The sequence below is a fragment of the Leptospira perolatii genome, from assembly GCF_002811875.1.
Taxonomy (GTDB): domain Bacteria; phylum Spirochaetota; class Leptospiria; order Leptospirales; family Leptospiraceae; genus Leptospira_B; species Leptospira_B perolatii.
Genome location: NZ_NPDZ01000009.1, coordinates 115,343 through 157,362 on the forward strand (window position 1 = coordinate 115,343; position 42,020 = coordinate 157,362).

At 40.9% G+C, this 42,020-nt stretch carries 39 protein-coding genes (1 of these 39 cut by a window edge); 28 read left to right on the forward strand and 11 right to left on the reverse strand.

What is annotated here, in order from left to right:
• From CH373_RS14055 to CH373_RS14085, 7 genes are all read left to right on the forward strand, one after another.
• On the forward strand, positions 1–377 hold the 3' end of the coding sequence (locus CH373_RS14055) for a UDP-N-acetylglucosamine--N-acetylmuramyl-(pentapeptide) pyrophosphoryl-undecaprenol N-acetylglucosamine transferase (protein WP_100714210.1). The gene continues 697 nt to the left of window position 1, outside the view; 377 of the gene's 1,074 nt are visible here — the last part of the coding sequence; its start codon lies off the left edge, out of view; the stop codon is at positions 375–377.
• Positions 377–1,828, forward strand: coding sequence for a UDP-N-acetylmuramate--L-alanine ligase (murC, locus tag CH373_RS14060; protein ID WP_100714211.1), 1,452 nt, complete (start codon positions 377–379; stop codon positions 1,826–1,828). Before CH373_RS14055 ends, murC begins: the two co-directional genes overlap by 1 nt.
• Positions 1,829–1,925: 97 nt before the next feature.
• Positions 1,926–2,621, forward strand: a complete 696-nt coding sequence (locus CH373_RS14065) for an O-methyltransferase (protein ID WP_100714212.1) — start codon at positions 1,926–1,928, stop codon at positions 2,619–2,621.
• An 84-nt stretch (positions 2,622–2,705) separates the two neighbouring features.
• Entirely contained in the window at positions 2,706–3,446 is a 741-nt protein-coding gene (locus CH373_RS14070; protein WP_423789789.1) for a hypothetical protein, read from the forward strand.
• A gap of 249 nt (positions 3,447–3,695) precedes the next feature.
• On the forward strand, positions 3,696–5,093 hold the full coding sequence (locus CH373_RS14075; RefSeq protein ID WP_100714214.1) for an N-acetylmuramoyl-L-alanine amidase CwlD: 1,398 nt from the start codon (positions 3,696–3,698) through the stop codon (positions 5,091–5,093).
• A gap of 143 nt (positions 5,094–5,236) precedes the next feature.
• Positions 5,237–6,199, forward strand: a complete 963-nt coding sequence (locus tag CH373_RS14080; RefSeq protein ID WP_100714215.1) for a hypothetical protein — start codon at positions 5,237–5,239, stop codon at positions 6,197–6,199.
• A gap of 220 nt (positions 6,200–6,419) precedes the next feature.
• Positions 6,420–8,147, forward strand: a complete 1,728-nt coding sequence (locus CH373_RS14085) for a mucoidy inhibitor MuiA family protein (protein WP_100714216.1) — start codon at positions 6,420–6,422, stop codon at positions 8,145–8,147.
• Positions 8,148–8,243: 96 nt separating this feature from the next.
• Here CH373_RS14085 and CH373_RS14090 read toward each other — a convergent pair whose 3' ends face one another.
• From CH373_RS14090 to CH373_RS14115, 6 genes are all read right to left on the reverse strand, one after another.
• Positions 8,244–8,471, reverse strand: coding sequence for a hypothetical protein (locus CH373_RS14090; RefSeq protein ID WP_100714217.1), 228 nt, complete (start codon positions 8,469–8,471; stop codon positions 8,244–8,246).
• A 15-nt stretch (positions 8,472–8,486) separates the two neighbouring features.
• Entirely contained in the window at positions 8,487–8,774 is a 288-nt protein-coding gene (locus CH373_RS14095) for a hypothetical protein (protein WP_100714218.1), read from the reverse strand.
• A complete protein-coding gene (locus CH373_RS14100; protein ID WP_100714219.1) occupies positions 8,771–9,025 on the reverse strand; it encodes a hypothetical protein in 255 nt (84 codons plus the stop codon). The genes CH373_RS14095 and CH373_RS14100 overlap by 4 nt, the downstream gene beginning before the upstream one ends.
• Before the next feature lie 195 nt (positions 9,026–9,220).
• On the reverse strand, positions 9,221–10,336 hold the full coding sequence (locus CH373_RS14105; protein ID WP_207761476.1) for an adenylate/guanylate cyclase domain-containing protein: 1,116 nt from the start codon (positions 10,334–10,336) through the stop codon (positions 9,221–9,223).
• A 185-nt stretch (positions 10,337–10,521) separates the two neighbouring features.
• Entirely contained in the window at positions 10,522–10,962 is a 441-nt protein-coding gene (locus tag CH373_RS14110) for a TOBE domain-containing protein (RefSeq protein ID WP_243393402.1), read from the reverse strand.
• 74 nt (positions 10,963–11,036) lie between these two features.
• Complete coding sequence (locus tag CH373_RS14115; RefSeq protein WP_165778842.1) at positions 11,037–11,585, reverse strand: acyl-CoA thioesterase; 549 nt, start codon at positions 11,583–11,585, stop codon at positions 11,037–11,039.
• A gap of 243 nt (positions 11,586–11,828) precedes the next feature.
• Here CH373_RS14115 and CH373_RS14120 point away from each other — a divergent pair, with 243 nt between their 5' ends.
• From CH373_RS14120 to CH373_RS18665, 4 genes are all read left to right on the forward strand, one after another.
• Positions 11,829–12,596, forward strand: coding sequence for an NADase-type glycan-binding domain-containing protein (locus CH373_RS14120; RefSeq protein ID WP_100714223.1), 768 nt, complete (start codon positions 11,829–11,831; stop codon positions 12,594–12,596).
• A 302-nt stretch (positions 12,597–12,898) separates the two neighbouring features.
• Positions 12,899–13,957: a methyltransferase domain-containing protein gene (locus tag CH373_RS14125; RefSeq protein WP_100714224.1), complete on the forward strand. Its 1,059-nt coding sequence runs from the start codon at positions 12,899–12,901 to the stop codon at positions 13,955–13,957.
• Positions 13,958–14,140: 183 nt separating this feature from the next.
• Complete coding sequence (locus CH373_RS14130) at positions 14,141–15,613, forward strand: sensor histidine kinase (RefSeq protein ID WP_100714225.1); 1,473 nt, start codon at positions 14,141–14,143, stop codon at positions 15,611–15,613.
• Positions 15,614–15,954: 341 nt separating this feature from the next.
• On the forward strand, positions 15,955–16,242 hold the full coding sequence (locus CH373_RS18665) for a hypothetical protein (protein ID WP_100714226.1): 288 nt from the start codon (positions 15,955–15,957) through the stop codon (positions 16,240–16,242).
• A gap of 92 nt (positions 16,243–16,334) precedes the next feature.
• On the opposite strand, the gene CH373_RS14140 is transcribed toward CH373_RS18665, so the two are convergent.
• Entirely contained in the window at positions 16,335–16,988 is a 654-nt protein-coding gene (locus CH373_RS14140; RefSeq protein WP_100714227.1) for a TetR/AcrR family transcriptional regulator, read from the reverse strand.
• A 74-nt stretch (positions 16,989–17,062) separates the two neighbouring features.
• Here CH373_RS14140 and CH373_RS14145 point away from each other — a divergent pair, with 74 nt between their 5' ends.
• The 3 genes from CH373_RS14145 to CH373_RS14155 all read left to right on the forward strand — a co-directional run bounded on the left by CH373_RS14145 (position 17,063) and on the right by CH373_RS14155 (position 21,716).
• Complete coding sequence (locus CH373_RS14145; RefSeq protein WP_100714228.1) at positions 17,063–17,974, forward strand: alpha/beta hydrolase; 912 nt, start codon at positions 17,063–17,065, stop codon at positions 17,972–17,974.
• 280 nt (positions 17,975–18,254) lie between these two features.
• A complete protein-coding gene (locus CH373_RS14150) occupies positions 18,255–19,880 on the forward strand; it encodes an FAD-binding dehydrogenase (RefSeq protein ID WP_100734101.1) in 1,626 nt (541 codons plus the stop codon).
• 102 nt (positions 19,881–19,982) lie between these two features.
• Entirely contained in the window at positions 19,983–21,716 is a 1,734-nt protein-coding gene (locus tag CH373_RS14155; protein WP_100715436.1) for a thiamine pyrophosphate-binding protein, read from the forward strand.
• Here the strand turns inward: CH373_RS14155 and CH373_RS14160 are convergent.
• Together CH373_RS14160 and CH373_RS14165 are read right to left on the reverse strand one after the other, a co-directional pair.
• Complete coding sequence (locus CH373_RS14160; RefSeq protein WP_100715437.1) at positions 21,713–22,903, reverse strand: NnrS family protein; 1,191 nt, start codon at positions 22,901–22,903, stop codon at positions 21,713–21,715. The genes CH373_RS14155 and CH373_RS14160 overlap by 4 nt on opposite strands.
• A gap of 59 nt (positions 22,904–22,962) precedes the next feature.
• Positions 22,963–23,595, reverse strand: coding sequence for a Crp/Fnr family transcriptional regulator (locus tag CH373_RS14165; RefSeq protein WP_100715438.1), 633 nt, complete (start codon positions 23,593–23,595; stop codon positions 22,963–22,965).
• Positions 23,596–23,811: 216 nt separating this feature from the next.
• On the opposite strand from CH373_RS14165, the gene CH373_RS14170 reads away from it, so the two are divergent.
• The 9 genes from CH373_RS14170 (at position 23,812) to CH373_RS14210 (ending at position 32,245) form a co-directional block, all read left to right on the forward strand.
• Entirely contained in the window at positions 23,812–24,276 is a 465-nt protein-coding gene (locus CH373_RS14170) for a c-type cytochrome (protein ID WP_100715439.1), read from the forward strand.
• A 9-nt stretch (positions 24,277–24,285) separates the two neighbouring features.
• Positions 24,286–26,205 carry a Sec-dependent nitrous-oxide reductase gene (gene nosZ / locus CH373_RS14175; RefSeq protein WP_100715440.1) on the forward strand — a complete coding sequence of 640 codons (1,920 nt, stop codon included), beginning with the start codon at positions 24,286–24,288 and terminating at the stop codon, positions 26,203–26,205.
• A gap of 10 nt (positions 26,206–26,215) precedes the next feature.
• Positions 26,216–26,827, forward strand: coding sequence for a hypothetical protein (locus tag CH373_RS14180; RefSeq protein ID WP_100715441.1), 612 nt, complete (start codon positions 26,216–26,218; stop codon positions 26,825–26,827).
• The gene (locus tag CH373_RS14185; protein ID WP_100715442.1) at positions 26,814–27,236 is read left to right on the forward strand and encodes a nitrous oxide reductase accessory protein NosL; all 423 of its coding nucleotides are present in this window, start codon (positions 26,814–26,816) and stop codon (positions 27,234–27,236) included. The genes CH373_RS14180 and CH373_RS14185 overlap by 14 nt, the downstream gene beginning before the upstream one ends.
• Positions 27,237–27,240: 4 nt before the next feature.
• On the forward strand, positions 27,241–28,518 hold the full coding sequence (locus CH373_RS14190; protein WP_100715443.1) for a nitrous oxide reductase family maturation protein NosD: 1,278 nt from the start codon (positions 27,241–27,243) through the stop codon (positions 28,516–28,518).
• Positions 28,515–29,231 carry an ABC transporter ATP-binding protein gene (locus CH373_RS14195; RefSeq protein WP_100715444.1) on the forward strand — a complete coding sequence of 239 codons (717 nt, stop codon included), beginning with the start codon at positions 28,515–28,517 and terminating at the stop codon, positions 29,229–29,231. The genes CH373_RS14190 and CH373_RS14195 overlap by 4 nt, the downstream gene beginning before the upstream one ends.
• Complete coding sequence (locus CH373_RS14200; protein WP_100715445.1) at positions 29,228–30,013, forward strand: ABC transporter permease; 786 nt, start codon at positions 29,228–29,230, stop codon at positions 30,011–30,013. The genes CH373_RS14195 and CH373_RS14200 overlap by 4 nt, the downstream gene beginning before the upstream one ends.
• Before the next feature lie 438 nt (positions 30,014–30,451).
• On the forward strand, positions 30,452–31,681 hold the full coding sequence (locus CH373_RS14205; RefSeq protein ID WP_243393403.1) for an OmpP1/FadL family transporter: 1,230 nt from the start codon (positions 30,452–30,454) through the stop codon (positions 31,679–31,681).
• A 90-nt stretch (positions 31,682–31,771) separates the two neighbouring features.
• Positions 31,772–32,245 (forward strand): hypothetical protein, encoded by a 474-nt coding sequence (locus tag CH373_RS14210; protein ID WP_100715446.1) that lies wholly within the window; start codon positions 31,772–31,774, stop codon positions 32,243–32,245.
• Positions 32,246–32,397: 152 nt separating this feature from the next.
• Here CH373_RS14210 and CH373_RS14215 read toward each other — a convergent pair whose 3' ends face one another.
• On the reverse strand, positions 32,398–32,706 hold the full coding sequence (locus CH373_RS14215; protein WP_100715447.1) for a hypothetical protein: 309 nt from the start codon (positions 32,704–32,706) through the stop codon (positions 32,398–32,400).
• Between the two features lie 332 nt (positions 32,707–33,038).
• On the opposite strand from CH373_RS14215, the gene CH373_RS14220 reads away from it, so the two are divergent.
• From CH373_RS14220 to CH373_RS14240, 4 genes are all read left to right on the forward strand, one after another.
• Positions 33,039–33,896 carry an ATP cone domain-containing protein gene (locus CH373_RS14220; RefSeq protein WP_100715448.1) on the forward strand — a complete coding sequence of 286 codons (858 nt, stop codon included), beginning with the start codon at positions 33,039–33,041 and terminating at the stop codon, positions 33,894–33,896.
• 93 nt (positions 33,897–33,989) lie between these two features.
• Positions 33,990–36,326 carry a patatin-like phospholipase family protein gene (locus CH373_RS14225; protein WP_100715449.1) on the forward strand — a complete coding sequence of 779 codons (2,337 nt, stop codon included), beginning with the start codon at positions 33,990–33,992 and terminating at the stop codon, positions 36,324–36,326.
• A gap of 344 nt (positions 36,327–36,670) precedes the next feature.
• Entirely contained in the window at positions 36,671–39,070 is a 2,400-nt protein-coding gene (locus CH373_RS14235) for a GAF domain-containing sensor histidine kinase (protein ID WP_100715451.1), read from the forward strand.
• Positions 39,071–39,072: 2 nt separating this feature from the next.
• Positions 39,073–40,281, forward strand: coding sequence for a GGDEF/EAL domain-containing response regulator (locus CH373_RS14240; RefSeq protein WP_100715452.1), 1,209 nt, complete (start codon positions 39,073–39,075; stop codon positions 40,279–40,281).
• Between the two features lie 37 nt (positions 40,282–40,318).
• On the opposite strand, the gene CH373_RS14245 is transcribed toward CH373_RS14240, so the two are convergent.
• Positions 40,319–41,077, reverse strand: a complete 759-nt coding sequence (locus CH373_RS14245) for a glycosyltransferase family 2 protein (protein ID WP_100715453.1) — start codon at positions 41,075–41,077, stop codon at positions 40,319–40,321.
• A 91-nt stretch (positions 41,078–41,168) separates the two neighbouring features.
• On the opposite strand from CH373_RS14245, the gene CH373_RS14250 reads away from it, so the two are divergent.
• Positions 41,169–41,927 (forward strand): hypothetical protein, encoded by a 759-nt coding sequence (locus CH373_RS14250; RefSeq protein ID WP_100715454.1) that lies wholly within the window; start codon positions 41,169–41,171, stop codon positions 41,925–41,927.
• Positions 41,928–42,020 lie beyond the last annotated feature (93 nt).

Here is a 42,020-nt window from a genome sequence, read left to right on the forward strand (position 1 = left end):
CCAAAAAGACAAAGGAGGCGGATTTGTTTTCATATTCTGAGAATATGGCGGAACACTATGAATGGGCAAATCTTGTGATCGCAAGATCCGGCTCTGGAGTTGTCTCCGAATGCGCTGCGTATGCTCTTCCGATGATTCTCATTCCTTATCCGTTTGCAAAAGACGACCACCAAACTGCGAACGCAAAGTATATGGAATTGAACGGAGCCGCAGTGACTTTGGAGCAAAAGGACGAAGACGAAAGTAGATTGTTCCAAATTTTAGATGGATTCGCGGAGAATCCATCTAGCCTAAACGAGATGTCCGTAAAATCTCTGGAATGCTCCCACGTAGAGGCTTCCCAAGAGACCGGTAAATATTTTTTCGGAAAAGGGTAATGTCGAGAATAGAAGATTCTCAGAAGGATCCCGTTTCCAAAACGAAGACCCCTTTTTCCAAGCCATTTTTTCTCGGGATCGGCGGTTCCGGTATGTCCAGCTTGGCGCATATCCTTTGCGGAATGGGATATTCTGTTTCCGGATACGATGGGAAAAAAAGTGATACGATTAGAATATTAGAAAATGAAGGAATTCGAATCTTCACCAAGGCGACCGAACTTCCGGATAACTTTGATTACGATGCAGCGATTTATTCTTCTGCGATCCGTTTAGAAACTCACCCGATTGCAAAACTTTTTCGTGAAAAGGGGATCGCATTTTACCATCGTTCCGAAGTTCTACACGATATTTTTTCGGATACGAACAGCATCGCGGTCGCAGGTTCTCATGGAAAGACTACTACAACCGCTATGGTAGGTTATATTCTTCATTCAGCTGGAATGGATCCTTCCATTATGGTAGGCGGTGAAGTCGCATATTTAAAGGGCTTAGGGGGAAACTTTGGAAAAGGATCCTGGTCCGTATTCGAATCGGACGAGTCTGACGGAACTTTTTTAAAGCACGAAGCACAAGTTCGCGTCGTCACGAATATCGATGATGATCATTTAGATTTTTATAAAACAAAAGACAAGTTACTCGAGGCCTTTGCAGAGTACATCTCAGAAGCAAGGCAGAAAGTTGTTCTGAATCTGGACGATATCGGGATCAAGGAATGTCTCACGCTGGTATCTTCTAAAGTCAAAATCGAAGGCTTTTTTCAGGTGGAAAAGATGGAAGAACTAAATGAAACTTCCAAGATTTCTAAGGAAAAGCAATTATCTTCTCTGAATTTGTCCGCTATTCCCTTTCTTATATTCGGCGGTACATTATTCTTTTATTATGCAGGAAAAAGCCTTCAAATTCGCTCTAAGTTTCCAGGGGATCATTATTTGAAGAATTCTTTAGCCGCCGTACTTGCTGCGACCCAAACCGGATTGAGCTCCGACAAAGCCGCAGCGTATGTTTCGGAATATACCGGAGTCAAACGCAGGCTGGAATACTTAGGCACCAAGAATGGAGTGGAAGTGTATGATGATTACGGACATCATCCTACAGAAGTAATGGCAGTGCTTTCTTCCATGTCGAAGCTCGCGGGAGATCATGGAAGGGTGGTCATCTTATTTCAACCTCATAGATATACTCGGACACAGAATCTGTATAAGGAGTTTGCAAAGGTCTTGGATCACGCCGAGTTGGTGTTCCTTCTTCCGATTTATTCGGCTGGAGAAGATCCGATCGAAGGAGTGAATAGCAGCCTGATCGCGGACTCCATGATTCGAAAGCCCAAAATTCTTTCTTCGATTCAAAAAGAATCCGTATCAGAATTGAGGAGCGAATTGAAACCCGGAGATCGTTTGGTGAGCGTAGGTGCCGGGAATGTTAGAGACTGGGCACTCGAGTATCTCTCTTAATCTCCTTTCAAATTGCAGAGTATATCTGATCTCTGGGCCGACTTTTTACTGGAATCAAAATTAGCATTTTGAGATAACTTACTTTATTCTAAAGTTTATGGCAGATTCCAAGAGCAGCAAACATTCCAAAAGAGGAACTTCGATTTATAAAGAAGGAATCGAAGCCTGGATAGATTCTGATTTGGTAAAGCGTCCTTTCTCCTGGTTATACGAATTGGAAGCAAAAGCAAAGATGGACGAAATTCCTGTGCTCGGTCCGGCCTCAGGTGCAGTTTTGGCTTTTTTGGCCTCTTCTTGGATCCCGGATCGGATTCTAGAATTAGGAACAGGCTACGGAGTTTCTCTGATTTGGGTTCTCTCCGGCCTGAGCAATTCTCCTGAATCGATTCAAAGTGTGGACCGAGAGATACAATTTATTGAAGTAGCTCAATCCTATCTGGATCGGATTCAGAATTATTCGAATCAAATTCTATTCAAAGAAGGCGAATGCCTCGAGTCTCTTAGAATATTCTTAAATCGTGATATAGAGAACAAGAAGGAGTTCCTATTCGTGGACTGTGATAAGATACGTTATCCCGAAATCCTAAGGATGCTGTTACAGTTCGGAAAGGGCAGGCGGCTTAGAGTCGTCTTTGATAATGTACTATGGCATGGCAGACCCATGGATCCGGAATGGAAAGCTCCTTCAGATCTGGCTATTCGAGAATTCTGGACAGAACTAAGGAAAACGGATCTTAATTATACTCTCTTTCCCGTAGGAGACGGTCTCTTATCTTTAGATTTTTCTAAGTAAAAAGCTTGTTGCCCTTCTCAAGTGTATGCTATACTGCTATCCTGCCGTGAGGGGCAAAACATGAAAAAAAATTCTTTCCTAAAAATGATAGCGGTAGGGGGACTCATGGTGGCCGCTTGTTTCGGGATCTATTCGCAGGAAAAATCGAGCGCTAACGAAGGTAAATCGGTTCAGCTCGCAAATGCTGCGGATGACCCGAAATACCAAGGTGATTACTTGGAGGAATTTCATTACGCAAGAACTTTGGATTCCACTAAGAGTAGATTATTGGATCAAATTCATGCGTTGAATATTATCGTTAAAAATTTCGGAAGCCAGGTTCAAGGTTCTCCAGAAGAACTAGAATCAGTGAAGAAAATGTACACCGATGCACTCCGCTATTATTATCGCAGACAATACATTGTAGCTGGTCGTAAGATGAAGGAGACCGAAAAATCTTTGGATAAACTTTTTGGAAGATTCTCGGACCAGTACAACCAAAGAGCAGACCAACTTTTAGGAGAATGTGCGGATACGATCGTAGGTCTGGAACAGATGTCGATGGGTTCTCAGGATGCAAAAGCAGTACGGGGAAGGGATATTGCATCGAATCACCACAAGCTTCAGATCGCTTATTACCAGATGATCCAAGCAGATAGAATGAGAAGAGATTATAGATTCAAGGATTCTCTTATTCATTTAAGGTTAGCGAAAGAATATGGAATTTCTATCTTAAGCGGGTTGAAGTCGGAAGAAGAAGGTAAGAATATCCGCGAAAAATATAAAATAGATCTGAGTGATAATCGAAATATGGTGTACTCAGAAGGACCAGCGAAAGGAAACTAGGAAAATCTATATTTCGACTGTCTTTGTGTTTTTACGAATTTCTATCCTTTAGAAATTTCTTTCTAAATCAAAAGAGCTCCGGAAACTTCGGGGCTCTTTGTTTTTGGGAAAGTTCTTTAACTTCTGGAAAGATTTTTCAGAAAGATTCACTTCAAAAAAGAGCCTAGAGTAAATTCAGTGTGACGGCTAACTGATTCCCTTGACTCTATTTCCCTGGCTTTCAATCTAGTTTATTTCTACACAACAAAGATCAAAAATTTTCATTCTATAGGAATTCTCTTTTCAGTGAAAAAGACAGCTTTCATATTCTCCATTCTTCTGGCCTTTGGGGTCTCCAATATTTTTGGACAGGACTTACCACAAGAGTCACCCGAAAAGACTTACAATATCATCATCGATCCCGGGCACGGAGGAATCGATCTAAAGCCAAAGGAAGAGCACGGTGATAAGTATGACCCGATTTCGCAAAAATATTTGGAGCCATACAAGGCAGGCGCAAAGGGCAGAGGAAAGAGAGAGAGTGAAATCGTACTCGCTTTGGCAAAAGAAGTACAGGCAATTCTAAATCTTACAAAAACCAAAGAAGGCTTTGCGGAGTTTTCTAAATTAGCCGGCAATTTTACGAAGGACCCATTGCCTTGGATTCGAATCGATTCCGATCTGACTCGAGAGGTTACCGCTTCCGAAACAGATACTTCCTCCGATCCGAATGCAAAATATCGTCTGTATGATTATCCCGAAAGAAGTACGGGGAAAATTGTACCCGGGAGAATTTCTAGGATCAATGCATTTCGTCCGTATCTGGTACTGTCACTCCATTTGAATCCATCTTGGAAAGGACATCCTGGTGGAATGGCCGCGGTTATCTCTCCTTCCTATCGAACTTTTTATCTTTTGAAAAGAATCTCGGAAGGTCAGTCTTCTAAATCGTTTTTGGAATCACCTTGGAATGACTGGATGAGATTTCGTTTGGATTGGTCCAAATTGCAGAATGCGGTTGCGGATGCTTGGATTTATTTCAACGGGTATTGGCCGGATAAAACAGGGAAAAAGACAGACTTGTCTTCCTTCGAAGGATTTCGTCAAAACATGATCCAGTGGAAGTATGGCGATCCGCTCGGCTGGGTAGAAAAAGCAAAACTAGATGAGCCAGGACCTTATGCAAAAAAACATTCTGAGTATTCAGCGATCGGTCCGTTTTGGGAGAGGGAAAAATCCAAAGCCGAGTTATGGAGAAGGGAAGATGGGAGGGAAGGCTTTGGAGGAGACAATTATTACGCCTCCTCTGAGTTGATGCGATTTGTACAATATGGATTGCGAGCTTTGCCCTATGAAGGGAAGGAGTTGGCAGAACCTGGTCCTATCCAAAAGCCGTACATCTCCACTTACAGTGTTCCTACATTCATGAATGCGATCTCGGCCTATTTAGAAATCGGTTATATAGACCAAGAAAAAGATGTTCGAATTTTAACCGAAAGAAGAAGGGACGTCGCGGTCTCTTTGGCGATCGGTATTTACTCCTTGTTTCACGGCCTAAAACCGAAAACATTAGATTCTCCTTATGTACCAAAAGGAAAACGATTGCAATGGGAAAGGTACGAGAATCTCAAAGAAGGAAATTACTTTAGGATTGTGAGAGAGGATTGAGGTCATATTTCAAAATAATAAAATGAATCGACTTATCCAAATATATAGAAATAAATACATTGGATTTGAAATTATGCTTACAGTTGCCTTGCTTTATTGGCATTGCTGCGTAATTCGTGTAAGAAGAAGCTAGGGATAGTCAAATGTTAAAACAGGCTTTTGAAATAGAAGTATTAGAAGATTCCACTTCGGATAAGAGATATTCTCGAATTACTCAAGCCTTTGTTTATTCATTTTACGAGCAAATAGGTGTACTAAAATTATATCGAGTAATTCTTTTTGAGTTAGAAGATGCCTTTAGTGAATTTTCCATTCCGAAAGAAATTGGTTACGGAATTATAGAGGGGGAAGCTAAAGATCAACGAATTCGCTTTCACCATAACCTACGTGATATTCCGATTTACGAGCAGGACAAGCGAAACTGGCAAGCGGTATTCAAAATCGCGAAGCAAATGGTAGATGCTTTAGACACTCGTGCAACGTATGACGCCCTATCCAAGCTTTTGCCGGAAGTAACGAGAATAGCGGCCATCGAGAAATTGGATAGGCGGCTCAGTAAAATCAGTAGTCGTAATGAATTAGATTTTTTTAAGATTGAAGAGCTTAATAAAATTAAGAAACCAAAATTGATTATCTACCTGTTGTTGACGGCCCTACTCGGGGCTATCAATTTCCTAAACTTAAAAATTTTTCCGATTCTTGAAATATTTGCATTAGTGTTGTACTTCGTAGAACGAAGAAAATTTTCATCTGCAATTAAGGAAGTAAAAGAAAGGGAAAGAAAGATTCAGCAGCGAAATTCTCCTTTTTCTTTAGGGGTTCTCGACGGTAATAAAACAGAGGTATTGAATAAAATTTCTAAAATTAAGCAGCAAATTTTAGATTCTAAAGAATCGAAATGCTATTTTGATTTTAATACTGAGGCGTTGCTTGACGAAAGCCGGGGAGAGGGCCTGTACATGATTTGTATTAAAGCCGAAATCTTTGAAAAGACTATTCAATATTCTCTCGTGATTCCTTTCCATCCGTCAGCAGATAGAGAGGGATATTGCCTTTTTTGGGAATGTAGTTTGATGATGATTGATGAAGAGCCTTACCCTACCTAACTTCCGGCCCTGAGGCTTCTGAATTGCTTACTCTCACTTCAACAAAAAGACGACCTTAAGACTCAAAGCAACCCTCGGTAAGGACAGACCCGAATTCGATCTTTTGGGGCAATAAGAGACCAATAAATTCTTGTGTCTGCAATTGATTTACGATAATCAGGCTCTGCTAGAGTGACCTATTTTGACTTTTGTTTAGATAGTAATAAAGTAGGGGAATGATATGAATACAAATCAAATGAACCGAAAGTTTAGAATTCGCATTTTTACAGCATTTCTATTAATTCAGTTGGCACCTTTTTCTTCCTCCTGGAGTTTCGAAGAAAAGGATATGACGAAAGTTGTTGGAAGGATCGGCTCAGTGGTTGTCTTTTCTGATCGAGCACTCGTTCGTAGAAACCAAGAAGTCAAAATCGATTCAGAATCTACAAAGATTCGATTTGTAAACTTGCCTGCTTCTATTATTCCAGATTCGATTCGCACCTCTGCCGAAGGTCTAAATATTTCCTCTGTTTCTGTGCGATCTAAACCAACGGACGAAAGTGCAGAATCAGAGGACGATCCATTCAAAAAGAAAATGGATTTGATTCAAAAAGAAATACGATCCGAGAACGACAAAAAAGCGAACTATCAGGAACAGTTAAAAGTCCTCAACTCCATGAGCAAGTTAACGACTGCTGAAACTGACAAGCAGGTTCGTGTAAATGCAATCGATCTAAAAATTTGGGGATCTAGTCTAGATTTTTTGGAGCAAAGGCGCAGCGAATACCAGAGCAAAATTCGAAAATCCGATGAAAGGATAGAACAATTAAATAAAGATTATGAAGTTGCGAACTCTGCCTTTCTTAGATCAACAAACTCTAAACGTTGGTCCGACAACGAAGTTGAAGTAATTTGTTCTGGAAAGCCTAATACCAGAGGAACCGTATCGATCGAGTATTTGGTGACGAACGTATCCTGGAAAGGAATTTACGATTTGCACGGTTCTTCCGAAGGAGGAGAGTTTCGTTTAGAATCTCGCGCTGCTATAAGGCAGTATACAGGTGAAGACTGGAACAATGTGGAAATTACGATCTCGGGTGCAAAACCTTCCGTAGGACTTTTCCTACCACCTTTGAGGCCCTGGAGAGTTCGTCCCGGAAAACTGAGTGCACAAGGAAATGCAAATAAAGCAGATACCGTGTCGGATGAGGAAAACGCAGTAGGTAGCGAAAGCACTGAAGGGGAAGATTTAGTAAATTTTGTTTTTCGCTTATCAAACCGAGAAACTATCATAAGCGATAATTCCGATCATGGAGTTGCAATCGATAGTGCAAAACTGAAAGGCACAGTTCATCATATTGCAATTCCGCTTCTTTCTAATTTTGTTTTCTTAAGGGCGAAGATTAAGAATACTTCCAAGTTCCCCTTAGTCTGGAATGACGTGAAAGTTTTTATGGACGGTAGCTTTATCGGAAGTTCCACTCTCGGGACCCGAGCTGCGGTAGGGCAGGAGTTCGAAATGTACTTGGGACCGGATCCAAGGATGGAACTGAAGCGAACTCTTTTAAAAGGAGAAGTTACTGAAGGCGGATTGCTTAGTAAAACTGTGCAAATCGAAAATCAATGGCAGATCGAAGTATCAAACTATACAAAGCGGCCAAGACAAGTGACTGTTTACGATCAGTATCCGGTTTCTGCGGATCCGAATATTTCTACAAAGTTTTTGGGCTCTAACAACGCGAGTTTGAAGAAAGATGAAAACGGAATTCTGGTCTGGACCTTAAATCTAAAGCCGAGCGAAAAAGAAAAATTTGATTTCACTTATTCGATGGATATTCCGCAAACAATGTGGGCAAGCTTGGAAAGTATGAACGATGACAGGAAATCAGTGAACGATCTTCCTGCATCACCTCAGAATGCTCCTTATAAGCAAAAGAAAGTATATAATATCGAAAGAATGATGAAGTAGAGGATATTATAGGAATTAGGCAGCGAACCGGATCCAAAAAAAAACTGCACCGATACTAGGAAAAAGCTATTCTAGTATCGGTGCGAATTCGGTAGTTCAATCAAGGTCGTTAATACTCAATTTTAGATCAATGCATTCTACCTTTGAATCGGCGACCGTGCATTTCTCTACTCCATGGTACGGAAAATTATTTGTGCGTTTCTTCTTAATCACTGCGTATACTCTCAAGTATGTGTTTTCATTGATTTGAGCAACGGATAAGTTTGTTTTATAAGTAGCGCAATTCGTCAGGAGTAAAGTGAAAGTAATGATAATTTTTTTCATGACTATAAACCTTCTCTATTTGCAATTTAAATTGCTTTCGGAATCAGAAACACAAACTAGAACATCGGGTAAATACCATTCTGTCTTTTGCACTCCACCCAAGATTTGATGTTCTTCGGGAACTAGTCGTTTAACAATATACTGAGTCGGAGCAGTTTCCTTCTTCTCGTCTTTTGGCTTGACTTCCTTGACTTCCTTGATTTCCAGGAGCCAGTGACCAGTAACAGTCAAGCAATTGGAAATAAAGAAAATAGAAAGAAATAAGAATTGGATTAAGTATGTTTTCCTGATACTTTCCTTCATTTTAGATAACCGCCCTTCCAGTAATTTTCATCCACGGTAATCTTTATTTCCTTATCGCATTTTAGTTCTTCTCCTAAAACGGTACACGAAAAAGTCCTGTACTTAACATCGAATGCCCGACTGGTCCATGTAGACAAATAAACTCCTCCTTTTTTCGGATCTAACCGATAGATAAAATGTTTCGGTGCACAATTCATCGCGAATAATATAGCGACTGCCAATGGCACTCGGATCATTTTTTGTATTTTCATTTTTGGATCCTCCCTGATTGAAAAACCCGCCTTGTAAGAAAGGGCGGATTTTATTATCACTCAATGACTTGAGTGTATATAGTTTTTAAGAATCGGTCGTCCACCCGGACAACATTGGACACGAGAAAGCGAATTTTCCGTCGGCTGATTCGAGAGGATGATTTGTGAAAAAAGAGAATGGATTCAAAAATCAGATCAAGAATTCTTGATCCCGGTCAAAAGGTAGGTCTCGAGTTCCCCCTTTCCTTTCATGGAAATCTTTCCACGGAATTCAAAGTCAAAGGAATCATTTAGCTTCTCGTACACATCTTTGCTTACATTGATGCTTCCGCCTAGTCCGTGGGATTCCATTCGACTCGCAGTATTTACGCTATCTCCCCAGAGATCATAGGTGAATTTTCTTTGACCGATGATACCGGCGACCGCCGGGCCGGTGTGCATACCTATCCTTAATCGGATTCGATCTCCGTATTTGTTCCTCATAATCGTCTGCATCGAAAGTGCTAAATGAGCGATTTTTTTAAGGCTTTCTTCGTCCTCCGAAGGAATTCCTCCGGCGACCATATAAGCGTCTCCGATCGTTTTAATTTTTTCTAATCCGAATTTTTCCGATTCACGATCGAACTCGCTGAATATATCGTTCAAAAGATTTACGACTTGTTCCGGACTCATAGATTCTGCGAGTTCAGTAAAGCCCACGATGTCTGCGAATAGAATAGCCGCCTGATCGAATCGGTCTGCTATAAAGGTTTCTTTTCCCTTTAATCTTTCTGCGATCGATTTAGGTAAAATGTTCAGTAGTAGACCTTCTGATTTTGCTCTCTCCTGATCTAACTCTATTTCTGCACTCATGTAAGTATTATAAATATAGTAACTGAACCCTGTTACTAAAATTCCGAGTCCTACGTGCATTACCATTTTTGTAAAAGCCATTACTTCTTTTGGTGCGGCAAATTTATGGAAAGAATCATGGTCGATAAACCAGTACTCGATCGCAATAAACACCAAAAATGCAATTGCCACTAGGGTAAGGGTTGTTCTTTTTTCTTTCGGAGGTCCTATAAAATAGGTGAGTAGTGCAACCGTAAGCAAGTAAAGTTGGAAATCCATTTCTTTTCCTACTAGCAAGGACAGGGACGTAAGGAACAAAATGGAAATTGTTGCAAAGTATGCTCGAACGAAGGATAGTTTATTTTTGTAATTTAAGAAAAATACAAATAGCAAAAGAACTTCGTAGATAGCCCCGAGAAGCAGAATCGGTCCGTAGAATATCTCAATCGCTACGACCAGATTTAGGAACGCTGAAATCATTAACACCACCAAAGCCGAACTGTTAACGAGTATGATGTACTTCGTCTCCAGTGTCGATGTCTTTGGGGTCACACCCAAATGAGCGATTTTACTTAAGAATTTTTGTATCGATCGAAAAACTCCCATATTCATTCATATAGAGGAATTCAAGCGAAATACAACGATTAAACGAGAAATTCGGGAAATTAATCCAATGCTAAGATTACAGAAGATGCATTAAAAAAAGCGCAGACATCATTTCCGACGATCAGGTTCAGATCTTTCCTAGCTTCACTCGTAATGATCGAAGTCAGCTTATTTCCCCCGTTTACTTCAACCACTATTTCGTCGTTCACTGCTCCCTTTGAAATGGAGGAAACTTTTCCAATGAGGCGATTCTCCGAACTGATGGATTGCTCCAAATCTGTCGAAAGTAGCGCAAAGGAAGCTTTGATTAGAGCATACACATCACTTCCCGATTTTAGTCCTAGATTTATTACACTTTGGTTGGTAATCGTAGCTACAATTTCTTGATCACCTTTTAATAATATACTAATTGCTGAATTTACGGCTCCTTTCTGGATGCGTTTTACTTTCCCGTAAAATTGATTTCGCTCGATAGTTTTCATCGCCCAACTAGAGTGCAAAAGTAACTCTTCAATGTGTATCAGAAATTGCAAGTGAGATATAGACAGATGATTTTGCAGCGACCGACTAATTACTATTTACTGGTGGCAAATGTCCCGGATTTTTTAAGTCGCCTAGCATTGGTCCTGATTTCCTGACCTAATTGCAGAATAGACTTTAAATTTTCCGGCGGATCGGAAAGTGAATACTCCGCTGGAATCAACTGGAAGAATTGAGAAGAGGGGATCCTGACTCCTTTTCTATACCAGCTCGCTTGGACATAACCGATTGCTAAGAGTTTATTCTTTCTCATAAAAACCTGTTCGATCCAAAAATCATATTCATCCCACCATAGCACCTTAGTATGTAATTCCACTTGTTGAAACACAGAAATCGGCGCCTTATATTGAATGAATTGAGTGAGCACGATCGGTACCCAATTTTTTGCAAATATCTTCTTTAATACTCCTAGCCTCTGCATAAAATCGATCCTTCCAAGATCCATAAATGCAAAGTAGCGATCGTTTGTCATGATTCGAACATCTATATCGTTCGGTAATACGGGAATCCGCAGCAAGGCTCGATCGGAAAAGCGGATCGGTCTTTTCCAAAATCCGGAGATGATAATAAAAAATAGTCTCAATCGTAGTTTCATAAGTATATTAATAAATTATCAATGTTTCGAATCACGATTGAAATTTGGAAGATACGTGCAAACGAAATTTGCTGTAATTCAGGTATCAAATTGTTTAATCGATCGACAATCGGATGTTACGTGTTTGCATAAACGAAAGCTCGGAAAGCCTAAGATTTTTGTTATGCAAAAGATTATTGACGTTCTATCATTGATAAGTTACTTAAATTCTTCGTTTGAGGGGAGGTCCTCTTGAGAAAGATCCTTTTATTCATTTTCATTTTTCTATACTATTCGAACCAAGTGTTCGGACAAATGTACGAAGGAAGTCCTTGCACTAGTAAGCATAACCAAGTTCTAAAAAATCAGATCTTGGGCGGCCAAATTCAAAGACTTTATGGAGATGGAGCAGGGCATATTTTTCCGAGTAGCTACTATTTGTCTAAGGATTGGGCCACATCCATTTTGCTACCAACTTCCGGAATTCCGAAAGTACCCAAAGTAATGAATGAAGATAACATGGATTTATTCGTAGAAAGAGATGCCGCTACATGCAGATATTCTCCTTTTCATTTGAGAGACGGAGACACAAGCACAGCTTGGTCGGAAGGAGTAGAAGGTGACGGAATCGGAGAGTTTGTTCTCGCAAGGATCGATGTCCAGACTCCAATACAAATTTTTTCTGGCTACGGCAAATCCAAGGAATTGTATTTTGCCAATAATCGTCCCAAAGAAATCAATATTTACATTTTTGAGGCAGGAGAATATGGAGCCGCACAAATCGGTTCCGTATATGAAAATTTACAGCTGCGAGGAAAGAGCAAACAAACCCTGAAAGATACCTACGGTTACCAAGAATTAAAATTACCTAAAGTACCTTTGAAGGGCACAGCTCAGCCAGGAGTTGCAGAAACTGAAAAAGCTTTCTATACGTTCGTTGCAATTGAGATCGTATCGGTTTATAAAGGGTCAAAATATTCGGATACTTTAATTACGGAGATTAAGAACCAATCCAACTGAAAGGGGAAGGATTGGCTGGAGGCTTATCTTCTCACAGGTCCGAAAAATTCTTGATGGGATTTCTCAATCCATTTCTCTTTTAACAAATCATCCTGTCGAATCTGCCCTTTTTATGCGAAAGCTCTTATATATTATAATTTTGATTCTCACTGTGTCGTTGTTTGAATGTGGGCCTAGGAGAGAAGTATCTGTTGGAGTCCTACCAGGTACAGGCTTACTTTGCTGCGTTCCTGGACTGACTAAAAATATCATTTAATTACAGAAAGAGTCAGAATGCGTGAAAATGAAATCGGAGTGCATATATGTTTATAGGAAATGATCCTAGATCGGAATTGGAAATCGTAAAAGATTACTATGGAAAAACATTAAAATCGAATCTCGATCTTCAGACAAATGCATGCACAGTTTCCCAAAGCCCTCCCAAGTATTTGAAGGAAATCCTACAAAACATTCATGAAGAGGTGAAAGAAAAATTCTACGGATGCGGTTCTCCAATTCCGTACGATTTGGAAGGCAAAACAGTTTTAGATTTAGGGAGCGGTTCAGGAAGGGACTGTTTTGTTCTTTCGAAACTTGTAGGTGCAACCGGAAAAGTGATCGGAATTGACATGACGAAAGAACAGATCGAGGTCGCAAACAAATACAAAGAGTATCATTCAAAATTATTCGGATATTCTGAACTCAACATTAAATTCATAAACGGGTTCATTGAGGATTTGAGATCCTGCCAAGTTGGGGATTCTTCCATAGACATCGTGATTTCAAATTGCGTGATCAATCTTTCTCCCAGTAAGGAGAAAGTGTTTTCTGAAATTTTTAGGGTACTCAAACCGGGTGGTGAATTATTTTTTTCTGATATATTTTCGAACCGCAGGTTACCGAGAGAGATTTCTGAAGATTCTGTGCTTCTTGGCGAGTGCTTGGGTGGAGCAATGTATACTGAGGATTTTAGGAGACTTTTGAATCAGATCGGATGCAGCGATTTTAGAGTGCTTTCTAAGTCCAGAATCTTGGTCCAAAATCCAGAATTGGAGGAGAAAATCGGTAAGAATGAATTCTATGCGATGACGATTCGAGCTTTCAAATTAGATTTAGAGGATCGTTGCGAAGATTATGGTCAAACCGCGAAGTATCTCGGAACGATCGAACACTGCCCGAACGTGTTTGAATTAGACGACCACCACGCTTTTGAGAAAGGAAAATGGACTTCGGTTTGCGGAAACACTGCGATGATGCTCGAAGAAACCAGATATTCCAAACATTTCGAGGTTCTCGGGGAAAGGAAAGAGCATTTTGGTCTCTTTGATTGTACGGATACAGGGTCTGCAAATACTGAGAAGACGATATCCGGTTGTTGCTGACTTTTTCCTTTCGCAAGCGTTCTTTAATAGAAAGAAATTGACGTTATTCAGACTTTAAAATTGCAGTTTTCCATCGGAAAAAAATAATATTATAATTTAAGAATACTAAAAATTATATTTCCCTTTTTTAGATATTTTGCTTAGAATTCAGTACGCAAATCTATAAAATATTGAACCAACTGAATGAGTCAGCTCGAACTATCATTTGAAATTATAAACCAAGTGCTGGAAAAATGCGGGTTTTATGCCTGGGAATTTGACCAAAGTACCGAGACCGTATTTTGGTCACCTGGAATCCGGGGAATACTCGGATTGGACGAAACAAGAGCATCTGACAGTTTGGATACGATTAAGGAAAAAATCGTTCATCACCGAGACAAGGAAAAGTTTGAAAAGCTCCTGCAAGTGGGTGAAAGAGAGGGTATATTATTAAAGGAAGAAATTCGACTCCGAATGATTTCCGGCGAATTTGAGTATTTTGAAATACTTAGCCTCAAAGACAGAAAGATATCGGGCAGAGACACTAGGATCCTTGCCTGGATCATTAATATTAGTGGGCGCAAAAAATTATTGGAGGATGTTGCAAGACTCAACCAGCTTCTATCCAAATCCAAGCAGTTAGCTAATTTGATTTATTGGGAATATGATTTAGCTAGCGACAGCTTTCAATATTCCGATTTTAGATCCGAAGGTCTAGAAATGAACGAAGAGATCATGAGAGATATTTTTATCGGTCAAAGAGTTCATGTCTTAGAAGGATACAAGGAGCTTTTGGCGGTTACCGCGGACAGAGCATTCATACGAGGTATTCCTTACGATATCGAAATAGAAATCTTGGACGCCAAAAGACGTTCGAACTGGATTCGGTTAGTTGCCGAGCCTGTTTTGGACAATTTTAATACTACTATTGGTCAAAGGGGCTTGGTTCAGGACATTAGTATTCGGAAATACTTAGAACTCGAGCTTCGGACGTCGATAGATATACTCAGCGATCACAATCGGAGATTATTAAATTTTGCTCATATTGTTACTCACAATCTGAGGAACCACAGCGGAAATCTGAAGACCTTAAAAATGCTCATCAGTGTAGCTCAAGACGAAACCGAAAAGCAGGAATACTTGGAAAAGATTTTTCAAGTGATCGATCAGCTGCACGATACTATTTTCGATTTGTCTGAAGTAGTAAATATTAACGTTTCGCTAGATAAAAAGCAGCAGGATATAGTATTCGAAGAAATACTCCAAGGCACGATCCGTATCCTCCGTTCCGAAATAGAGGAGAAAAACCTGGAAATAGAATTCGATTTTTCTGAGGCCACTTACTCCAAATACGTGAAGTCTTACATGGAAAGTATTTTTCTGAACTTTATTTCAAACGCAATAAAGTATCGTGATCCGAATAAAGTACCATCTATTTTTATTAAAACTTTTCGAAAGGACAAGACTGTCGTTATTCGCTTTCAAGACAATGGGCGAGGTATCGATTTAAAAAAATGGGGAAAGGATTTATTCGGAATGTACATGACGTTCCACGGGAATAAAGACGCAAAGGGAATCGGCCTTTTTATCACTAAGAACCAAGTCGAATCCTTAGGAGGCCATATTGAAGTGCAGAGCGAAGTGGATAAAGGGTCTACCTTTGATGTATACCTCTAACTCAAGTAATAAGTTTTGATCTTATCACTTGTTGTACTCATCGAATCCGGAATCAGAAGTGAATGTGAATAGATTCATATTACTTAATGGAGATTGGATAGTATTCGAAGCACAGTTTCAAAATTCATAAATTTCCTTTTTGAAGTTTCTCGTAGTGACTTAAGTTCCAGATACGTCAGATAAAATACTTTTCCAAACTGGAAAAATCAAAATCAATTTCTCAAAATTCAGCAACTAAATATTTAAATACAAGCACCGTGTAAGATTCCATTCCTTCAAGGTGCTAAAACATAGCTCTAGTGTGCAGTACGAAACTAGGCGAGTGGTCGGATCGGAACGCTATGAATTATCAGGATGTCAGAATTTGGTCTAAAATAGACGGCGTTTTAATTAGAATTTTGGAGATAGAGGATTTCTTGATCGATTGTTGCTTTAAAAGGATTCGCTTGATTAAAATTACGACTTTCGATCATGAGTTATTAGAGGGTTGTTTTGAGACATGTATACTAGGTATCGACGAGTGCGAGGAATCTAAATTGGATAGAAAACTTTCTATCATCGAATTGAATGGAAAGAGGAGTGCTGTTTTTTTTGCGGATATTAAGAAAATTGAAATTATAAGGAATTAACGGTCGTTTAATCTCAAAAAATTTTCCTTAGATTTAAAATCAAACTTTAGTTGTTAAACCTGCCAAACCGCGAAAATTCGAGTTACGAGTCATTAGATACGCTTTATTTTTCCGTAAACTTCTAGTCCGAATATGATAACATTTAAGCCGGTTGTAAATTCTCGCTCGGGATTGCTTTCCCTGGCGGCATTTGCGATTTCGATCAAGCGAGGGTATTTCTCCTTTGGTAGAGATTGAAATCTGGAAATTACTTTCTTCATGTTTTCTTTCTTGGAGATCGAGAAAGGGCCTGCAAGTTCTGCCTGCGCAATTCCAGTGGCAAAACCGGAAACGGTTCTAAAGGAAACCAGCAAATCTCCGCCGGTAAGACCTCCTCTATAAAGTGCGTCCAAAAGTGCTTCGGTCGGATCCAACATCGCCGGCGCAAAACTTCTTCGAGTCAATATTAAGGGAATTACATGAGGATGAATTCTAGCGGCTTTCCACATCGCGAGAGCTATGTCTCTGACATCTTGTTTCCAATCCGCTCCAGGTCTAGGAGACCATTTAACTTCGCTCATCACCGCTTCGACTAACATCGATTCGAGTTCGGCACGATCGGAAACGTAGTTGTAGATTGTCATAGCGCCTGTTCCTACTGATGCAGCCAAATTCCGCATTGAAAGCGCTTCTAGTCCCTTTTTGTCCACCAGGGATAAGGCGGCTTTTTGCAATTGCTCTCGTGAAAATTTAGGATTTCTGGGCATTTTTTTCTTGATATACGTACATTGTACGTATATCAACCTCTTTAAACGTACTGCGTACGTATTTAGGGGATTGTATGACCACTAAGACAAGCTTTTTTTCTGGTGATAGTTATTGTGCCGCATGGCTGACTCTTCCTGAAGTCTCGGATATTCATAGTAAAAAGGGCGATCGCTTCCCCGCGATTATCCTGGTGCACGGGGGAGGGGCTACTCACGATATGATGCTCGAACAGTATGAAAGAAAATTTTCCGAGGCAGGAGTTGCAGTGCTCTCGTTTGATTTTCGTCATTTAGGAGACTCGGGTGGAACTCCAAGACAACTTCTAAGTATTCCCAGGTATTTGGAGGATATAGATTCAGCGATCCGGTTTTTGAAGTCGCATCCTAAAATTGATTCATCGCAAATCGCTCTTTGGGGAACATCCTTTGGAGCAAGTCACGTGATCGTATCTGCGGCCAGACATCCTGAGATCGCTGCGACAATCGTTCAATGTCCGGTACTCAAAGGAAGTTCACCTGCACTAAAATCCGGTTTTAGAAATTTGCTTCGATTAACCTTTCCGATTCTTTCAGATCTACTGAGGTCCTTTCTAAAATTACCTAGGCTTTATGTGCCGATGGTAGGTAGACCCGGAGAGCTAGCTTTCGTGACGGTTCCGGGAGCTCTTGAGGGTTGGCACTCGGTTATGCCTGAGCGTTATCATTTTGACAACAGAGTGACCGCAGGCTCCGGAATTTGGGTCCTATTATACAACGCCTCTAGGAGTGCAAAAAAGATCCAATGCCCATTACTAGTTTGCGTAAGCGATCATGAAACTTTGATGGACCCATCAATCGCGGTCAAAGTGGGCAAAGACGCCAAGAGAGGAAAAGTGATCCACTATCCCGCGGATCATTTTGAAGTGTACCATCCTCCTGTTTTTCCAAAAATGATTCAGGACCAGATTTCATTTTTGAAGGAGCACCTTCGAACAAATGTGATTTGATCGAAACCCGCAAGGGATCGAAGCGATATCCTGCGCTGCATCTTCGTTTAATAAATAATATTAATCGATTTAATTTGGTAGGATGCGGCGCAGATACAAGCGGAGAGCCCGGCCCGCCTAGCGGGTGCGGCAAACATTCCATTCCTTCCTTAGCTAACTTAAAATCGTTCTAAAGAAAGATTGATAAATATTAATTAAATATAAAGCTTTTATCGCCCAATAATTTGATTTGGATCAAGTAGTTACCTTGATTTGGCTGCTATACTACTTTTCCGGTATTATGCAGCAGACAAAAAAAGAGAAATATTTTTCAGACGTGGCGATAATCGGCGGGGGTCTTGCTGGTATTGTTGCCGCTCTCGATTTGCTAGATGCGGATCGGAACGTAATCATTATAGATCGAGATTCCAGGGAAAGATTTGGCGGACTCGCCAAACTCTCCTTTGGTGGAATTTTTATGGTGAATACGCCTGTTCAGCGTAGGAATGGAATAAAAGACAACACAAGTCTTGCGTTTTCGGATTGGAATTCGACCGCCGAATTCGGCTCTAAGGACTTGCTTCCAAAAGCGTGGGCGGAAGCTTATGTGCACAATTCTCTAAATGATATCTATTATTATTTAACCAAACATTCGGTTGGCTTTTTTCCTGTTGTTCATTGGGTGGAAAGAGGCCTGCACCAGCCCGGCAATAGTGTCCCGAGATTTCATATGGTTTGGGGAACCGGTCACAGTCTGATTGAGACTTTAGCCCAAAAACTCTTGCATCATAAAAATCTAAATCGTCTTGGAATCGTATTCGATGCGAGAGTAAAAAGTCTTACTCGAACCAACGGAAGGATAGATGGCTGCATTGCGCAGGAAACAAAGACCGGACGAGAATTGATTTTCAAAGCTGACCATGTAGTGATCGCCTCTGGAGGAATCGCCGGTAACCTAATGCAGGTTAGGAAGCACTGGCCAAAGCATTTAGGTCAAACTCCAGAAACATTACTCAACGGATCTCATCCCTTTGCGATGGGGGACTTGCATGCTCAAGCCCAAAAATTCGGAGCTCAGGTAACTCACCTGGATAAAATGTGGAACTATGCAGCGGGCGTTCACCATCCGAATCCAAAAATGGAAAATCACGGATTGAGTCTAGTTCCTCCAAAGTCGGCGCTTTGGTTGGATTCGAATGGAGAAAGAATCGGACCTCAGCCTTTGGTGACCGGATTTGATACAAGATTTCTTGTAGAACAAGTCTGTAAACAGAAGGAAAAATATTCGTGGCAAGTGATGAATTGGAAAATCGCGGTCAAGGAACTAGCGGTATCCGGTTCAGAATTCAATGATGAGATACGTAATAAAAATCTAATAGGATTCTTAAAGACTGTCTGGTTTGGAAACGAAGGACTGGTAAAATTACTCACAAATGAATGTGTCGATTTCGTAATCGCAAATTCTGTCGGAGAACTGGCAGAAAAAATGAATCAACTCGCCGGTCGAAATTCAGTGCGACCTGAAGTCTTGGAAAAAACAATTCGGGCTTACGATGATCGGATAGATCGAGGAAAGAGTTTTAGAAACGATGATCAGTTGAGAAGGATCGCTCAACTCCGAGAATATCGAGGAGACAGAGTAAGAACTTGCAATTTTCAAAAGATTCTGGATCCGAAAGCGAAACCGCTTATCGCGATTCGAGAATTCATTTTGACTCGTAAATCCATGGGTGGGTTACAAACCGATTTGCGTTCCAGAGTGCTGGATACAAAGGGGAAGGTAATACCAGGACTTTATGCAGTAGGGGAAGCAGCCGGATTTGGCGGGGGAGGAATCCATGGAAAGGGCGCCTTGGAAGGTACCTTTCTAGGCGGGTGTGTTTTGACCTCTAGGTTTGCCGTTAGATCTATTTTAGAAAATTTATAAATTATAAAATATAGATGAGCTAAAGTAGAATTGAGCAAATATTTGAATTTATTTTTCATAAATTAAAAAGTTAGCAAATTTAACAATAGGGAAGAAATCGATATGAAACGGTCTGGCGCATCTCTTGCTGTATTTGCTTTGGAGCAAATCGGAGTGAAATATACTTTCGGAATTCCCGGAGTTCACAATACGGAGCTTTATGACGAATTAAATAATTCAAAAAGCATTACTCCAGTTTTAGTCACTCACGAATGCGGTGCTGCCTTCATGGCGGATGCAGTTAGCAGGTCGTCTGATTCGATCGGTACTCTGGTAATTGTACCAGCAGCGGGTACAACCCATGCGCTAAGCGGTATCGGAGAAGCCTTTTTAGACGGTATTCCTATGCTGATCATTTCTGGAGGTGTTCGTACAGATTCTGGAAAAAAATACCAACTCCACCAACTGGACCAGATGCTTCTGTTAAAAGGCATTACAAAAAAAGCATATTACGTTAAAGAGCACAGAGAGATTATTCCAACGATCTACGAGGCCTACAAGACGGCGACAACCGACGAATGTGGTCCAGTTTTCATAGAAATACCGGTTAACATTCAGTTATTTCAAGGCACTGTGGATTCTCTTCCTAAATTTCAGCCCGAAACAAGAAAAGCTGAAATCGATAAGAAATCTATTTCAAGAGCTTGCACATTGCTGAGTGAATCTAAATCACCAGGAATTTTCGTAGGGTGGGGCGCACGGGAAGCGACAGATGAGTTAATTAGAATATCCGAATTATTGAATGCTCCGGTTGCGACTACTTTGCAAGGTCTAAGCGTCTTTCCTGCAAATCATCCGAATCATGTAGGTATGGGATTTGGAGCTTATTCGGTTCCTGCAGGAGAGGCTGCGTTTTCCGACTGCGACTGTTTGCTCGCCATCGGAACTAGATTTTCTGAAATTCCTACAGGAAGTTTCAGCATGAAGGTTCCGAAGAATTTGATTCATGTCGATATACAACCGGAAGTATTTTCCAAAAACTATCCCGCAACAGAAGCGATCGAAGGAGATGCAAAAGCGGTTTTAGAGAAGTTGATCGCCGAATTGGAAAAAGACAAAAGCCTTCCTAAAAAGAAGGATTCGGTCGGGAATCTGATTCGAGATAAAAAAGAGAATTATTCCAGAGAATGGAAATCGCATAACGTACCGGACAGAATCAATCCGTATCTATTCTTTCGTGGGCTTCGGGCTCAGATGCAAGAGAGCGATACCTTGATTGTGGATGACGGGAACCACACTTTTTTGGCGGCGGAGTTGTATCCCGTTTATTATCCAAAGACCTTTTTTTCTCCTACGGATTTTAACAGTATGGGTTACTGCGTTCCGGCTGCGATCGGAGCGAAAATGGCAGCTCCGAAAAAGAAAGTAGCAGGAGTCGTCGGAGACGGTGCATTTTTGATGACGGGACTAGAATTGATCACTGCCACCGTACATTCGTTAGGTGTGGTTCTATTCGTTTTTTATGATGGAGAGCTCTCACAGATTTCCCAAGGTCAGGAAATCCCTTATAGTAGGAAAACGTGCACGATTCTGGGAGAGTTGAAGCTGGAAGGAATTGCAACAGCCACAGGCGCCGCTTACTTTTCCTTGAATTCAAACGATTCTATCGAAAAGACGATACGAGAAGCGTTTCAGCTTGCAGAGACTGGTCGTCCGGTCATCGTAGATGTAAAAATTGATTACTCAAAGAGAACTCGATTTACGCAAGGTGTAGTGAAAGCAAATCTTGGAAGATTTCCCCTAGGAGAAAAATTCCGCTTTATCGGGCGAGCACTTTTGAGAAAAATTACCGGTTAGTTTCTGGGTTCCGATCTAAAATCTACTCTTGGTTGTATTAGAATATTCGTATATTGCATCAAAAATAGAGCGAATGAGAGTATCCAAAATATAGCCGAGAGCAGATAACCTTCTCTATTCAGATTTATTAAGGGAAAGAATACCCTTGCGAGTACCGCTAAATTGATCGAAATATATCCGACTATGATAAGTTTTGAAGCTCGAATCGGTCTACCTGTATGGCCTAGAGAGACTCTAGTGATCATTCCATAAATAAATACTCCGATCCCTCCTGTTGTAAAAATATGCAAAGCCGAAGAAACCTGCATAATTTCTAAATGGGAAAATCCGTAAGCAAAGAAGCCCAGAACCAACCAAAAATAACTGAGGTGTAAAATCCAAAGTATAGGTATTGATCTAGATTTCCAGGGTTCCCACATTTTCCAACGAACCAAATTTGCAATTCCGAACAGGATCGAAAAGGAAGCCGCGAGCGGCTTGATGTCTGGGGTCCAGTAAAGTAAACTTTCTATAAATAAGAAAAGAAATCCGAGGTACTGAATCGTATTTTCGAGAGCTTGTACTTTGTTGGGATTCGAATTGGGAACCGCGACGGAAGTGAAAAAGGGAAGAATTCTACCGGCGATTATGATTACAAAGATTAGAACTAAAAAAATCGATAAATGGACAAAATGTAAACTCCAGAAAACCGGAAGCACATTTAGAAAAGAAATAGCGGTCAACACGTGAAGTAGAAAAAAAATGAAGTAGGTAATTGCAATGATCCGGTTGCGTTCTTGGCCTTCTTTGAATAAAGCTGGAATCAAATGGTAGAGAACCATTAGATCGCAAAACATATCAAGAACGATCGCTACGGTACCAATATATCCGAAAGATAGAAAACCAACTCTTCCTACTAGCCAAAGCAGAAACATAAAAAATAACTGTTTTTCTTTGATCAGTACTGTCTTTGTCCAGTACTGGCCCGCAGTGAACAGAAACCCGATGATGGTTGCCCTTGCGAATCCAAAAACCATTTCGTAAGAGTGTATTTGAACTCCTCCCACTGAAAACGGAGAAGTAAATCCAAACAGTAGAATCAATATCCAGAGTAAGATCGATGCTACTGCATGTATCGCCGAAGCTAAGAAGAAAGGACGAAACGCCATAGACCAAAGATGTGGAAGAAAACGCCGAAATAATATCATATCGCTCACGTTACGCGAATTCTGCGCATTTGTCTTTGATCCGAATCAACAATAGGGATTCAGATTTTATTCAAAAACTTTAATAATCCTTCTCGATCCAATATTTTGATCTGTCCAGGTTTAGGATCAATAATTTGGAGGTCTTTTAATTGCCTCAACGCGCGTGACAAGGTTTCGGGTCTGAGGAATAGCATCGATGCGATTTGAATTTGGTTTAAAGGAGGATAATTGTCTGGAAGGTGATACAAAAAGTGCGCGACCCTTTGTTGCGCCTCCATCGTTAATCCTCGGCTTATAGTCATATTTAATATTTGAATTTTCTGGTACAGTGACTGGATCAATAGATGACAAATTGAAATATTATTTTCGATTTTTTGCTTAAACATACCCATTGGCATTCGCAGAATCGTAGAATCCGCGAAAAATCGTCCTGAAGCAGGGTATTGTATCCCATTCAAAAATGCCAGCTCGGCTATCAAGGAATAAGGCAGAAAGAAGTTTAACGTTACTTCACTTGAGTTAGAATCGTATTTAAAAATCTGTAATCCACCTTCTATCAAAAGGTCCAGAGATTCAGGCTCGTCACCTTGGTGAAAAAGAAATTCCCCTTTTTTATACTGTAGTTTTTTGCCTTCAGAGAAAATGTTTTCCATTTTCTCGTTTGTGATTTCATCGAAGATCTTCAAGCTCATTTTCCCCTCCGTTTTATTATAAGACCTTTTTTCTCGAGTGCTCATCCTAGTTGCATATATTTTTGAGAATCATGGGTTTGATAATTATCAGCGGAGGATTCTTGCAAAACTTGATTCAAATCAAGGCGACAAGACCTTAAATGAGATTTGATTTTATAGAAAGAGCAATGGTCTGCAAAGAACAGCTCATCGCAGGATTTAAGGAGTAGCAGAGTCATGAATCGAAAGTCAGTGGATGTCTTTTTACATAGGAGATTAAAGGAATTCTTTGTATTAGTTTTTCTTTTATCAACCACCCTTCTTTTCTGCGGAAAGGAAAAAGAAGGCCAAGCAGAATCGACTACAAGCGAAAACAAAGGGATCGGCCCTATTAGTTCGGTTACTATCGGACCGATAGACGGTGCCTCAGCGGAAAGAGGAAAGAAACAGTTCGAAATGAAGTGCAGTGCTTGTCACAAATTCGAAGAGAAAGTGGTAGGCCCAGCATTAAAGGGAGTCACCGAAAGGAGAACTCCAGAATGGATAATGAATATGATTCTGAATCCTGTAGAGATGACCCAAAAGGATCCGATTGCAAAGGAACTCCTCGCGGAACATCTCACACAGATGACTTTTCAGAACGTCCAAGAATCGGAGGCTAGGGACATACTAGAGTACTTTAGAAAAACAGATAAAAGGTAATTAACAAATATGAATATAAGAATATTTAAATTAACCAGCATATTCGTTTTAGCCGCGGCCGTTTTAGTAGCTTCTTGTAAAGGGGGAGCTTCCACAGCGACCTTGGCTTCGGATTCCGCAAAGAAAGTTTACGTAGCACCGGGGGAAAAGGACGAGGTCTACGCGTTCTTGTCGGGAGGATTTAGCGGGCAGATGTCCGTCTACGGAATCCCTTCTGCAAGGTTGTTCAAGATTATTCCGGTTTTTTCAGTGTTTCCAGAAAATGGATACGGATACGACGAAGAAACTAAGAATATGTTAAGAACTACTCGAGGATTTATTCCTTGGGATGACAGTCACCACGTCGAAACATCTATGACCGACGGTAAACAAGATGGTCGGTGGGTTTTCTTAAACGCAAATAACACTCCTAGGATTGCTAGGATTGATTTGAGTTACATGGAAACCAAAGAAATCATAGAGATTCCAAACAGCGCAGGAAATCACGCGTCACCCTTTGCTACAGAAAACACTGAGTATCTGATGGCGGCGACAAGGTTCTCCATTCCGATTCCTCAGCGTAGTGTTCCTGTGGAAAATTTTTCGAAAGGAGAATTTCAAGGAACGATCACTATGGTGAAGGTCGATCCAAAAACCGGAAGACTCTCTATCGAGCTTCAAGTTTTAGTTCCAGGTTTCGACTACGATCTTTCTCGTTGCGGAAAAGGCAAGTCTCACGACTGGTGTTTCTTCACTTCTTACAACTCTGAACAAGCGTATAAGATGTTAGAAGTAGGAGCTTCCAAAAACGATAAGGACTATATCTTGGCATTCAACTGGGTTCGCGCAAAAGAATGTCTAGACCAAGGAAAGGCGAGCAACTACAGCGGAGAATACTACAGAAATTACCTTCCTGAGAATAAACCTGTAGTTTCCGAAAAACTCAGCGGAGTCAAGATGCTCCTTCCTAAAAATTGCTCTGGCATGATGTACTATATGCCAACTCCGAAGAGTCCGCACGGAACTGACGTGGATCCTACCGGTGAATATATAGTCGGCGGAGGAAAGTTAGCATCAGTAATTCCAGTTCACTCGTTCTCCAAATTGAAAGATGTAAAGGACAAGCCTGAACATAGAACGGGAGAAATACAGGGAATTCCTATACTCAAATATGAGTCAACCTTAGCTGGTGAAGTTCAAAAACCTTGCTTGGGTCCTCTGCACACAGAGTTTGACGGAAAGGGATACGCTTACACTTCTTGCTTCGTAAGTTCAGAGGTAGTAAAATGGGACATTGAAAAAAGGGAAGTGGTTCAACACTTGCCTGCCTATTATAGCGTTGGTCACTTGACAATCGTGGGAGGAAGTTCCAAGGAACCTTACGGTAAATACTTGATCGCTCTGAACAAGATTACTAAAGATCGTTACCTACCTGTGGGAATGGAATTGCCACAAAGTGCGCAGCTCTACGATATCTCCGGCGGAAAGGCAGAATTACTTTCAGACTTCCCGACTGTAGGTGAACCTCACTACTCACAGATGTTCCCTGCAAAATTGTTAATGGACAAGGCTGCAAAGATCTATCCATTAGAAGAAAATAAACATCCTTACGCGGTTAAGAGCGAGAAAGAAGCTAGGATCGTCAGAGAAGGTAATGTAGTTCGCGTGTATATGGCTCAAATCAGATCCCACTTCAAACCGGATACGATTGAAGTCAGAAGAGGTGATACTGTCTACTTCCACGTGACCAACTTGGAACAAGACTACGATATTCCTCACGGATTTGCGGTAGGTGGAGCTCCTGAAATGCCCAACCTGCTCATTATGCCAGGTCAAACAAGGACCTTCAAATGGCAGGCAAGTCAACCAGGCGTCTATCCTTTCTACTGCACGGATTTCTGCTCTGCGCTTCACCAAGAAATGCAGCAGTACATAAGAGTGACTCCATAAGGCAATAGAAATGCAGAAACTTCTCCTTCAAAGACTGAAATCAGGAAATCGGTACCTGGTACTAGGAATCGCTTGTATTCTGATTTCGGTCTTCTTTTTACCCATATGGCAGATTTCTCTAGCTGCACCCCAATATCCTGAGGGATTAGGGATGCAGATCTGGATTCATCAAGTCAAAGGTTCAACCCCATATGATTTACAAAATATTAATTTGCTAAATCATTATATTGGAATGCACGAGATAGTGTCGGAGTCTATTCCGGAACTTTTGTTTATGCCTTACGTTCTTGGATATATGATTCTCGGCGCTTTCGTGACCCTTTTGCTTCCGAGAGTATATATGATCGCACTTGGAGTAATCAACTTCGTGATTCTCGGGATTGCGGGCTTGGCGGATTTTTGGAGATGGGAATACAATTACGGACACAATTTGAATCCCGAAGCCCCAATCATAGTGCCAGGAATGGCATACCAGCCTCCATTACTAGGATGCAAAGAAATGCTGAACATAACTGCATGCAGCTATCCGAATTACGGCGGTTGGATTCTTCTGATCTGTCTAGCTACACTGTTTGTGATACTTTGGTCCGAGAGGAAGAGAGTCCAAAATGAGGCTTTGTAAACTAATGCTAATCTTCTCTTTGATCGTGCTTCAGCAAATGGGCTGCACAAAAAATGAGCCTGTTACACCCGAACTTGGTCATGAAAAATGCGCTCATTGCGTCATGGCAATTACTGATCCTAAGTTTCATGCCCAGATTCTAACTCAAAAAGGCCGGAGAGTATACTTTGATTCCTTGGAATGCCTTCGGTCTTATTTAAAGGAAAATCAGATTTCGCTTCATCTGGGTTGGGTTGCTCTCTTCGATATTCCCGGAAAAATGGTGAGTGTCCAAGAGGCAACTTATGTTCAATCTGAGGAAATTCGGTCTCCCATGGGAGGAGGATTAGCGGCCTTTTCCGATCTGCAAAATGCAAGGTCTTTCCTAGAAAAACATAAGGGAAAGATAATAGAGAATATATTAGAATAATCGGATGAATACTCGGAGAAGATTCACAGGTAAATATTTTCGCTCTCTTGTTCGAATCTTGCTCAGTCTATGCTTGCTCCCGCTGATCAGTTTTTCACTCTCTTCCAGAGAGATCCAAGTCTGTAGAGATTGCAAGATCAATTCGGTCAAAGCTGCGGTCGCGACAGCCCAAAACGGGGATTCTATTCTGATTCAATCAGGAATTTATAAGGAAGGAAGTATTCCGATCGAAAGGAGAATTTCTATCCAGGGCTCATCGGATACTTTGGTAGACGGGCAAAAAATCGGGCACGTGTTCGATGTAAAATCGGACGGTGTTAGAATCCGAGGCGTAAAGATCGTCGGAAGTGGAATTTCAGACACGACTGAGTATGCCGGGATACATGCAGAAAATGTAAAGGACTGCAAATTTGAAGGGAATTCTTTCGAAGACACGGCATACGCGATTTATTTGGCAAACGTGGACGGATGTCTGGTCTCTCAAAACGAAACAACCGGAAACGCAAAAAACGAAGTATCAGGCGGGAACGGAGTCCATCTTTGGTCCTCAAAGAACGTGCAGATTTTGGAAAATAAAATCCAGAAGCATAGAGATGGAATTTACTTAGAGTTTTCCAGTAATTTGAAAATTGAAGATAATACTTCGAAGGATAATATTCGATACGGAATGCATTTTATGTTTTCCTCCGACAACGATTTTAGAAGAAACGAATTCTCCGGAAATTCTGCCGGCGTTGCGGTTATGTATAGCAAGAATATTCTGGTAGAAAGTAATATTTTCCGAAACAATTGGGGCGATAGCTCCTATGGACTTTTATTAAAGGAAATCTCGGAGAGTATTTTCACAAAGAATCAACTGGTCGAAAATACAGTCGCAATTTTTTCGGATGGATGTAATCGAAATTATTTTACACATAATAAAATTGAAAACAATGGTTGGGGAATTCGTTTATTAGGAAACAGTGATTCGAATATTTTTGCGAAAAATGATTTTGCGAATAATGTTTTCGATATTAGCACGAATGCGAAAAGAACCTCGAATCAGTTTCTAGAAAACTTTTGGGACCGTTACAGCGGATATGATCTGAACCGAGATGCGTTCGGGGACATTCCTTTCCGTCCTGTGCATTTTTTTGGGTACTGGGTAACTGAGTATCCGTTTCTCATGATACTCTACGAATCTCCCGTTGTCTTGTTCTTACAAGGATTGGAAAAAGCATTTCCGATTGTGATTCCAGTGGATTTTGAAGATAAAAAACCTTCCATGAAGGAAAATATATGATTACAGTGAATGATCTTGAAGTTGTATTCGGAAAATCTAAAGTGCTCCGAAATGTTTCTTTTGGTGCAGAGGCTGGAAATATTATCGCGGTAATCGGGCCAAATGGATCTGGAAAGAGCACTTTGCTCAAAAGCATACTCGGTCTAGTAAAGCCTTCTCACGGAAACATTCAGGTCGGAAAATCGAAGGAAGGCGAAAAAGCTAGCCTTTCGCAGATTGGGTACATGCCTCAGACGCCATCCTTTCCGAAGAATTTGGCAGTTTCAGAGCTGGTGGATTTCTTTAGAAAGTTGGAAACATTTGAAGAGGAAGTTTTTCACTATCTGTTTGAGATTCTAGGATTAAAGTTTGATAATGATAAGAAATTCGGTTCTCTCTCTGGAGGAACTAAACAAAAAGTGAATATACTCCAGTGCTTTTCTGTGAGAAAACCGGTGTATATAGTAGACGAGCCAACTGCAAGTTTGGATCCGTACGTCTCTCACATCTTAAAGGAAGTTTTACTAAAGAAAAAAAAGGAAGGCGCGCTGCTTCTTTTTGCGACTCATATTTTAAGCGACGTCGAGGAAGTATCGGATCGTTTTCTGTTGCTTTCGGAAGGATCTTTGTTGATCGATGACACTCCCCGTAAATTTTTAGAAAAAGGGAAATTTCCGAACCTTCAATCTTCCTTGATGGAATTTTGGAATCAGGAATACGAGAAACACAGATGAAGGAAATCCTACTTTTTGAAATTAGGGAAAACATTCGAAACAAGTGGATTTTTGTATTTTCCGGATTCTTGGCGATCAGCGTAGGTTTGTTGAACTATTTCGGGGACGAAAGCGGGACTCGCTTCATCACTAGTCTAATGAATTTAATTCTATTGATCGTACCTTTGTTTGCGATCACCTTTGCGGGATTATCTTTTTTGGAATCTTTTCCGTTTGCGGAAGTGCTTTTGTCTAAATCAGTTACTAGATCCCAGTATTTTTTGGGGAAATATCTAGGTATCTCTCTCTCGTTGTCTCTTGGATTAATTGCTGGGATCGGAGTTCCAGGGATATTTACCTTTTATTCGGATGCCGCATCTGCACTTTTGTTTTTGGAACTGATTTTCTTTGGAATTGTACTGATTCTGATTTTTGTTTCCCTTGCTTTTTTGCTCAGCTCCTACTTTAAAAAAGGAGAATTGATCATCTCCGGCGCGTTGTTGATCTGGCTCTATTTCTTTATCTTCTTCGATGCTCTAGTGTTCGTGCTCAGTTTGTATTTGGGGGAATATCCCATAGAAATTCCGATTTTATTTATAGTATTGATGAATCCGATCGATTTGGTCCGGATTACCTTGATCCTTCAGACAAAAGCATCTGTTCTTTTAGGATTTTCCGGCGCGTTCCTGATTAAAACATTGGGAATCATTCCCGTAGTCATACTTTGCATTCTTTTCTTGTTCGCTTGGATTGCCGGGCCTTTATTTCTTTCTTATCGCCAGTTCATGAAAAAGAACTTCTGACAATTGTAAATTCTTTGGATGTGCCACTAATTCAATTTTCGTTTCAGTTAGATTGATCCAGGTCATTGCAATTTCTCCTATACCGGTGCTATGTTTCAGTTAGGAGAAGGAAATGTGAGAAGAAAATTTAACCAGTCTTTTTTCGAAGTGTTCCGGTCGGAAAAAGGATATTCCGAAATAAGTATTTTATTAAAAACTAATTTATGTAAATATAATATAATCAATTTTTTTAAGAGCCGGGAGAGAATGAGTCTCGGAATTGGTATCCTTCGTTCCGAGGCAAAATTCAATTTTACCCGAGGCTTTCATTTTTGGCTGCTGTGTTGCATTTTCTTTTCTTCCAGGCCCGTGTTTTCTTTTCAAGGGATCTAGCAGACAGCCTTCGGAGCAAGACAGGCTGGAATGGGCGGGGCTTTTCAGGCAATAGGAGGGTCAGTAATGGATTTGGAATCGAATCCATCTCATTTAGGCAGGCTGACCGCTTCTAAATGGGAACTCGGAACCGCTTTGCATTTTCCTAAAATCGTTTATGAAGATGAATTTTATGGTTCAGATCCAAGCCGATCGTATAACAACAATATTACGGAGACTCCCAAGGCGGTTCTTCCTTATATGGGCTTTATCGCTCCTCTTAAGCAGAATCTAGGAATCGGATTTGCGGTATACTCTCAGGGAGGCGGAGGAGGAAACTTTGAAAACCTGCAAAGGCTTTCTCAAGGAGGTAAAACGATCAATGAAATTCTGCATACGGATATTCCTGTGATAGGGACGGAGAAAAGAATTCAGGAAAGCATAATGTGCAGATTTATGACCGTGAAGCTTACTTCCGGCATAGGTGCAAGATTCGGAAATCTTTCGGTTGGCGCCGGAATCGATCTAGTTTATGCATTTATGAAACTTCAAAAGACAAACCTAGATCCGACCGGATCTTTCCGGCTTCCAGAGAGCTTCGATTATAAGAGCGATTCTGCATATTCGTACGGAGGCAAAATCGGAATGTCTTACGAATTGACCGAAAAAATCCGATTTGCATATTCTTACACGACAGCCAACAAGCTCCCGTTAGACGGAAATATTCAAGTCATCTCTGGGGGAGGATTTCCGGATCAATCTAGGGTTTCTCGGTTTATGATTTGGCCCGATCGACATATCGCAGGAATTTCTTATAGAACATCTTCCTGGATATTGGATTTCGATATTAAGTACGTGCCTTGGTCTCATGGGTTTACCTCTAGTAAATTTATTTTGGAACATCCCATGCTCACCACTCCTTTGGGAACCCAAACCAACGTTCTGCAAATGAATCTGCGCTGGAGGGATCAATGGATCTACAGCATCGGTGGAGAGTATTCTTGGAGCGACTCCTTTAGAACAAGAATAGGTTATAGCTACGGTCGAACTCCGTTGACGCCGCAAAGTGTAAGCCCTATCTTAGGGACAACGACGGAACATCATCTCTCTGCGGGAATCGGGTATTACCTAGGACAATATGCTTTTCATGCGGCATTAGAATACGGTTTTCCAAAATCTTTGAAGGGTGCTAAGAATTCAGACTGGGCGCTATCGCATTCTGATTTTCTAATAAAAGGGAGCGAGCCGTATAGACTCGATTTCAAAAAAAGCACTTCGGTAATTAGTTTGTACATTGGAATCGAGAAACAAATATGAATGCACAGATGTACAGAAGAATCAGTGAGCGACTGATAGTGCAAAGACGAAAAAAGAAATACGTGACAGATTAGGTGTGAGGTTATTCAGATGGTTCAGAAAAAATTTTCCTGGGGATTGGTTTCCTTTTTATTGTGGGCGGTGACGTTCTCCTGTTTGGTTTACTTTTTTGTATTTGGGCAAACAACTAAGTCGAAAGATGGAAGAACTGCAATCCATCTGACCGAAGACGAAAAGCTATTAGTCTTAACAGAAATGAGAGGGTTGCTAACCTCTTTAAATGGAATTCTTGGCTCCCTATCGGAAGGAGATTACGTCAACGCGGCAAAGTTTTCTTCTGCCTCAGGGATGTCCCTAGTTCAGAGTTTAGAAAACGAAGAGAAGAAAATTCTAATCAAGCTTCCGATTGAATTTAAACAACTAGGCTTTGGAACTCATCGCCAGTTCGATGTACTCGCTGGCCTTCTCAAAGAAAAGAAAGACATGAAAATCATATTGAAGGAAATGGATTCGCTTACCAAAAAATGCGTGGCCTGTCACGCAGCGTATAAGATTGCTCAATAGAAATTTAAATCTAATAATACTTCAGAATCTAAGTTGCGGAGTGAAAGAAGCGATTCTGTTTTAGAGGGAAGTTTCTTAAAAGCTCCAATATCCACCGACCTAAAGGGGCTGGAAGATATTGAAGCAAGTGTTCCAACCTTACTTGAAATGAATCAAGGTGAGGTTGCGACGCCGAATTTGCTTGGGGAAGTTCCAATTCCGAACTTGCTAGGAGAAGTTCCGATTCCGAATGTACTTGGAGAAGTTCCAATTCCATCTTTGCTCGGAGAAGTCCCTATTCCTTCGGCTGATGCATCGCCATTCTGTAGCAGCTGCTCTAGTGCTTGCGCATTTTGAGCTTTTGGAGAGGTCGCGACTCCCATTAACAAAGCCGCTTCGTCAACGCTTTCGCTAGATCCTTTCGATGAAGAACAGGAAATGGAAAGCATGAAGATTGTAGTTAACGCTAGTGTCTTTTTCATTTGGTACTTTTGTAATCCTCACTTGGCGTCAGCCTGATGAAATGAAGCATCTTGTCGATTTATTTTGGAATTTTGAAGGATAAAGTAACGTTATCGGAAACAGATACATATAATTCGTATTAACGCTAGATATTAAGTATTATGAAGTTTATGGGAGAGAATAAATATTATAAAAATATAATATTTATGGAAATACGGATAGTTGTTTTTTGTCGGGTATTTGTAGCGTTCGGTAGATAAATCAACCCTTGCTTTTTTCTGGTGAATTCCAATAATAGGTTAAATCGGAAAGCTTGATCACTTTCTGTAGCACAGCGAAGGTACAGAAATAAATGTCCAGAAAAAAGAAAAGATACTCTGTTGTGAAATCGAGTGGAGAGGTGTCCGAGTTTTCGGAAGAGAAGATCAGAAATTCTCTTAAGAAAACAGGAGCCGACCAACAAACGATAGAAAAGATCGTGAATAAAATTAAGGAAAAGAAGCTAGATGAATTTCCTACGAAGAATATCTACAAAATAGCCTACCAGACGTTAAAGGAAAGTTCACGGACTTCTGCCTCAAAGTATCATCTCAAAAACGGAATTATGGAGCTGGGTCCATCTGGATATCCTTTCGAAGAATTTATATCCGAGATTCTTTCTCATCAAGGTTACATAACAGAAGTCGGTATAATCGTCGAAGGGTTTTGCGTGAGTCACGAAATTGATGTGATCGCCCAAAAAGAAAATAAGCATTTTATGATAGAGTGTAAGTATCATAATCTTCCGGGTATTGTATCGGATGTAAAAATTCCGTTATATATTTTCGCGAGATTTTTGGATGTAGAAAAGCAATGGAAAAAGTTGTCCGGCCATCAAAAGAAATTTCACCAAGGTTGGATCGTAACTAATACGAGGTTTACTTCGGACGCGATCAAATATGGTGCGTGCTCCGGATTACATTTGGTCAGTTGGGATTATCCGAAAGGGGATAGTTTAAGAGAGCAAATAGACCGCTTGGGATTGTATCCGATCACTTGCCTGACCACTTTATCAAAACATGAAAAGGAAATCTTACTTGGCATGAGGGTAGTTTTATGCAAAACCTTATGCGATAAACCGGAGCTCTTAGTGGAAGCAGGAATTCCTAAGGAAAGACGCATTCTGATAGAATCCGAAGCTCGGGCCCTTTGTGAGAAGCTAGGGACTTAGAGTTTTCCGGATTTATTTCGGATTTTTCTCGTTGAACCTTGGTTTTGATACGTCAATAACATTTGATACTCTTTTCTCTTTCGGTTCGGAGCAATGTCCAGGAAATCAGGTTTAAAAAATGGAATCGAAGCAGGCTTACCTCACTGGTTTAGTATAGTTTTTCGATCCAACGAAGACTTGTTTCGAGAATGGAATGAAGAGGAAGTTCGCACCTTTGTCTCCGGATTCGAAGTGCAGCGAATTCCATCGGGCAGGGTTCTTGTACGAACGGATAGACCTTCCGCAAAAATGTTTTTTTTGTTGGAAGGAATTTGCGAAGAGTTCGTTTCCAAATCGAAAAGCGAAACGTCCTTTTTGACCGAAATCGGACCGGGGAGTCACTTCGGAGAAGCGGGTTTTTTCGGTTGGCCGGAAGGCGGGTTAGGAATTCGCACAAAGGTGCAAGTTAGGGTCGCCTCGGTTTCAAAACTTTCCTGGAAAAGATTATCCGAAAAAATTCCGGAAGCATTGGAGACATTCTGCTCTCGCTTGAAAAGCCATCGATATTTTCGGATGGCAGCGGTCCGACCTGATCCAAAGGAACTCTTTAACTTCTTATCTAGCCTCGAAATTCTTTTTCACTTTGATAGAAAGAGAGTAATAGAACTTCAGAATTATATGCAATGGTTGTATGTTCCCGGTGGAGAAAGATTGATTCATCAGGGAGATCCAGGCAATTCTCTTTTCATTATTGTTTCAGGTAGATTCAGATTCGTGATCGAAGATGAAAAAGGAGAGAGGATTTCAGAGGGCGAATTCGGAAAGGGCGATATTATCGGAGAGATGTCCCTGCTTACAGGAGAACCGAGATCCGCATCCGTGTACGCCGTAAGATCCGGACAAGTAATTCGAATTTCGAGAGATGGGTTTAGGAAATTTATTTCCAGATCACCCGACGCTCTATTTCGCATAACAGAGACGATTGCAAGAAGACTCACGGAAAAAACCCGTGGCGGCGGAGAAACCGGCAGAAAAGTACATACGATTGCACTTGTTCCAGTTACTCGGAATTTTCCTCTAAAAGACTTTTCGAATAAACTTTCGAACGCTCTAAAAGCCTTCGGTTCTTCTCTAATAGCGACTAAGGAGAAATTCGAAAAGTATCACTCTTACAAGGCCTCTAAAAAGAAGGAGGTCCTATTCGATATTCCGGATATACTTTCCTGGTTAAACGGATTGGAAAGGGAATACGATAAAGTTATATTCGAAGTGGATCACGAAGATACTCTTTGGGTTGAGACCTGTCTTAGGCAGGCAGACAGAATTTTGTTTTTGATCGAACCAGGGAATCCGATTGAAGATACGAGTCATGCTTGGAAAGTGCTTAGAGGCAGCAGTCTTTCCGAAACGGTTCGGGAATCGATTTTCTATTTAGAAAACGAATTCTCCAACTGGAGTATATTAGAAGAATATTATAAAGAATTTCAAGGGCAAAGACATTTTGTAAGAAAAAACCGATCCGGAGAGTTCGAAAGAGTAGCCCGACGCATGGAGGGAAAAGCAGTCGGGATCGCGTTATCAGGCGGAGGCGCTAAGGGCTTTGCTCATTTAGGATTTCTGCGAAGTATACAAGAGCAAGGAATTCCTGTCGATTTAATCGGAGGTACTTCTGCAGGGTCCATCATGGCCGGGCTTTTTGCAATGGGATTCGATTTTGAAGAAATGCTTAGGCTAATTCGAGAAATCTGGATCAGAGGAAAGCTAACTCGAGATTATTCTATTCCTTTTATCTCTATTTTAACCGGAGGAAAATATTCCAGAGCAATCCGAGAATTTTTCGGAGAAAGGAAGATCGAAACTCTTTGGATTCCTTTTCTTGCAGTGGCTTGCAATTTGACAAAGTCAGAACCAGTTGTATTCGAAAAAGGTGAAATATGGAAGGCAATCCGCGCTAGCACTTCGATTCCAGGAATTTTCCCACCTTTCTATGATAATGGATCGCTCTACGTAGACGGAGGTTTATGGGATAATTTACCTGGTTCTGCTTTGAGAACAAAAGGCGCGGATATTCTGATTTCAGTAGATTTAGGCGCAGGAGCTCAACCTGGAAAAGATATTGCTTACGGATCCATGGTTTCTTCCAGGTTCCCGGGAGAAGGTCCGTCCGCTATTCAACTTTTAATGAACGGTTTCTTGCCTATGGAGAGAAGATCTCAATATCCGCATATCGGAGAGATATTGATGCGATCCTTACTCTTATCCTCCAGAAACAATTTGAAGCGAACAAAAGAGTCTTCCGATATTTTTGTCGAGATACCAGCGCGAGAGTTCTCAACATTCGATTGGGACGATTATCTAAGATTATACGAATTAGGGTATGAAACTTCCCAAAAAAATGTGAAGGAATGGGCTAGGAAAATTCGGGATAAAATTTATGGGTCAGGAAAATAAATTTTTTCCCTTAGATGAATGAATCGAATACTAGATTATTATTGAATAGCTTCGATTTCCTCGATAAACCTGGAGACCGATCGCAGCCGAATTATGTTCTCCAATTCTATAAATCTGGAACTTATTAAACTGAAATTGCCTGAATTCCAGGTAATGTTCGCAAGACTTTCCGAATGCCCTAAACTTTTTGTTTACAAAGTAAATTTCATCCAATATCTATCCTCCGGTATTTCTAATATTACAGAATTACAGATCTATAATATGTCTTATTTATCGTCTATATTAGAAGAATTTTTATCGAAACGGCCTTTGCATCCGGTTTTCGCGAGATTAGGGACTAACGAATGATCGATTCCAGGCTAATAAAGATTCTTTTCATAGAGGATGACGAAAGCGAATACAATCTGATTCGCAGCCTTTTCGAAGGGATCGGTTCAGTAAGCGCAAATTTGATCCGGATCAAATCGGAGGATGTAAACTTATCCGTGCTGGATAAGTACGAGTTTGATCTGATTCTGATAGATCGACGACCGGAATCGGCAAATATCGAAGATTTTTTACAGGATTATCAAGGGGAAAAACCTAGAATTCACATCTTCACTCCGGACAAGAACGAGGCACATATCAAAAAATCCGAAAGGAATCGGTCGGAGTATCTTATCAAAGAAAATTTAACTTCCTCTCTGTTAGAAAAGAGTATACTGCATTTTATGGATAGAAACGGAGCAGAGCAGGGTACGGAAGCATCTGATCGCATGCAAAAGATCATTCAATTCAACTTGGAAATAGCTACGAACGAATTCGGTTTTGATGAGTTAATTGATTATATTGCGCAGAACATTCCGAAGATTATAAATTGCGACGGAGTCGTGATCGAGATTCCAGAAGGAGATGCTTTTGTTTCGGTTGCAGTTGCAGGAAATGCAATACCTTTGCTCGGAACCCACGTTTCAATTTCCAACAGTCTTTCTGGAAGGGCGATGCTGACTAAGTCGACGGTGTATTCGCCAGATACCGAAAAGGATCCGGTTGGAAACCTTGCATTGTGCAGACAAATCGATGCGCGATCTATTTTGATTTCACCTTTGCTATATGATAGAAAATGCGCTGGAATACTGAATATCATCTCCAGGAAACCATTTGCGTTTGATGAGAGCACTCTTAAGACTGTTGAACTTCTCTCTTCAATGGTCGGAGCGGTTCTATTTAGAAGGAAAATGGAGGAGGACCTTCTAAAGAGCAGAAAACTTTTGGAGAAGGCGATGAAAGTCGCTAAGCTCGGGAGTTGGCAGCTTTCCGCTAAAACTGGCGCAATGACATGGTCCGAAGAAGTGTATGAGATTTTTGGAATTTCTAAGGATCAATTTGCAAATACGTTAAGCTCCTTTTTGGATCATGTGCATCCTGATGATCAAGAATTTGTAATGACAAATTTAGAAAAATCTTATGAAGAAGGGTTATTTGCACCGTTCGAAAGTAGGATTGTAAGGGCAGACGGATCCACCAAGTTTGTTGTCATCACTGGAGAGGTCGCGAAAGACAAAAGCGGAAACTCGCTTGAATTAGTTGGCACGATTCAGGATATCACGGAAAGGAAGGAAACTGAGGAACGGCTAATTCAATCAAATAAAATGGAAGCTGTCGGCCAACTCGCAGGCGGAATGGCTCATGATTTTAATAATCTCTTAAACGTAATCTTGGCAAATCTAGATCTTCTGGAAATGAAATTGAAGGACTCTCCGGATACTTTAAAGAGAGTGCATTCCGCTCAGGAAGCAGTACAAAGAGGAGTGGAGGTAAATCGAAGACTATTATCCTTCTCCAGAAAACAAGCACTGAATCCGCAATCGTTCGAACTGAATTCGTTGTTAAAAGAATTTGTACCGATACTAAATCGGATAGAAACCGCGAGTATCCACATCGAATATGATCTGGAGGAGATCCCCTTAATTTGTGAAATTGAAAGAAGCGGCTTAGAAAATGCGCTATTGAACCTTTGCCTGAACTCTCGGGATTCCATCACGAATCAAGGAAAAATACTGATCTCTACTAGATACCTTCCCAACTCTAACAGATCGTCGCAGTATAGAGGATTGAGTCTTGGTGATTATTGCGCAATTACTATTTATGATAATGGGCACGGAATGGACGACTATACGAAGGCGAGGATGTTCGAACCGTTTTTTACTACCAAAGGATCCGTAAAGGGGACGGGAATGGGGTTACCAATGGTTTACGGATTCGTAAAACAGTCGAAAGGAATTATCCAGGTGCAAACACAGCAAGGAGCTGGAACGAGCGTCACTTTATTTCTTCCGATAACCTCAGAAGGTAAAAGCCATCTTCCTGATTTAAAGGGAGAATATGACAAATTCAGAATATTAGTTCTCGAAGCAGACGATATCGGAACTTCTGTGCTTTCCTATTATTTGGAGCATCTAGTCCATGACATTGTTTTTGTCACGGATGAGTCGCACGCGGTAAAAATAGTCCAGGAGGATAAGGAAATATCGATCGTGATTCTGGAATCCAACGCCGCTAAACTATCGGACATTAATGTGGCTTCTGAATTGTCCAAAAGATTTCCGAACAAAAGAATTGTTTTGACCTACGACTGGAATGTGGATGAAGAAGCAGTTCGCAAAAATTTGGAACCAGGAGTGTTGACTCTTAGAAAACCCTATTCCTGGAAGAAAATGCAAGAAATCTTAATGACGCATTTACCGCTAAAAACTGCGGATTGAATATGGACGGAAAGAAGTTGAAAAAGCTGCTGATTCTCGACGATGAAATAGAAATCGCTAAAATTTTGGGCGAGATCGGCGAGGAATGCGGTATGCATGTTTCGCTTACGTACGACGCACCTTCTTTCTTAAACAAACTAGATAACTCTTATGATTTTGTAATATTAGACTTAATGATACCTGGAATGGATGGAGTGGATGTAATACGTGCGCTCTCGGACAAGGATGTGGACCCGAGTGTCGTATTGATCTCCGGTGCCGATCGTAGAACACTTCATAGCGCTCAGACGCTTGCAAGAGAATACGGTTTGAGGATCGCTGCGGTGATGGAGAAACCGATCCGAGTCGGCGAATTTAGGTCTTTGTTAATTTCCCTCAGCGAGAGTGTGCGTTCAGAGAATCCTCCTGTTGTTAAGCCGAGCACAGCTGGCAAGTCTGTGCCTGGAAAGTTCACATACGAAGATCTGGAAGAAGCTGTTCGGTCCAACCAATTCGTTTTACATTACCAGCCAAAAATTGATTTAAAAACCGGTAAGGTCGAAGGATTTGAATCGTTGGTTCGGTGGAAACATCCAGAGTTGGGTCTCGTTTATCCAGATTCCTTTTTACCGATTATGGAAAAAGAGGCGAGCCTACTGAATGGAATGACTGAGAATATTATCGATATTGCATTGACCGAATGTTCTCGATGGCACGAAAAAGGCCGGAAGTTCCGGATGGCAGTGAATATCTCTCCGGTTACTTTGACTGAGTTGGACTTTCCGGAACAAATCTCCGCGAAAGTAAAGAACAAAGGGATTCTTCAGAGTCATTTCCAAATTGAAATTACTGAGACAAGTTTCTTGGAAAATATAAGATTTACGCAGGACATACTTACCAGACTTAGAATCCGAGGCATCGGACTTTCTATCGATGATTTTGGAACTGGATACTCTTCACTCAAGCAGCTCCATAGATTCCCATTTACAGAGCTAAAGATCGATCGTTCTTTTGTAATGGATTCTCCTCATGATCGGGAATCCTTATTTATTTGTCAGGCTTCCATTGACCTTGGGCACAAGCTTGGAATGGTAGTCGTGGCAGAAGGGATAGAGACCGCGGAAGTAGAAAGATTAATGAAAGACGCAGGATGTGATCTTGGACAAGGATATTATTATTCACGTCCTATCCCTTCAGAGCAAATGTCACAAATTTTTGAAATGTACGGTTAGAATAACTGTTCTGCTGTTTGAAAGTGTTTCGGTTTTTTTAATGAAAGAGCGTAAGTTTGAAAAAAATCCAAAGTATTCTTGATCCGGCCTTTATACTTCCGATTACGTTCCCACTAATTTTAGATTTTCCTAACTTTCTTCTTTTGTAATGAACCGGGATCTCTACAATATTTAGTCCTTTTTGAATGGAACGAATTTGCATTTCTATATTCCAACCCCAAGTCTTATCCTCTAGATTTAAAAGTCGAAGAGACTTCCACCGAATTACTCGAAATGGCCCTAAGTCTGTAAACTTTTGTCGATAGAAAATCTTCAGTAAGTAGCAAGTGAGTGAGTTTCCAAATTTCTGCAAGAAAGACAAGGAACCTTTTTCGGCGCCTCCTTGGGTACGGGTTCCGATTGCAATGTCAGTTTCTGGAAAATTTCGGAACTGTTGCAAAAGTTTAAATAGATCCTCTGAGTCATCCGAATCATCTCCGTCCGCGAAAACTATATATTCTGGTTCATGATCGGAGTTCTCCAAAAAATTGAGTCCTGCCAGGCAGGCGCTCCCATATCCGATTTTAGGTTCATAGAGCAATTTTGTACCCGAATGCCGGGCAACTGCCGACGAGTCATCCGTTGATCCGTTGTCCACGACGATGATATTACTAGAAGGAACTCCTTCTTTTATGAATCCGTGAATTACTTTTGCAAGAGATTCCTCTTCGTTTAAAACTGGGATGATGATATAAACCTTATCCAAATTTCTATTTGTTCGAGTTCGGATCTTAGCATTTGGATTGGATCGATTCATTTGGTATTGCTTTAAGCCCGGAAACTGAAATTCTTACAGGTATGCATAATTCTGCTTTTCGTAAATTCTCAAACGGTTTTCCTAGCACCTGATGGCTTCGTATCTAGATGAACCAGAATTTCCAAAATTAATTTCCGCTTACAGGTCTGCACTAGTAAGACGTTATTCGAAAGAAAATATACAGAAGTACCCCAAATTTTCGAATATTTCTTCGGATCAATCAGAGGTATTATTAAAATATTTCCTCGAGCTATTGTATCCGGAATATGAAGGAAGGAAGAGGTTAGACTCAGCCTTTTCAGCGTTGGCCGGCTTTGTGCATTCACCTTCCAAGGTATTCGGTCTACTCGGGTCCATAGGTTCTGCTATCTTTAAGCTTGGCAGATATCTTAAGTCGGCGTTTCAGGCTGGTTTTGCGGCCTTGCACTCTTATGTAACTGCGCATCGATTTGAGGGTTTAATGTTTTTGAGAGCCAGAGAGCTTTTGCAAGCAGGCATGGATATTGACGATCCGAGAGTATTCAATTTACTCTTAGCTTCGGTCCCTAAGAAAGATGCCGAAGTATTTCGAGAAGACGTGGTGCGCCTATTTGGTACTCTTTCGAATCGTGATTTGTTGCGCAGAATATTAGAATTAATGAATGCGGTTGTTTCCAAAATGAAATCCAAACCGAAGGTTTATACACCGGAAGATATCTTAGGGATAGAATTAGGTGCAAAGATACTGTCGAAAGGTGAGGAATTATTTAGGGGAATGACTGATGAGGAAATGAAATTGATCCTCGAGGCGATCGACACTATTGAAAAGGATTCGTTTGAAGATGCCTTGAGGGTAGCGATGGGTCACTAGGAGTGTGGCCCCGCCCTGGGTATGAACCGGAGACATGGGTAACAGAATAGACCGGGAACATAGGTAACACTAAACAAACGCAAAGGAGGACAA

Bases quoted from the DNA above. Each gene is read 5' to 3' on its own strand.
- murC (WP_100714211.1), top strand. From the start codon at position 377: ATGTCGAGAATAGAAGATTCTCAGAAGGATCCCGTTTCCAAAACGAAG.
- CH373_RS14065 (WP_100714212.1), top strand. From the start codon at position 1,926: ATGGCAGATTCCAAGAGCAGCAAACATTCCAAAAGAGGAACTTCGATT.
- CH373_RS14070 (WP_423789789.1), top strand. From the start codon at position 2,706: ATGATAGCGGTAGGGGGACTCATGGTGGCCGCTTGTTTCGGGATCTAT.
- CH373_RS14080 (WP_100714215.1), top strand. From the start codon at position 5,237: ATGTTAAAACAGGCTTTTGAAATAGAAGTATTAGAAGATTCCACTTCG.
- CH373_RS14085 (WP_100714216.1), top strand. From the start codon at position 6,420: ATGAATACAAATCAAATGAACCGAAAGTTTAGAATTCGCATTTTTACA.
- CH373_RS14090 (WP_100714217.1), bottom strand. From the start codon at position 8,471: ATGAAAAAAATTATCATTACTTTCACTTTACTCCTGACGAATTGCGCT.
- CH373_RS14095 (WP_100714218.1), bottom strand. From the start codon at position 8,774: ATGAAGGAAAGTATCAGGAAAACATACTTAATCCAATTCTTATTTCTT.
- CH373_RS14100 (WP_100714219.1), bottom strand. From the start codon at position 9,025: ATGAAAATACAAAAAATGATCCGAGTGCCATTGGCAGTCGCTATATTA.
- CH373_RS14105 (WP_207761476.1), bottom strand. From the start codon at position 10,336: ATGATTTCAGCGTTCCTAAATCTGGTCGTAGCGATTGAGATATTCTAC.
- CH373_RS14125 (WP_100714224.1), top strand. From the start codon at position 12,899: ATGTTTATAGGAAATGATCCTAGATCGGAATTGGAAATCGTAAAAGAT.
- CH373_RS14130 (WP_100714225.1), top strand. From the start codon at position 14,141: ATGAGTCAGCTCGAACTATCATTTGAAATTATAAACCAAGTGCTGGAA.
- CH373_RS18665 (WP_100714226.1), top strand. From the start codon at position 15,955: ATGAATTATCAGGATGTCAGAATTTGGTCTAAAATAGACGGCGTTTTA.
- CH373_RS14140 (WP_100714227.1), bottom strand. From the start codon at position 16,988: ATGCCCAGAAATCCTAAATTTTCACGAGAGCAATTGCAAAAAGCCGCC.
- CH373_RS14145 (WP_100714228.1), top strand. From the start codon at position 17,063: ATGACCACTAAGACAAGCTTTTTTTCTGGTGATAGTTATTGTGCCGCA.
- CH373_RS14150 (WP_100734101.1), top strand. From the start codon at position 18,255: ATGCAGCAGACAAAAAAAGAGAAATATTTTTCAGACGTGGCGATAATC.
- CH373_RS14155 (WP_100715436.1), top strand. From the start codon at position 19,983: ATGAAACGGTCTGGCGCATCTCTTGCTGTATTTGCTTTGGAGCAAATC.
- CH373_RS14160 (WP_100715437.1), bottom strand. From the start codon at position 22,903: ATGATATTATTTCGGCGTTTTCTTCCACATCTTTGGTCTATGGCGTTT.
- CH373_RS14165 (WP_100715438.1), bottom strand. From the start codon at position 23,595: ATGAGCTTGAAGATCTTCGATGAAATCACAAACGAGAAAATGGAAAAC.
- CH373_RS14170 (WP_100715439.1), top strand. From the start codon at position 23,812: ATGAATCGAAAGTCAGTGGATGTCTTTTTACATAGGAGATTAAAGGAA.
- nosZ (WP_100715440.1), top strand. From the start codon at position 24,286: ATGAATATAAGAATATTTAAATTAACCAGCATATTCGTTTTAGCCGCG.
- CH373_RS14180 (WP_100715441.1), top strand. From the start codon at position 26,216: ATGCAGAAACTTCTCCTTCAAAGACTGAAATCAGGAAATCGGTACCTG.
- CH373_RS14185 (WP_100715442.1), top strand. From the start codon at position 26,814: ATGAGGCTTTGTAAACTAATGCTAATCTTCTCTTTGATCGTGCTTCAG.
- CH373_RS14190 (WP_100715443.1), top strand. From the start codon at position 27,241: ATGAATACTCGGAGAAGATTCACAGGTAAATATTTTCGCTCTCTTGTT.
- CH373_RS14195 (WP_100715444.1), top strand. From the start codon at position 28,515: ATGATTACAGTGAATGATCTTGAAGTTGTATTCGGAAAATCTAAAGTG.
- CH373_RS14200 (WP_100715445.1), top strand. From the start codon at position 29,228: ATGAAGGAAATCCTACTTTTTGAAATTAGGGAAAACATTCGAAACAAG.
- CH373_RS14205 (WP_243393403.1), top strand. From the start codon at position 30,452: ATGGATTTGGAATCGAATCCATCTCATTTAGGCAGGCTGACCGCTTCT.
- CH373_RS14210 (WP_100715446.1), top strand. From the start codon at position 31,772: ATGGTTCAGAAAAAATTTTCCTGGGGATTGGTTTCCTTTTTATTGTGG.
- CH373_RS14215 (WP_100715447.1), bottom strand. From the start codon at position 32,706: ATGAAAAAGACACTAGCGTTAACTACAATCTTCATGCTTTCCATTTCC.
- CH373_RS14220 (WP_100715448.1), top strand. From the start codon at position 33,039: ATGTCCAGAAAAAAGAAAAGATACTCTGTTGTGAAATCGAGTGGAGAG.
- CH373_RS14225 (WP_100715449.1), top strand. From the start codon at position 33,990: ATGTCCAGGAAATCAGGTTTAAAAAATGGAATCGAAGCAGGCTTACCT.
- CH373_RS14235 (WP_100715451.1), top strand. From the start codon at position 36,671: ATGATCGATTCCAGGCTAATAAAGATTCTTTTCATAGAGGATGACGAA.
- CH373_RS14240 (WP_100715452.1), top strand. From the start codon at position 39,073: ATGGACGGAAAGAAGTTGAAAAAGCTGCTGATTCTCGACGATGAAATA.
- CH373_RS14245 (WP_100715453.1), bottom strand. From the start codon at position 41,077: ATGAATCGATCCAATCCAAATGCTAAGATCCGAACTCGAACAAATAGA.
- CH373_RS14250 (WP_100715454.1), top strand. From the start codon at position 41,169: ATGGCTTCGTATCTAGATGAACCAGAATTTCCAAAATTAATTTCCGCT.